51 protein-coding genes and 1 pseudogene (2 of these 52 cut by a window edge) are annotated in these 55,311 nt (G+C 68.9%); 20 read left to right on the top strand and 32 right to left on the bottom strand.

Features of this window, described 5'->3' with window-relative positions; all coding sequences use genetic code 11:
* Together ACOYR3_RS09355 and ACOYR3_RS09350 are read left to right on the top strand one after the other, a co-directional pair.
* On the top strand, positions 1 to 938 hold the 3' portion of the coding sequence (locus tag ACOYR3_RS09355) for a sensor histidine kinase (protein ID WP_422846170.1). 451 nt of this gene lie to the left of the window's left edge; 938 of the gene's 1,389 nt are visible here — the last part of the coding sequence; its start codon lies beyond the left edge, outside the window; the stop codon is at positions 936 to 938.
* 41 nt (positions 939 to 979) lie between these two features.
* Positions 980 to 2,011 carry a tripartite tricarboxylate transporter substrate-binding protein gene (locus tag ACOYR3_RS09350; RefSeq protein WP_422846169.1) on the top strand — a complete coding sequence of 344 codons (1,032 nt, stop codon included), beginning with the start codon at positions 980 to 982 and terminating at the stop codon, positions 2,009 to 2,011.
* Positions 2,012 to 2,035: 24 nt separating this feature from the next.
* Here ACOYR3_RS09350 and ACOYR3_RS09345 read toward each other — a convergent pair whose 3' ends face one another.
* The 3 genes from ACOYR3_RS09345 to ACOYR3_RS09335 form a co-directional block, all read right to left on the bottom strand.
* A complete protein-coding gene (locus tag ACOYR3_RS09345) occupies positions 2,036 to 2,248 on the bottom strand; it encodes a DUF2788 domain-containing protein (protein WP_291484919.1) in 213 nt (70 codons plus the stop codon).
* Positions 2,245 to 3,105, bottom strand: coding sequence for a DUF2189 domain-containing protein (locus ACOYR3_RS09340; protein ID WP_422846168.1), 861 nt, complete (start codon positions 3,103 to 3,105; stop codon positions 2,245 to 2,247). The genes ACOYR3_RS09345 and ACOYR3_RS09340 overlap by 4 nt, the downstream gene beginning before the upstream one ends.
* Positions 3,106 to 3,503: 398 nt before the next feature.
* Entirely contained in the window at positions 3,504 to 4,265 is a 762-nt protein-coding gene (locus ACOYR3_RS09335) for an HAD-IA family hydrolase (protein WP_422846167.1), read from the bottom strand.
* A gap of 141 nt (positions 4,266 to 4,406) precedes the next feature.
* Here ACOYR3_RS09335 and ACOYR3_RS09330 point away from each other — a divergent pair, with 141 nt between their 5' ends.
* The 6 genes from ACOYR3_RS09330 (at position 4,407) to ACOYR3_RS09305 (ending at position 12,827) form a co-directional block, all read left to right on the top strand.
* A complete protein-coding gene (locus ACOYR3_RS09330) occupies positions 4,407 to 4,808 on the top strand; it encodes a DUF2946 family protein (protein WP_422846166.1) in 402 nt (133 codons plus the stop codon).
* 102 nt (positions 4,809 to 4,910) lie between these two features.
* Positions 4,911 to 7,175: a TonB-dependent receptor gene (locus ACOYR3_RS09325; protein ID WP_422846165.1), complete on the top strand. Its 2,265-nt coding sequence runs from the start codon at positions 4,911 to 4,913 to the stop codon at positions 7,173 to 7,175.
* Positions 7,176 to 7,357: 182 nt separating this feature from the next.
* Positions 7,358 to 8,467 (top strand): ferrochelatase, encoded by a 1,110-nt coding sequence (hemH, locus tag ACOYR3_RS09320; protein ID WP_422846164.1) that lies wholly within the window; start codon positions 7,358 to 7,360, stop codon positions 8,465 to 8,467.
* Positions 8,468 to 8,821: 354 nt separating this feature from the next.
* Positions 8,822 to 11,308, top strand: coding sequence for a Lon protease family protein (locus ACOYR3_RS09315; protein WP_422846163.1), 2,487 nt, complete (start codon positions 8,822 to 8,824; stop codon positions 11,306 to 11,308).
* 82 nt (positions 11,309 to 11,390) lie between these two features.
* A complete protein-coding gene (locus ACOYR3_RS09310) occupies positions 11,391 to 12,002 on the top strand; it encodes a LysE family translocator (RefSeq protein ID WP_422846162.1) in 612 nt (203 codons plus the stop codon).
* Positions 12,003 to 12,011: 9 nt separating this feature from the next.
* Positions 12,012 to 12,827: a helix-turn-helix domain-containing protein gene (locus ACOYR3_RS09305; RefSeq protein WP_422846161.1), complete on the top strand. Its 816-nt coding sequence runs from the start codon at positions 12,012 to 12,014 to the stop codon at positions 12,825 to 12,827.
* A 46-nt stretch (positions 12,828 to 12,873) separates the two neighbouring features.
* Here the strand turns inward: ACOYR3_RS09305 and ACOYR3_RS09300 are convergent, their stop codons facing one another.
* The 4 genes from ACOYR3_RS09300 to ACOYR3_RS09285 all read right to left on the bottom strand — a co-directional run bounded on the left by ACOYR3_RS09300 (position 12,874) and on the right by ACOYR3_RS09285 (position 15,627).
* Positions 12,874 to 13,698: an alpha/beta fold hydrolase gene (locus tag ACOYR3_RS09300; RefSeq protein ID WP_422846160.1), complete on the bottom strand. Its 825-nt coding sequence runs from the start codon at positions 13,696 to 13,698 to the stop codon at positions 12,874 to 12,876.
* Positions 13,699 to 13,724: 26 nt separating this feature from the next.
* Complete coding sequence (locus ACOYR3_RS09295; RefSeq protein ID WP_422846159.1) at positions 13,725 to 14,156, bottom strand: hypothetical protein; 432 nt, start codon at positions 14,154 to 14,156, stop codon at positions 13,725 to 13,727.
* Between the two features lie 32 nt (positions 14,157 to 14,188).
* Entirely contained in the window at positions 14,189 to 14,599 is a 411-nt protein-coding gene (locus ACOYR3_RS09290; RefSeq protein WP_422846158.1) for a hypothetical protein, read from the bottom strand.
* A gap of 329 nt (positions 14,600 to 14,928) precedes the next feature.
* Positions 14,929 to 15,627 carry a class I SAM-dependent DNA methyltransferase gene (locus ACOYR3_RS09285; RefSeq protein WP_422846157.1) on the bottom strand — a complete coding sequence of 233 codons (699 nt, stop codon included), beginning with the start codon at positions 15,625 to 15,627 and terminating at the stop codon, positions 14,929 to 14,931.
* A 124-nt stretch (positions 15,628 to 15,751) separates the two neighbouring features.
* Here ACOYR3_RS09285 and ACOYR3_RS09280 point away from each other — a divergent pair, with 124 nt between their 5' ends.
* Positions 15,752 to 16,627, top strand: a complete 876-nt coding sequence (locus tag ACOYR3_RS09280) for a LysR family transcriptional regulator (protein WP_422846156.1) — start codon at positions 15,752 to 15,754, stop codon at positions 16,625 to 16,627.
* 211 nt (positions 16,628 to 16,838) lie between these two features.
* On the opposite strand, the gene ACOYR3_RS09275 is transcribed toward ACOYR3_RS09280, so the two are convergent.
* Entirely contained in the window at positions 16,839 to 18,641 is a 1,803-nt protein-coding gene (locus tag ACOYR3_RS09275) for a GmrSD restriction endonuclease domain-containing protein (protein WP_422846155.1), read from the bottom strand.
* A 293-nt stretch (positions 18,642 to 18,934) separates the two neighbouring features.
* The gene (locus ACOYR3_RS09270) at positions 18,935 to 19,858 is read right to left on the bottom strand and encodes a lysophospholipase (RefSeq protein WP_422846154.1); all 924 of its coding nucleotides are present in this window, start codon (positions 19,856 to 19,858) and stop codon (positions 18,935 to 18,937) included.
* 222 nt (positions 19,859 to 20,080) lie between these two features.
* Here ACOYR3_RS09270 and ACOYR3_RS09265 point away from each other — a divergent pair, with 222 nt between their 5' ends.
* The gene (locus ACOYR3_RS09265) at positions 20,081 to 20,503 is read left to right on the top strand and encodes a DUF1810 domain-containing protein (protein WP_422846153.1); all 423 of its coding nucleotides are present in this window, start codon (positions 20,081 to 20,083) and stop codon (positions 20,501 to 20,503) included.
* Between the two features lie 32 nt (positions 20,504 to 20,535).
* On the opposite strand, the gene ACOYR3_RS09260 is transcribed toward ACOYR3_RS09265, so the two are convergent.
* Both ACOYR3_RS09260 and ACOYR3_RS09255 read right to left on the bottom strand, forming a co-directional pair.
* Positions 20,536 to 21,303, bottom strand: a complete 768-nt coding sequence (locus ACOYR3_RS09260; RefSeq protein WP_422846152.1) for a coniferyl-alcohol dehydrogenase — start codon at positions 21,301 to 21,303, stop codon at positions 20,536 to 20,538.
* A gap of 328 nt (positions 21,304 to 21,631) precedes the next feature.
* Positions 21,632 to 23,107: a benzaldehyde dehydrogenase gene (locus ACOYR3_RS09255; protein ID WP_422846151.1), complete on the bottom strand. Its 1,476-nt coding sequence runs from the start codon at positions 23,105 to 23,107 to the stop codon at positions 21,632 to 21,634.
* A 253-nt stretch (positions 23,108 to 23,360) separates the two neighbouring features.
* Here ACOYR3_RS09255 and ACOYR3_RS09250 point away from each other — a divergent pair, with 253 nt between their 5' ends.
* The 6 genes and pseudogenes from ACOYR3_RS09250 (at position 23,361) to map (ending at position 27,686) form a co-directional block, all read left to right on the top strand.
* Positions 23,361 to 25,274, top strand: coding sequence for a sigma 54-interacting transcriptional regulator (locus ACOYR3_RS09250; RefSeq protein WP_422846150.1), 1,914 nt, complete (start codon positions 23,361 to 23,363; stop codon positions 25,272 to 25,274).
* Between the two features lie 5 nt (positions 25,275 to 25,279).
* Positions 25,280 to 25,663 (top strand): annotated as a pseudogene (locus ACOYR3_RS09245) (EamA/RhaT family transporter); the annotation flags it as partial.
* Between the two features lie 222 nt (positions 25,664 to 25,885).
* Positions 25,886 to 26,053 carry a hypothetical protein gene (locus ACOYR3_RS09240; RefSeq protein WP_291484859.1) on the top strand — a complete coding sequence of 56 codons (168 nt, stop codon included), beginning with the start codon at positions 25,886 to 25,888 and terminating at the stop codon, positions 26,051 to 26,053.
* Between the two features lie 70 nt (positions 26,054 to 26,123).
* Positions 26,124 to 26,456, top strand: a complete 333-nt coding sequence (locus ACOYR3_RS09235; protein WP_422846149.1) for a BON domain-containing protein — start codon at positions 26,124 to 26,126, stop codon at positions 26,454 to 26,456.
* 154 nt (positions 26,457 to 26,610) lie between these two features.
* Positions 26,611 to 26,886: a ParD-like family protein gene (locus ACOYR3_RS09230; RefSeq protein ID WP_422846148.1), complete on the top strand. Its 276-nt coding sequence runs from the start codon at positions 26,611 to 26,613 to the stop codon at positions 26,884 to 26,886.
* On the top strand, positions 26,886 to 27,686 hold the full coding sequence (gene map / locus ACOYR3_RS09225) for a type I methionyl aminopeptidase (protein ID WP_422846147.1): 801 nt from the start codon (positions 26,886 to 26,888) through the stop codon (positions 27,684 to 27,686). Before ACOYR3_RS09230 ends, map begins: the two co-directional genes overlap by 1 nt.
* A 121-nt stretch (positions 27,687 to 27,807) precedes the next feature.
* Here map and ACOYR3_RS09220 read toward each other — a convergent pair whose 3' ends face one another.
* Positions 27,808 to 28,599, bottom strand: coding sequence for an SDR family NAD(P)-dependent oxidoreductase (locus tag ACOYR3_RS09220; protein ID WP_422846146.1), 792 nt, complete (start codon positions 28,597 to 28,599; stop codon positions 27,808 to 27,810).
* 210 nt (positions 28,600 to 28,809) lie between these two features.
* Between ACOYR3_RS09220 and ACOYR3_RS09215 the strand changes: the two genes are divergently transcribed.
* On the top strand, positions 28,810 to 29,709 hold the full coding sequence (locus ACOYR3_RS09215) for a CPBP family intramembrane glutamic endopeptidase (RefSeq protein ID WP_422846145.1): 900 nt from the start codon (positions 28,810 to 28,812) through the stop codon (positions 29,707 to 29,709).
* A 63-nt stretch (positions 29,710 to 29,772) separates the two neighbouring features.
* Here the strand turns inward: ACOYR3_RS09215 and ACOYR3_RS09210 are convergent, their stop codons facing one another.
* The 14 genes from ACOYR3_RS09210 to ACOYR3_RS09145 form a co-directional block, all read right to left on the bottom strand.
* Positions 29,773 to 30,663, bottom strand: coding sequence for an alpha/beta fold hydrolase (locus ACOYR3_RS09210; protein WP_422846144.1), 891 nt, complete (start codon positions 30,661 to 30,663; stop codon positions 29,773 to 29,775).
* 55 nt (positions 30,664 to 30,718) lie between these two features.
* Positions 30,719 to 31,867, bottom strand: coding sequence for an ABC transporter substrate-binding protein (locus tag ACOYR3_RS09205; RefSeq protein WP_422846143.1), 1,149 nt, complete (start codon positions 31,865 to 31,867; stop codon positions 30,719 to 30,721).
* A gap of 122 nt (positions 31,868 to 31,989) precedes the next feature.
* A complete protein-coding gene (locus tag ACOYR3_RS09200) occupies positions 31,990 to 34,131 on the bottom strand; it encodes a D-(-)-3-hydroxybutyrate oligomer hydrolase (RefSeq protein ID WP_422846557.1) in 2,142 nt (713 codons plus the stop codon).
* 130 nt (positions 34,132 to 34,261) lie between these two features.
* Positions 34,262 to 35,335: a branched-chain amino acid ABC transporter permease gene (locus ACOYR3_RS09195; RefSeq protein WP_422846142.1), complete on the bottom strand. Its 1,074-nt coding sequence runs from the start codon at positions 35,333 to 35,335 to the stop codon at positions 34,262 to 34,264.
* Positions 35,336 to 35,351: 16 nt separating this feature from the next.
* Positions 35,352 to 36,338, bottom strand: a complete 987-nt coding sequence (locus tag ACOYR3_RS09190) for a branched-chain amino acid ABC transporter permease (RefSeq protein ID WP_422846141.1) — start codon at positions 36,336 to 36,338, stop codon at positions 35,352 to 35,354.
* A gap of 115 nt (positions 36,339 to 36,453) precedes the next feature.
* Entirely contained in the window at positions 36,454 to 37,188 is a 735-nt protein-coding gene (locus ACOYR3_RS09185; RefSeq protein ID WP_422846140.1) for an ABC transporter ATP-binding protein, read from the bottom strand.
* Positions 37,185 to 37,958 carry an ABC transporter ATP-binding protein gene (locus ACOYR3_RS09180; RefSeq protein WP_422846139.1) on the bottom strand — a complete coding sequence of 258 codons (774 nt, stop codon included), beginning with the start codon at positions 37,956 to 37,958 and terminating at the stop codon, positions 37,185 to 37,187. Before ACOYR3_RS09180 ends, ACOYR3_RS09185 begins: the two co-directional genes overlap by 4 nt.
* A 183-nt stretch (positions 37,959 to 38,141) precedes the next feature.
* Positions 38,142 to 39,620: a fibronectin type III domain-containing protein gene (locus ACOYR3_RS09175; protein WP_422846138.1), complete on the bottom strand. Its 1,479-nt coding sequence runs from the start codon at positions 39,618 to 39,620 to the stop codon at positions 38,142 to 38,144.
* A 174-nt stretch (positions 39,621 to 39,794) separates the two neighbouring features.
* The gene (locus ACOYR3_RS09170; protein ID WP_422846137.1) at positions 39,795 to 40,991 is read right to left on the bottom strand and encodes a substrate-binding domain-containing protein; all 1,197 of its coding nucleotides are present in this window, start codon (positions 40,989 to 40,991) and stop codon (positions 39,795 to 39,797) included.
* 151 nt (positions 40,992 to 41,142) lie between these two features.
* Positions 41,143 to 42,654 carry a sigma-54 interaction domain-containing protein gene (locus ACOYR3_RS09165; protein WP_422846136.1) on the bottom strand — a complete coding sequence of 504 codons (1,512 nt, stop codon included), beginning with the start codon at positions 42,652 to 42,654 and terminating at the stop codon, positions 41,143 to 41,145.
* Between the two features lie 85 nt (positions 42,655 to 42,739).
* Positions 42,740 to 43,408: a DUF2325 domain-containing protein gene (locus tag ACOYR3_RS09160; protein WP_422846135.1), complete on the bottom strand. Its 669-nt coding sequence runs from the start codon at positions 43,406 to 43,408 to the stop codon at positions 42,740 to 42,742.
* Between the two features lie 158 nt (positions 43,409 to 43,566).
* Positions 43,567 to 45,072, bottom strand: coding sequence for a tripartite tricarboxylate transporter permease (locus ACOYR3_RS09155; RefSeq protein WP_422846134.1), 1,506 nt, complete (start codon positions 45,070 to 45,072; stop codon positions 43,567 to 43,569).
* Between the two features lie 2 nt (positions 45,073 to 45,074).
* Positions 45,075 to 45,599: a tripartite tricarboxylate transporter TctB family protein gene (locus tag ACOYR3_RS09150; protein WP_422846133.1), complete on the bottom strand. Its 525-nt coding sequence runs from the start codon at positions 45,597 to 45,599 to the stop codon at positions 45,075 to 45,077.
* 82 nt (positions 45,600 to 45,681) lie between these two features.
* On the bottom strand, positions 45,682 to 46,641 hold the full coding sequence (locus ACOYR3_RS09145) for a Bug family tripartite tricarboxylate transporter substrate binding protein (protein ID WP_422846132.1): 960 nt from the start codon (positions 46,639 to 46,641) through the stop codon (positions 45,682 to 45,684).
* A gap of 84 nt (positions 46,642 to 46,725) precedes the next feature.
* Here ACOYR3_RS09145 and ACOYR3_RS09140 point away from each other — a divergent pair, with 84 nt between their 5' ends.
* From ACOYR3_RS09140 to ACOYR3_RS09130, 3 genes are read left to right on the top strand one after another with little or no spacing between them, the layout of a single operon-like run.
* Positions 46,726 to 47,451, top strand: coding sequence for a response regulator (locus ACOYR3_RS09140; RefSeq protein WP_422846131.1), 726 nt, complete (start codon positions 46,726 to 46,728; stop codon positions 47,449 to 47,451).
* Complete coding sequence (locus tag ACOYR3_RS09135; RefSeq protein WP_422846130.1) at positions 47,448 to 48,914, top strand: sensor histidine kinase; 1,467 nt, start codon at positions 47,448 to 47,450, stop codon at positions 48,912 to 48,914. Before ACOYR3_RS09140 ends, ACOYR3_RS09135 begins: the two co-directional genes overlap by 4 nt.
* On the top strand, positions 48,911 to 49,360 hold the full coding sequence (locus ACOYR3_RS09130; RefSeq protein ID WP_422846129.1) for an RNA-binding S4 domain-containing protein: 450 nt from the start codon (positions 48,911 to 48,913) through the stop codon (positions 49,358 to 49,360). The genes ACOYR3_RS09135 and ACOYR3_RS09130 overlap by 4 nt, the downstream gene beginning before the upstream one ends.
* A gap of 33 nt (positions 49,361 to 49,393) precedes the next feature.
* On the opposite strand, the gene ACOYR3_RS09125 is transcribed toward ACOYR3_RS09130, so the two are convergent.
* The 6 genes from ACOYR3_RS09125 to ACOYR3_RS09100 form a co-directional block, all read right to left on the bottom strand.
* Positions 49,394 to 50,074 carry a hypothetical protein gene (locus tag ACOYR3_RS09125; protein WP_422846128.1) on the bottom strand — a complete coding sequence of 227 codons (681 nt, stop codon included), beginning with the start codon at positions 50,072 to 50,074 and terminating at the stop codon, positions 49,394 to 49,396.
* A gap of 296 nt (positions 50,075 to 50,370) precedes the next feature.
* Positions 50,371 to 50,460, bottom strand: coding sequence for an IPTL-CTERM sorting domain-containing protein (locus ACOYR3_RS09120; protein ID WP_422846556.1), 90 nt, complete (start codon positions 50,458 to 50,460; stop codon positions 50,371 to 50,373).
* Between the two features lie 196 nt (positions 50,461 to 50,656).
* Positions 50,657 to 51,631 carry a helix-turn-helix domain-containing protein gene (locus ACOYR3_RS09115; RefSeq protein ID WP_422846127.1) on the bottom strand — a complete coding sequence of 325 codons (975 nt, stop codon included), beginning with the start codon at positions 51,629 to 51,631 and terminating at the stop codon, positions 50,657 to 50,659.
* Positions 51,632 to 51,755: 124 nt separating this feature from the next.
* Positions 51,756 to 52,724, bottom strand: a complete 969-nt coding sequence (locus ACOYR3_RS09110) for an FAD:protein FMN transferase (protein WP_422846126.1) — start codon at positions 52,722 to 52,724, stop codon at positions 51,756 to 51,758.
* Complete coding sequence (locus ACOYR3_RS09105) at positions 52,705 to 54,891, bottom strand: PepSY domain-containing protein (protein WP_422846125.1); 2,187 nt, start codon at positions 54,889 to 54,891, stop codon at positions 52,705 to 52,707. The genes ACOYR3_RS09110 and ACOYR3_RS09105 overlap by 20 nt, the downstream gene beginning before the upstream one ends.
* Positions 54,892 to 54,900: 9 nt before the next feature.
* On the bottom strand, positions 54,901 to 55,311 hold the 3' portion of the coding sequence (locus ACOYR3_RS09100) for a DUF2271 domain-containing protein (protein ID WP_422846124.1). Its footprint extends 72 nt past the window's final position; only the last 411 of its 483 coding nucleotides appear in the window; its start codon lies off the right edge, out of view; the stop codon is at positions 54,901 to 54,903.

The raw sequence follows: 55,311 nt of genomic DNA, 5'->3' as shown, positions 1-55,311 counted from the left end.
TGCAAGTGGCCGAAAGCACCCGTTCGCGGCAGGAGTTCATCCACCGTTTCGTGCGCCGGGCCGCACAGCGCGACGGGCTGGTCCTGGCCCTGATGGTGCTGGGCGCGGCCGCCGTGCTGGCCGTGGCGCTCCGCCCGCTGGCGCGCCTGGCCCAGGAGGTGCAGGCCCGCCGCCCCGAGGACATGACCCCGCTGGCCGACAGCGAGCTGCCCGCCGACATCCGCGCCCTGGTGGGGGCGGTGAACCAGCAGATGGCGCGCACCCAGGACCTGGTGGCCCAGCAGCGGCAGTTTCTGGATGACGCGTCGCACCAGCTGCGCACCCACCTCACCACGCTGCAGATGCAGATCGACTACGCCCGCCGCGAACCCGATGCCGCGCAGGTCCAGGCCACGCTCGCCGCCCTCGGCGGCGAGATCGCACGCGCCACGCGCAGCACCCAGCAGCTGCTGGCATTGGGCCGCAGCGACACGGCGGCCGTGGATTGCGCCCCTTTCGACCTGGCCGAACTGCTGCGCAGCGTGGCGCTGGAACTGCTGCCCCGCGCCCGCGCGCGGCAGATCGACTTTGGCATCCAGGTGCCCGAGGCAGCGCTGCAAGCCGTGGGCGACAGCGGCCTGCTGCGCGAGGCGCTGACGAACCTGGCCGCCAACGCGATTGCCTACACGCCGCCCCAGGGCACCGTCACCGTGTCGGCCGCCGGCGACAGCCTGGGCTGGAACCTTGCCGTGGAGGACAATGGCCCCGGCCTGCCCGCCAGCGAACGCGACGCCCTGGGGCAGCGCTACCGGCGCGGCTCGCAGGCCGCCACCGGCGGGTCGGGGCTGGGCCTGGCGATTGCCCGGTCCATCGCCGAGCGCCACCGGGGCAGCTTGCGGCTGCAGGCCCGGGCCGAAGGGCCGGGCCTGCAGGCCATCCTGTGGTGGCCCCGGCCTTGAAGGCGCCGCAGAACGCCGTTGTCCCCCACCTGAAGTGCACGATGTCCACGCTGCCAGACGTTCCACCGCTCCACCGCCGCCAGGCGCTGACCGCTCTGGCGGCGTTCTGCGCCGCCGCGCCCTGGCAGACGGCCGGGGCCGAAGCCGCGGACGCGTCGTCAGCACCGGCGGAGTGCGTGGCGCCCTCGCGGCCCGGCGGCGGGTTCGACCTGACCTGCGGGCTGGCGGCGCAGGCCCTGCAGGCGGTGCGCCCGGGCCGCGCCGCGCTGCGCACGCGCTACCTGCCGGGCGGCATCGGGGCCGTGGCATTCGACCAGGTGGCCACCGGGCGGCTGGGCGGGCCCGGCACGCTGGTCGCGTTCTCCAGCGGCTCCCTGCTCAACATCGCCCAGGGCCGGTTCGGCCCGCACCCCGTCAGCGCCGTGCGCTGGATCGCCACCTTGGGAACCGACTACGGCGTGGTGGCCGTGCCCCGCAGCGCGCCCCACCAGCGCCTGGCCGACGTGGTGGCCGCCCTGCGCACCGACCCGGCCCGCGTGGTGTTCGGTGCCGGCGGCACCTTGGGCAGCCAGGACTGGATGAAGGCAGCGCTGCTCACGCGCGCCGCGGGGCAGGACCCCAAGCGCATGCGGTTCGTGGCCTTCGAGGGCGGCGGCGAGGCGCTGAAGGCGCTGGCGGGGGGGCACATCGGTGTCTTCACCGGCGACGCAGCCGAGGCCCTCCAAGCCCAGGAGCGCGGCGTGCCGCTGCGCATCCTCGCCGTGCTGGCCCCCGCCCGCCTGCCCGGCGCGCGCGCCGGCCTGCCGACGGCCCGGGAGCAAGGCGTTGCGCTGGAGTGGCCCACGGTGCGCGGGCTCTACATGGCGGCCACGGCCCCCGAGTCAGCGGCCCGCGCCTGGGTGGCCGCCTTCAGCGAAGCGCTGGCGGCGCCCGGCTATGCCGCGCTGTGCAGCCAGTACGGCCTCTACCCCTTTGCCCGCACGGGCGCCGCGCTGGAAGCGTTTGTGCAGCACAGCCTGGCCGGCTACCGCCAGCTTGCCCAGGAGCTGGGCTTGCGCACCTGGGCGCGGTAGCCCCGCGAGATCGTCAACAGCTTCTTAGCGCTCCAGCCACCACTGGATGACCACCTTGGCCAGAAAGCCGAGGAAGCCCACGCCCAGCCCCAGGAAGAGCACAAAGGTACCGAACCTCCCGGCCTTGGACTCCCAGGCCAGCTGTCCGATGATGAACAGCATGTACAGGATGAAGGCCCCGACGCCGTAGGTGAGAAAGAAGCCCGCGATCTCGGACTCGCTGAAACCAAAGATCACCGTGCTACCCCGTTGTTCTGCAAGGCCGTGGCGGCCCCGTTCGGTATTTCGCGCTCGGGCAGGCTGGAGGCATCGACCAGGTCGCGGTAGGCGTGCCAGCTGGCGTGGCCCAGCATGGGCAGCACGGCCACCAGGCCCAGCAGCAGCGAACCCAGCCCCAGCAGCGTGAAGCCCAGGATCAGCGCTGCCCAGAAAGCCATGGGCAGCGGGTTCGCCACCACGGCCTGCCAGCTGGTGAGCACCGCCTGCAGCAGCGTGGCGCGCCGGTCCAGCAGCAGCGGCATGGCCACCACGCTGGACGCAAAGATCGGCGCAGCCATGAGGCTGCCCAGGCCCAGCCAGAGTTCAAACAGCCAGCCTTCGCGGGCCATGACCACATGGCGCAGGAAGTCGACCGGTGTTTCGATCGGCACCGGCGCCAGCAGCGTGATGAGCGCCGCCGACGTCAAGACCCAGCCCGTGCCGGCCAGGGCGAGCAAGAGCCCGAACCGCACCATGCACCAGGCGTCGCCGCCCCCGTTGTTGCCGCGGCTGGTCTGCCACTGGGACCAGGTCCTGAGCACCACGCCCAAGTTGGCCGGCTCGCCGCGCTCCAGGGCGCGGCTGAGCGCATACAGCCCCGTGGCCAGCACCGGCGCCACCACCAGAAAGCCTGACAGCGCCCCAGCGAGTAGCCAGAAGCGGTGGTGCGCCACGCTCAGCATGGCGCCGCCCGCCAGAGTGACCGCCAGCCCATGGGCAAAACTGATCCAGCCCGCGCGGGCCATGTCGCGCCACGCCAGGATCAGCCAGATCATGGGCTGCACCATGCGGATGGTGCGGACGGTGGGCAGGGGTGGGGGCGGTTTACGTGGCATGGCGGGGGCCGCGCGAGCGACGGGGGAGTGTGGCGTCAACAATTGACGGGATCAAGCGCCAAGGCGCCTGCACGAAACCAAATCTTGACCTGGAACAAGCAATGCCGCAATGCACCGGTGGCAGGCGCCTAAGAACCTCTTCAAGATCTTTTCGGGGTCGCACAAGCACCTTGCCGGGATGGGATGCAAGGCGCGGTGCGCCGTGGATAGCTTGGGCTTGCACAAGCGCCGCAATGCAGCAGACCGCCCGGCAAGGCGCTTGCCCGAAGGGTTGGAGTGAAATCGGGCGCCTGGACGCCCCGGCTGCTTGCATGGGCATGAGCCCATGCGGCGCATCCGGAGCATCCACCCATCCCGATTGCACTCCAATGCGATCCCGAAAAGATCTTGAACAGGTTCTAAGACAACAACTGGCGCAGCGCCGTGAGGCTGCCCACCGTGGCATGCGGTGGCGCCTCGTAGGGCCAGGCGTGCTCTGCGGGGTTGATCCACACGGCCTGCAGCCCGGCCTCCATGGCACCGCGCGCGTCCAGCGTGGCGTCGTCGCCCACGTGCAGTATTTCGTGCGGCTGCACCTGCAGCGCCTGGGCGGCTGCGTGGAAGATGCGCGCATCCGGCTTGGCCACGCCCAGCACGGCGGCGCTGAGGCTGTGCCGGAAATAGTGGCCAATGCCCACCACGTGGACGTCCGCATTGCCGTTGGACACCGCGGCCACGGGGTAGCGCGACGCCAGGAAGGCCAGCGTGTCATGCGCGTCATCGAACAGCTGCACCCGCTGGCGCTCGGCAAAGAACCGGTCGAACGCCGGTTCCGCCAGCGCCGGGTCGTCGCCGGCCTGGGTCAGCGCCGTGCGGATGGACTCGCGCCGCAGCGCGCTCAGATCGTGCTGCAGGTCGGGCCGCAGGCCGACCATCTGGTCCCGGATGGCGCGCAGCGCCGCCGTATCGCCAAACAGCGCTGCGGTGGCCGGTGCATGCTGCTGCAGCCACTGCAGCAGCACCTTCTCGGCCCGCGCAATGGTCGGCCAGATGGGCCACAGCGTGTCGTCCAGGTCCAGGGTGATGGCGCGGATGCGGGAGACGTCCAGTTGCGGGACGGGTAGCGCGGCAGGCGGCGTGGACGTGGCAGAGGGCGGCAAGTCGGTGCGGGGGAGGGACATGGTGGATGAGAATACCCCACGCTCCCGGCGCAGGCTCTTGTGGGGGCTTCGGGTTCCCGCGGTCCCGGAGGCGCGCCTGACCGCCGGCACTCTTGATGCAGCTCAAGGACCACGGTCGCCGTTGTATTGACAATGTGCAACGTGACCTCCTGCCCCCTTCGCTCCCGCACCGGCAAGCGCCTGCCCGCCGTGGCGTTGGTGCTGCTGGCGCTGTTTGCCCAGCTCTGGCTGGCGCAGGTGAGCACGGCGCATCTGGGGCAGATGCTGCAGCAGCAGGCCCTGTGGCGTGACGTCTGCACCACGCAGGCCACGCCGGCATCCCAAGAACAGCCCGATGCCCCGCCAGCCCATGCGATGGGCGGCATGCACTGCCCCGTTTGCAGTGCGGTGGCGGTCAGCTTTACGCCCACCCGCATGCCAGCGGCCGTGGCGCCGCCGGCCGCGGACGCGTTCTACCGCGTGCGGGTCGCTTCGGCAGATCTGCCGGAGCCGCGGCACACCAACCTGCGCCCACCGCCGCAGGCGCCTCCGGCCACGGCCTGAGCCGCACCTCTCCGTTCCCCCCCTTTTTTTTCCGGCAGCCACCGCCGCCTTCGGCCGCGCCTGCCGGATGGGCCTGCGCCCATCCATTCTTTGTGGACCGCCATGATCACGCATCCCCGTTTGCGCGCCGGACACGGCCGCGCCTTTCCTGCGACCCTGCGCCCCCTGTGCGCACTGCTCGCCGCCCTGCCCCTTGCGGGCTTTGCCCAACAGGAATCCTCCCTCCAGGCCATCACCGTCACGGGCTCGAAAGCCGCCGTGGAACCCACGGGCTCCAGCCAGGTCGACGGCAGCGCCATCGAGTCCGGCCGCACGGCCAGCAGCGACACCGCCGCGCTGCTGCGCGCCGTGCCGGGCGTCAGCCTCATGGGCGCGGGCGGCGTCTCCAGCCTGCCCAGCGTGCACGGCCTGGCCGACGACCGGCTGCGCATCCAGGTGGACGGCATGGACCTCATCTCCGCCTGCGGCAACCACATGAACCCGCCGCTGTCGTACATCGACCCCACGCGCGTGGGCAGCGTGCGCGTGTTCGCCGGCATCACCCCCGTCAGCGTGGGCGGCGACAGCATTGGCGCCACCATCCAGGTCGACTCGCCCGCGCCCGAGTTCGCTGCCCCCGGCCAGGGCCGGCTCCTCCAGGGCCAGGCGGGCACCTTCTACCGGAGCAACGGCCACGGCACCGGGGCGAACCTCTCTGCCTCGTATGCCACCGAGCAGATGAACCTGCGCTACGACGGCTCCACGGCCCAGTCGGACAACTACCACGCGGCGCGCGCCTTCAAGCCCGCCGGCAGCGCGGCCAGCGACAAGCCCGACCAGTGGCTGGGCGGCGACGAGGTGGGCTCGTCCAGCTACCAGACCCGCAACCATGCGCTCGGGCTGGCCCTGCGCGGCGACGCCCATCTGGTGGAACTGAAGCTCGGCCTGCAGGACATTCCCTACCAGAACTACCCGAACCAGCGCATGGACATGACGCGCAACGGCAGCCACCAGTTCAACCTGCGCTACCAGGGCCGGTACGGCTGGGGCCAGCTGCACGCGCGCGCCTACCACGAGAAAACCCGGCACAGCATGAATTTCGGCCAGGACAAGCAGTACTGGTATGGCGCTGCCAGCAACGTGCCCGGCATGCCCATGGACACCGAGGGCAAGACCACCGGCGCGCAGGTCAAGGGCGACATCGCCCTGAGCGCGCGCGACACCCTGCGCGTGGGCGCCGAGGCGCAGCGCTACGGCCTGGATGACTGGTGGGCGCCGTCGGGCGGCGGCATGGGGCCCGACACGTTCTGGAACATCCGCGACGGCCAGCGCAACCGCCTGGACGCCTGGGGCGAGTGGGAAGCGCGCTGGAACCCGCAGTGGCTCTCGCAGGTCGGCCTGCGCAGCAGCCGGGTGCACAGCAACAGCGGCGCCGTGCAGGGCTACAACAGCAGCTACGCGGCCGAGGCCAACGCCTTCAACCAGCGCGACCGCGAGCGCAACGACCACAACATCGACTTCACCGCACTGGCGCGCTACACCCCGGGCGCCAACGCCAGCTACGAGTTCGGCTTTGCGCACAAGACCCGTTCGCCCAACCTGTACGAGCGCTACACCTGGTCCACGGGCGGCATGGCCATGCGCATGATCAACCTGGCGGGCGACGGCAATGGCTATGTGGGCAACCCCGACCTGAAGCCCGAAGTGGCCAACACCCTGAGCGCCACCGCCGACTGGCACGACGCCACCGGCGAGCGCTGGGGCGTCAAGTTCACCCCCTACTTGAGCTACGTGAACGACTACATCGACGCCAAGCGCTGCAGCGGCGGCAGCGGTGCCATGTCCGCCTGCAACGCTGCCAACCTCACCGCCACGCAGGGCTTCGTGTACCTGCAGTTTGCCAACCAGGACGCGCGCCTGCACGGCTTCGACCTTTCGGGGTTTGCCGACCTGGGCACTACCGCGAACTGGGGGCAGTTCACCCTCAGCGGCATGCTGAGTTCCGTGCAGGGCACCAACCGCACCACGGGCGAGCCCCTGTACAACACCATGCCGCTGCATGCGCGCCTGGCCCTCACGCAGCGCCTGGGCGGCTGGACGGGCACCGCCGAGCTGCTGATGGTGAGCGCCAAGACCCGCGTTTCGGCCGTGCGCAACGAACTGCCCACCACCGGCTACGGCCTCATGAACCTGCGCGCCAGCTATGAATGGAAGCAGGTGCGGCTGGACGTGGGGTTGGACAACCTGTTCGACCGCTTCTACCGCCACCCGCTGGGCGGCGCCTACGTAGGCCAGGGGCGCACGATGGCGGGCACCGCCGTGCCCTGGGGCGTGGGCGTGCCGGGCATGGGCCGCTCGCTCAGCGCGGGGCTGACCGTGAAGTTCTGATCCTTTCCCGGGCTGGGCGGCGGTGCCCGTGATCTACCGCCGCGTGATTCCATCGTTTACAGCCTCCAGCACTCCGCAAAGGGTGCCGGAGGCTCTTTTTTTGCCCTGCCGCCTGCCCCCACGTCCCCAGGCCTTGCAGCCCCGCGCGTGCGCACGGGCCTTGCCTTGCGTGAGAATGCGGTATGCCGTTTCAAACCGAACCGCCCTATACCCACGGACAGGCCGACCGCACCGCCGTGCTGCTGTGCAACCTGGGCACGCCCGACGAGCCCACGGCCCCCGCCGTGCGCCGCTACCTGGCGCAGTTTCTGGGCGACCCGCGCGTGGTCGAGATCCCCAAGCTGCTGTGGTGGCCCATCCTGCACGGCATCATCCTGCGCACGCGCCCGGCCAAGTCGGCCGCCAAGTACGCCAGCATCTGGACCCCCGAGGGCTCGCCGCTGGCCCACTGGTCGGCCCGGCAGGCCACGCTGCTGCGCGGCTGGCTGGGCGAGGCCGGCCACAACGTGCTGGTGCGGCACGCCATGCGCTATGGCAACCCGTCCATCGCCAGCCAGCTCGATGCGCTGAAGGCCGAGGGCGCCACGCGCATCCTGATCCTGCCGCTGTATCCGCAGTATTCCGGCACCACCACCGCCAGCGTGTTCGACGCGGTGTACGCCTGGGCTGCGCGCACACGCCACGTGCCCGAGCTGCGCTTCGTCAACCGCTACCACGACGCGCCCGGCTACATCGACGCCCTGGCCCGCACCATCGAAGCCCACTGGAAAACCCACGGCCAGCCCGACCAGCTGGTGATGAGCTTTCATGGCGTCCCCGAGCGCACCCTGCACCTGGGTGACCCCTACCACTGCGAGGCCCGCAAGACCGGCCGCCTGCTGGCCGAGCGCCTGGGCCTGCGCGAGGAGCGCTTTCGCATCACCTTCCAGTCGCGCTTTGGCAAGGCCAAGTGGCTGGAGCCCTACACCCAGCCCACCATCGAGGCGCTGGGCCAGGCCGGCACGCGGCGCGTGGATGTGGTGTGCCCCGGCTTCACCAGCGACTGCCTGGAGACCCTGGAGGAAATCAACATGGAAGTGCGCGAGGCCTTCCTGCACGCGGGCGGGCAGGAGTTTCACTACATTCCGTGCCTGAACGACAACGCCCACTGGATCACCGCGCTCAGCCGCATTGCGCAGCAGCACCTGGCAGGCTGGCCCACCGAGGCGCCCACCGCCGCCGCGCTGGCCGATGCGCGCAGCCATGCCCTAGCGGGCGGCGCTCCACAAGGCGCCTGCCCCGTGGCCCATTGACAATGGGTTGAATACTATACTTTTGATAGCTTCTCGCGCTTTATCCATAAGCGCTAGCGGCCATTTCTATCTAAAAATTGTCCCTCTCAAACCAGGAACCAATCCGCCCACCCACAGCGGCCTTCCGGGCTTGCCCCCTCTCCCCTCGCGGGAGAGGGTTGGGGAGAGGGGGCTGCACCCGCACCGCGCCCCTGCCATCCCGTGCCGCCCCCTCTCCCCGGCCCTCTCCCACAAGGGGAGAGGGAGTGAAAGCCCGCAGCGACAGCGGCCCAGCCTGGCGTTATTCATTCATGTTTTGTTTTGAGCTGGCAGCAGCAAGCTGAAGACCTGCTCCTCTCCACAGCCCACCCACCCATGCCTGCCCACGCCCTTGCCCCCCACCAGCTGCGCCTGACCATCGACCCCGCCACCCTGGGCTTTGCCACCACCGCCGAGCTGGCGGGCGAACCCCTGCCCTGGATCGGCCAGGAACGCGCCCAGGCCGCCGCACAGTTTGGGCTCAGCCTGCCGCAGCCCGACTACCACCTCTTCGTGCTGGGCGAGGTGGGCAGCGGCCGCGCGTCGCTGATGCGCCAGGCCATGCACGAAGCCGCGGCCCGCCGCCCCGTGCCGCCCGACCTGTGCTACCTGCACAACTTTGACCACCCCGAGCGCCCGCGCGCCCTGCGCCTGCCGGCAGGCCAGGGCCGCCTGCTGCGCCAGGGCATGGCCGACGTGGCGCGCACCCTGCAGGCCGACATCCCCAAGCGCCTGGCCAGCCCCGACTTCAAGGCCGAGGCCGGGCGCATCCAGCAGCAGTGGCAGACGCAGGAGTCGGCCGGCTTTGCGCAGCTCGACCAGTTCGCGCAGGCGCGGCAGTTCCGCCTCTCGCGCGAGGGCGGGCAGATGGTCTTCACCCTCAACGGCCCGCGCGGCCAGCCGCTGACCGAAGCCGAGGCCCGGGCCCTGCCGCCCGAGCGCCGCGCCGAGATCGACCTGGCCGAGCAGGCCCTGCGTGACGAGATCGGCCGCTTCCTGGACACCATGCGCCCGCTGGAACGCGCCCGGGACGAGGCCCTGGCCGCGCTGCGCCGACGCACCGTCAAGCCCCTGGTGGAACAAGGCCTGCAGGACATTCGCCAAGACCTGCGCAAGCAGATCAAGGACGGCGCCAAGCTCTCGCAATGGCTGGACCGCGTAGAGCGCGCGCTGCTGGAGCACATCGACCTGTTCGAACCCCTGCACGACGAGCCCGACAGCGACGCCGAGGCCGACCGCAAGGACGCGCTGGACGACCTGATCGCCCGCTGCCAGGTGAACCTGGTGGTGGACAACGACGGCCGCACCGCCGCCCCCGTGGTGGTGGAAGACCACCCCACCGTGCGCACCCTGTTCGGCAGCATCGAACACGGCCTGGACGCCGACACCGTGCAGGCCGACCACACCAGCATCCTGGCCGGCAGCCTGCTCAAGGCGCACGGCGGCTTCATCCTGCTGCACCTGCAGGACCTGGCCGCCGAAGAGGGCCTGTGGCCGCGCCTGCGCCGCTTCCTGCGCTGCGGCCGCCTGCAGATCGAGGAAGGCGGCGGTGGGCCCTCCGCAGGGCACGCCCCCGGCGCACCGGCCGCGCTGCTGCCCGAGCCGGTGGACGTGGATGTGAAGATCGTGCTGATCGGATCGGTCGAGGAGTACTACGCCCTGCAAGAGGCCGACCCCGACGCCGCCCGGCGCTTTCGCGCCAAGGTGGATTTCGTGGAGCGCTTTGCCGCCACCCCCGGCACCCGCCAGGCCACGGCCATCTTTGTGGCCCAGACCAGCCACAAGCGCGGCCTGCCCCACTTCAGCCCCGCCGCCGTGGCGCTGCTGCTGGAGCAATCCCACCGCGAGGCCGACGACCAGGGCCGCCAAAGCGCCCTCTTCGCCCACACCGAGGCGCTGGTCATCGAAAGCGCCGCGCTGTGCCAGCAGCGCGCGGGCACGCTGGTGGAGGCCAGCGACGTGCACGCCGCCCTGCACGCGCGCCGCCTGCGCCACAACTACCCCGAAGAGCAGCTGCACGAATCCATCACCGAAGGCGAGCGCCTGATCACCCTGAGCGGCAGCGTGGCCGGCCAGATCAACGCCATGACGCAGATCGACCTGGGCGACTACCGCTTCGGCTTCCCCGTGCGCATCACCGCGCGCACCTTTGCCGGGCAGGAGGGGCTGCTCAACATCGAGCGCGAGGTGGACATGTCCGGCCCCATCCACGACAAGGGCGTGCTCATCCTGCACAGCTACCTCACGGCCCTGTTCAGCCATGTGGCGCCGCTGGCGCTGAATGCCTCCATCGTGTTCGAGCAGGAATACAGCGGGGTGGAAGGCGACTCGGCCTCGTGCGCCGAGCTGTACGCGCTGCTGTCCAGCCTGTCGGGCCTGCCCCTGCGCCAGGGCATTGCCGTGACCGGCGCGCTCAACCAGCACGGCGAGGTGCTGCCCGTGGGCGGCATCAACGAAAAGATCGAAGGCTGGTTCCAGGCCTGCCAGACCGCCGGGCTGGACGGCACCCAGGGCGTGCTGATCCCTGCGCGCAACCAGCGCCACCTGATGCTGGACCCGAGCGTGCAGGACGCGGTGGCGCGCGGCCTGTTCCATGTCTACACCATGGGGCACGTGAGCGAGGGGATTGCGCTGCTGACGGGCGAAGCCTCGGGCATGAGCCCCGCGGAGCTGCAGCAGGCGCAGGCCGACGAGCTGGCCCACCGGGCGGCCGTGGCGGAAGACACCGTGTTGCAGCGCGCCGAGCAAACCCTGCGTGCCTACCGCCGGGCCTGCCAGAGCGCGGGGCACACGCGCAGGAGCCGGGGCCTCCGCGGGCGCTAGCCCCGCCGCGCAATTCTGTTCAATACATCCGCCGGCCGGCTGCCCATACTGAACCCGTTTCGCAACGGTGTTTCAGGAAGGTATGTCCGTGACGGCTCTTGTTTTTGGAATGGGCGTTTTCGCCTTGGTCGGCTCCATCACGCCGGGGCCCGTCAACATCCTCGCCGTCCGCCACGGCGCGCAGGGCCGGCCCGGCGTGGCCATGGCCTACGTGCTGGGCGCCAGCCTGAGCTATGCCCTGGTCGTGTGGCTCATGGGCAAGGGGGGCGAACAGTTGCTGGGCAGCCAGCCGCTCATGCTGGCGATGAAATGGGCCGGCGCCGGCTACCTGATGTACCTGGCCTGGCGCATCGCCACCGCGCCCCCGGCCCCACTGAAGGCGGCAGCTGCGCCGGCGGGGGACACCGCCGCCAGGGCCTTTGTCGACGGCGGCATGACGCAGTCGCTCAACCCGAAAGCCTGGATGGTCGCCTTGTCCGGCGTGGGGCTGTTCGTCCTGCCCCAGACCGATGTGCCAGCTGCGCTGGCGCTGTTTTGCGGTGTGTCGCTGCTGGCCTGCAGCTTCGGCGTGGGCTGCTGGGCGGTCGCCGGCCGGATCCTGACGCGCTGGCTGGCGGTGCCGGCACGGCAGAAGCGCTTTAACCAGGCCATGGGCCTGCTCCTCGCGTACAGCGTCGTCCATATGGTGCAATGATCTGCCACCATGCCATCCGACCGCCAGCACCGCATCCACCGCCACCCGGCAGCACCCTGGGCAGAGCTGCGCGTCAGCGTCAACACCCGGGACTGCTACCGCGCCCACGCGCACGCGGAATTTTCCGTGGGCATCGTCGACGCCGGCTGCGCCACCTTCCACCATCCCGGCGGACCTCAGCAGGTCAGGGCAGGCTCGGTGGTCCTCATCGAGCCCGGCGTGGTCCACTCCTGCAACCCCCTGCCCGGAAACATCTGGTCCTACCGGATGCTGTTCATCGAATCCGAATGGCTGCGCAATGCGGTTGCACGGGCCTGGGGGCTGGCGGCGCCGCCGGACGGGCTGGAATGGATCTCTCGCAGCATCGAGGACTCCGCCATCGCGCACTGGGTGGACCTGTGGTGCCGCCCCGTGACCTCGCAAGCCGCCGCCCAGGCGCTCGCCACGGACCTGCCCCGCTGGGTTGCCGGCCAAACCCGCGCCGGCCAGCCCTGGGACTGGGCCCATGTGCCCGCCGAACTGATCCCCGCCCTGACCGCGATGCAATCGGGCCATGAAATGCGCCTTACCGTGCAGACACTCGCCGAAGCCTGCGGCATGAGCAGCTCCCGGTTCATCCGGCGCTTCCAGGCCGCGTGCGGCATGACGCCCGGCAGCTACCTGCAAAACCTGCGCGTCAACGGGGCACGCCGGCTGCTGTCCCAAGGCATCCCCCTGGCCGACGCGGCCCACGCCATGGGCTTTGCCGACCAGGCACACCTGCAGCGCGCGTTCAAGGCCCACCACGCCATGACGCCTGGCAACTACCGAAGCGTGCCTTCCTGACGGGCGGGTGAGTCGCGCATCGCGAGCCGCCCGATCGGGTACTCAGTTAGTGCGGCTTTGGCAGATGATTGCGGGCAGTGCGCGCAGCCTGCACCGCCTCCCGGATGGCAAGGACCACCGCCTCCGGCTTTTCCAGCGGAATGCCGTGCCCGCTGTCCACCCACACCTGGGCGGAGCCTGGGTAGAGGTGCGCCAGGTCGGCCCGCTTGCGCTGGGCATCGTCGGCCAATGCCGACGGAGCCCCTGCGGCGCGCTGCGCACTCAGCACCCACACGGGCACCGCGGGGTTCACCGGCAGCCGGGACACCTCGTCGCCCGTGGCATCCAGGGCGGCCAGTTCCTGCTTGGCCGTTCCGGAAGTCGTGGCATTGAAGACCACCTTCAGCCACACCGGCCACTGCGCGGGGTCGCCTGCCCCCTTGACCTGGTCGGGGTGGGTGGAATCGACCAGCACCAGCGCCGCCACCTCGCCAGGGTACTGGCGCGCGAACAGCTGCATGTAGAGCCCGCCCAGGGAATGCCCCACCAGCACATAGGGCGGCGGCAGGTGGCGGGCCCGCAGCAGGGCTCTGAGCTCTTCCACCACGCGCGCACCGTCGCGCGGCTGCGAGGCCGCATCGCTGCGGCCGTAGCCCGCGCGGTGGTACGCCACTGCACGGGTTTGCGCCACGGCATCGGGCCAGACCTTGGCCCACCAGTCCAGCGTGGCGCCCAGTCCGTTCTCGAACACCACCACCGGGCCGCCCTGCCCCGCCTGCACGTATTCGACCTGGCGTCCGTCCACCGTGGCGGTGGTTGCGCCGGGCACCGTAGCGCAGCCGCTCAGTACCCACGCCAGCAGCAGGCCGGCCCAGTGCCATCGTTTCATCATGCTAGGTGTCCGCAAAGTTCCGCGTTTCAGCAACGCCCTGCCGCGCGCAGCAACGCATTGCATTCCTTGGCGGGGGCGCGGCCCGGCGGCTGGGGGCTGGAGGCCGCTGCCGGCGCTGCACCACTGCGCTGGCGCTGGCCACCCGCCATGGCGGTGCAGATCGCATCGGAATGGGGCGTCTGCCCAAACGTCATGGCTTTCTGAAAGCCGGTGACGCCGTACACGTAGCAACGGTAGGTCACACCATCGAGCGTGTTGACGGTGTAGTTCACGCGGCCACCGGTTTCCTCCTGCCGGTCGGTGATGGTGAACTGGCCCGCAATCCGCCCGATCGCCTGGGCCGTGCGTTGCTCCAGGCCCGAATCGTCGAGGGTGGAGGCACAGCCGGCGAGCAGCGCCAGCGCAGCGGCAAGGCACGCCCTGGGGGCGAAGGCCAGAAGAGGGACGGGTCGTTTCATGGAAGAAAGGGATGTCATGGTGCGCATGGGAATCAGCGGGTAAAGCAGTTGTCTGCGGGAATGGTTGCCACGCTGGAGGCCACGGCCCCCAGCGTGGGTTGAATGGAGGGAATCTCGTCGCCCAGCAGGCACAGCAGGTGGTTGGGCTGCAGCGTCCAGATGGCGCCCGCGCGCGTGCCGATGACGGTGCGCAGCTCACCCCAATGGGCCGCCAGCGCCGGGTTGGCTTCGGATCGGGCAAAGGTCACCGTGCCCGTTTTGGTGGGCCCAACCGCTTGGTAGGCGCCAGCGCAGTCGTTGCCCTGGAAGGTCAGCACGCCTTCAAAGTAGTCGATGGTGGTCTGCCCCGTGATGCGTGCGCGCACGGTCCGCTTGAACGACTGCGCACCCGCCTTGGCGCACCCTTTTTGCACCCAGTCGCCTTCCAGCGCGCTGATGGACACCGACGGGCCCGTACCACCGGAGCCCCCCGATCCACCCGATCCCCCGTTGGGTGGCTCGCTATCGTCGCCCCCGCCACCGCAGGCACCCAGGGCCAGTGCGGCCAAGACGGCCAGCGCCGCAACAGCCCCGCGAGTACAACGTGGGCGCTGCGATGAGAGGGAAAAATCGTGCATAAGAGGCTCCTTGGGCTCAACGGAAAAGAACAAACAAAAAGATCAAACGAGCTTGCAAAAAGAGAGGTACGCAACGGTGCTGAGAAAACAGCAGGCAAAACGAATCCCCGCGGCCCTGCCAAGGGCCGCCGCCTGCGGAGGGGGGATGGAGAGAATCAGCCCGGTTTGCGGGCGATGACGAAGGCGCGGGGGTCCTTGCCCCGCGTGCCATGCCGTTCGACGCAAACGATCTGCAGGCCTTGCCGCACCATGGCCGAGCGCAGCTGGTGCTCGTCAAAACACAACACGGGCGGAACCCTGCCCAGCGCACGCATCAACGGCACGGCCAGGTAAGGAATCAGCGGGTTCATCTCGGCAATACAGACGGTCTTGGAGATCAGCCGCCCGCCCGGGCGCAACGCCTGCACCACCCGCTTGAGCGTGTCGTCCAGGGCACTTGTCAGGTGCAACACGTTGAAGGCCAGCACCGCATCGAACGCCTCGGCACCGAAGGCCGCCGCCTCTGCATCCGCCACGGCAAAACGCAACTGCGGGGTGGGCTGTGCGGCCAGCCGCTGGTGGGCAATGGCGATCATCTTAGGCGACACATCGGTGGCCAGCAGGCTCCGGGCAAAGGGCGCCAGGCGCAACGCCGTGCTGCCGGTGCCACAGCCAATCTCCAGCACATCGTGCTGCGGCAAAAGCAGGCCCTGCACGCGCCACAGCGTGGCCTCGTACCCTGCCAGGTCGGCAATCGAGTCGGCGGCGTACTTGGGCGCAATGCGGTCCCAGAACCGTGCCTTGGACGCCGTAGCCGAAGGGGCGGCAGCAGAAGGCAATGCGTCAGCAACAGGAACGGTGGCAGAAGAGGTCATGGGGCAGGGACCGGGCGGTACAAAGGCAGTCAACGCGCAGCAGCGATAGGCAACACCCGGATGCTATCCATGCATTGCGGCGCAGGAAACTGCGGTAAATTGCAGTGAACATATACGTTTACGCATGGATCAACTCGACTGGAACCAGCTAAAAGCCTTTCTGCAAACGGCAGAAACCGGCTCGCTCTCAGCCGCCGCCCGCAAGCTGGGCCTGACCCAGCCCACCCTGAGCCGGCAGGTGGCCGCCATCGAACGGGACATGGGCGTGACCCTGTTCGAGCGCGTGGGCAAGGCCATGGTGCTCACCCCCACCGGGCTCGACCTGCTGGAGCACGCCCGCGCCATGGGCACCGCCGCCGAAGCCCTGGGCCTGGCCGCCAGCGGCCGCTCGCAGGCCGTGGGCGGCGTGGTGACGGTGTCTGCTACCGACGCCATCGCCGCCTACCTGCTGCCGCCCATCCTGCAACGGCTGCGCGCCCAGGAGCCCAGCATCGCGGTGGAGGTGATCGCGTCCAATGCGCTGAGCGACCTGCTGCGCCGCGAAGCCGACATCGCCATCCGCCATGTGCAGCCCGAGCAACCCGACCTGATCGCCCGCCTGGTGCGCCAGGCACAGGCCAGCTTCTATGCCTCCGAGGCGTGGGTCCGCGCCCACGGCCACCCCCGCACCGCGGAGGACGCCACGCGCGCCGTCTTTGTCGGCTCCGACCGCAACGGCCAGTACCTCGCCTACCTGCGCCACCACGGGCTGCAGCTGGGCGAACACCAGTTCAGCTGCTACGCCGACCAGACCGCCCTGTACTGGGAGCTGGTGCGCCAGGGCCTGGGCATCGGCGCCACGATGGACGAGATCGCCCGCCAGACCCCCGGTGTGGTCCGCGTGCTGGACGATGTGCCGCCGTTGCAGTTTCCCATCTGGCTGGTGTCGCACCGCGAACTGCGCACGGCACGGCGGATTCGGGTGGTGTTTGAGGCGTTGGCGGAGGGGTTGGCGGGCTGAGCGCGGAGCCTCTACCACACTGCTATCGCATGGGCTTCGGTTTCTTCTCGCTCACCCCAAGCACTATCGCCGCGCCTCCCGGAGAAAAAATCCGAGACGCTACGCGCTGGTATTGGCATGGCGGTCCTTCCGAACCTAGTTCACCGAAGGTTTCGCCGGGGACTGCCGGGGCTTGAATGGAAGAGCGATCGAACTAAGTCAGTCAAACTGCCTACATACCCGCGAGGAACCTCTTGAACAACTCGCCGTACTGGGCCGTTGCCACCTCGGCCAACTTGTTGCCGTGCCGGACGAAGAACACGCCGTTGAAGTTCGATGGCTCCTCCTGCGCTTGAGCCTCAAACACGAAGACGGTTTTGTCGTAGTAGCGAACCGACTTGACGTTTCGTGCCACGTAGTCTTTCAGCGGCTCGGATAGCGCAGAGTTCTTGATTCGAGTGGTTAGCTCCATGAAGAGAGCGTCTAGCGATCGACCCAGCGCCTTGGCTTCGTGTTCCACACCCGTGATAAAGAAACGTTCGAATGGCTTGGCGTCGACCCCGTAAAGCTGCGTCACGCGCATTGCGTCAGCTTCAGCATCCGCTACGCCTACTAGGACATAGCCGCGCACACCCTTGCGGATATTGGCAATGCCAGCCAACGTCTTCAAGATCTTGTCGAAGCTGTCCTCGTCGAAGCCATGCTTGCCATCAAGACGAAGGAACCCCTGCTTGAAGTCGTACGCTGCCTGCTCGGTGTACGACTGCGTCAGGATGTTCTCCATCTGCGTGATCCACCGAACCTGTGCCGGGTCATAGGCCTTCGACGGACCAAAAGCTGCGCCGTACATGCCAGCCGCACCGTTCACTAGATTAGTTCGGTCTTCAGAACCCCAACGGCCACCCTCGGGCACCTGGATTTTGGCTCCGCTACCGTCGAGCAGCTTAATGAGCTGGTCTTGATCAACAACTTCCTGGTTTCCCACCACCATTAGCTTGTGCAACGCCAGGAAAACGACCTGAAAATACCGCGGCGCCCTTGGTGGTTGCTCGCCAAGAAGCAGTTGTCCGAGGGTGCGTTCGGCCCGATTCAACGTGACTTTCAGTTGATCCAGCACACGTTGGAAGTCGGCCGTAGCTACCTCGGTTGTGACCTTCTGCGTGGCCAGTTCAATCTGCTCATGCCGTTGCTGTGGGCCTTCGCCCTCGCCATAGCCGAAGAAGTCGTCCAGCACCTCGCTGCGTGATGGCGGCTTGGGCTCCAGTAGCATGAAAGCGAGGATGTCGGCGATGATTTCCTCATCGCGAGACTCCCGGACCTGCTCCTTAGTGAGTACACCCTGCTTAATCCAGAACACCTCATCAACGTTGATGCCGTAGGGCAGTTCGCGGTTCGTAATCGAGATTTTCTTCATCTCATTGAGGGGAAGCTCGTCGGACGCTGAAACGTCGCCACGAACCTTAGCGGCAATGAATCGAACAGCTTGGGCAAAGTGGCCGGTTGAACCGGCGATCCGCAGTTCTTGCCGAGACAGCTTCCGGCCACCCGAGTTAATTCGGCGAAACACCTCATCCACTTCCCCATCGCCGGCGAACTCGTAGATCGACAGTGGAACTGTGTACGCAGCAACCCGCACACAGGCATCGCGCGCAAGCACCGGCTCGCGCTGCTGAAGCTTGCCCGCGTCGAGCAGTGCCTTCGTTTCCGCCATAGTATTCAGATCGAAAAAACAGCCGTTGACAGCGTATTCGTTCTCGATGAACCCAAATACGGCGTTGAGGCGCTGCATGCCATCGATGATCTCAAACTGGCTTGGGCCGGCTACCATTTTTCGCTCTGCCAGCAGTACGATCGGCACAGGATACCCACTGATGATCGAATCGATGAAGCGTCTCTTTTCGTCAAGCGTCCAGACTAGCTTGCGTTGGTAGCGGCGGTTGACGATGTACCGCCAAGCTTGGTAGTTGCCAAAGATTCGCTCGACCGATTCGCCCTTGACCGTCAGATCCTGCCGGGCCTTCTGCGCTTCAACCATTGGGTGATTCCTCCATGAACCGCATAGGGTAGTTGATTAGGAGCTTCTTTTGTGCTCGGCCGAGTGCAGTGAATTGCATGGCCGCACGTCAGAACAAGCGCGGATCCGCCCAGTCGTCTCATGTCGGACCGGCCACTCAAAATTGGATCGTGCGCGCCATCTGTCAAGAGGCAAATTTCGGAGGTGGTTCGGCCATACGCGCCGCTGCCCCTCGATGGGCCGGTGCTGATCGTCGCAGCCGCCCCAGCCTGCTCGCGGCGAATGACTCAGATCAGCCCATAACAGGCAGTCGATTAGATCGCCACGCCCGCATCGAGAGGCGACCAAGCCACGGCCACATACCTCCGCAGCCACGCCACAACATCCCCCGTCACTTCCTCCCGATTCGTCTCATTCAAGATTTCATGCCGCGCCCCCGGGTACAGCTTGACCGTCACATCGGCCACACCCGCATCCCGATACCGCTGCCCCAGTTGCTCAATCAAAGCCCCGCCAGCGGCCAGCGGATCTGCGTCGCCGGACGCGATCAGGATGGGCAGGTCGCTGCGGATGCGCGCGAGTTGCGCGGGGTCTGCCAGCTTCGGTGCAGGCGCGAAGAGCGCGGGGATCACGTCCTCCGGCACGTCCCAGCCGCACCACGGGTCGGCCACGTAGGCATCTACCTCTGCCGCATCGCGCGACAGCCATTCGTAGCCGGTGCGGTGTTCAAACCCCGCGTTGAACGCCGCAAGCCCGGCGGGCGCGTCGGCCGGGGCGTTGGCCATGCCGGCGGCGAACAGGTCGAGGGCGGTGGAGCCTGACAGGATGACGCCGGACCAGCTGGACGAGTGGTCCAGGATGGCCGCCTGCGCGGCGAACGAGCCCATGGAGTGGCCGAAGAGGAAGAGCGGCAGGTTGTTGTTATTGCTGCCGTGCTGCGCGCGTAGCAGTGCGCCGAACTGGGCTACGTCGGCAATGAGGCCGTCGAACCCTGCGGCGCCAAAGTCGCCCAGCTTGCCGCCAGCGGTGCGGCCGTGGCCGCGGTGGTCCACGGCGTGGACGATGAAGCCGGCGGCGTTCAGGGCCCGCGCAAAGCGGTCGTAGCGCTCGCCGTGCTCGGCCAGGCCGTGGGAGATTTGCACGGCGCCCACGGGTTGGCCGGGAGTTTGGGCCCAGGTGTAGGTGGTCACCCGCGTGCCGTCTGCGTTGGACTGGAAGGAGGAGGTGGAGGTGCTCATCGGTTCATTCTGGCACGGGGTGTGGGGTTTGCGCATCACCGTTTTGTCGCGTTCAGCACGGTGCCCTCGCCGCTCCTCATTCAGTGCTTGCCGCGCCTGGGTTTCGCAGTCACCATGTTCTCAGCCCGCTCGTCACCTGATGTCGAAACGCCGCGCGAGGCTTCGACAAGCTCAGCCCGAACGGTGTTTGAAATTCGCAGGCACCAAACCCAGTAATCCAGCATGCCCCTGCCTCCTGTCCTCGACCGTTTTCTGCAAGCCCAGGAGCCCGTCTGGCCCCGCGTGGTGGCCGAGCTGCGGGCGGGCCGCAAGCGCACGCACTGGATGTGGTTTGTGTTCCCGCAGATCAAGGGGCTGGGGCACAGCGACATGGCGCAGCGCTACGCCATCCAGTCGCGGGCCGAGGCGCAGGCGTACCTGGCGCACCCGGTGCTGGCCGGGCGCCTGCGCGAGTGCTGCCAGGTCCTGCTGGGCCTGGAGACGTCTTCTGCGTTGGAGGTGTTCGGCACGCCAGACGACCTCAAGCTGCGCTCTTGCATGACGCTGTTTGGCGAGGCGGCGGGGCCGGGCAGCGTGTTTGAAGCGGTGCTGCAAAAGTACTTTGGCGGGCAGAAAGACCCGCGCACCATGGAGCAGCTGGGATAGGCCGCTTCCAACAGGCTGGCGCGTCGGCCCTGCTACAGATAGGTAGACGCCAGCCCGCCGTCCACTGGCAGGTTGATGCCGCTGACCCACCGCGCGGCATCGCTGCACAGGAAGGCAATCACCGGCGCCACCTCGTCGCTGAAAGCGGGGCGCTTCATGCGGTGGGCGTCTTTCTCCACCCGCTCCTGGCCCAGCATCTGCACAAAGTCGCCCAGGATGGGCGTGAACACCGGGCCGGGGGCCACGCAGTTCATGCGCACGCCGCGCTCCATGAAGATCTTTTGCGACTGGGTGAGCGTCCACACGATCAGCGCTTCTTTGAAGTACTGGTAGCAGGTCTCCTGCGGCACAGGGTTCCTGGCCAGCCACTGCGCGCCTTCTTCAAAGCTGGTGGTGGCGCCCAGGGCGCGGTGCTGTTCCAGGCGCTGCGGCCATTCGGCGCCCAGGATGGACGCAATGTTGACGATGGCGCCGCCCTCGCCCATGCGATCCAGCACGCGGTGCGTGAAGTGGCGCAGGCCCAGGTAGTTGACGCGGCCCACCAGGTCGGCGGGCGCCGTGCCCGGCACGCCGGCAATGTTGGCCAGCGCGTCCACCTGCGCGGGCAGTTGCGCCACAGCGGCATCGATGGCGGCTGGGTCGCCCAGGTCCACCTGCACAAAGCCGTCGAGCGTGAGCGTAGGGGCATTGCGGTCCACGCCGATCACGCGGGCGCCTTGCAGGCGGGCGAGCTTGGCGAAGTCTGCGCCGATGCCGGAGCAGCAGCCGGTGACGATGATGGTTTTGTTGTGAAGGGTCATGGGGGTTGTCTCCAGAAAATGTTGTGTGGTCTTAGGGTGGTGGGCGGCGCTTCGACAAGCTCAGCGTGAACGAATGGGGGGCGCTCCGGGACGAGCAGGCCGGAACGCCTGCGCCGCCTCCCGCAACCCCCAACCGTTCGGGCTGAGCCTGTCGAAGCCGGGGCATGACGCCGGTGCGGCGCTTCGACAAGCTCAGCGTGAGCGGGCGGGGGCATGCGCTGGTTTCTCTCACCACTCGAAATCCGTTCGTGCTCAGCCTGTCGAAGCCGAGGCAACACACCCGCCCTGCCTTCGACAAGCTCAGGCCGAACGGGAGGTTGTTGCTCTGTCAAAAAGGAAACGCGGGCACGGTGTCTTTGACGGTGATCCACTGCCACTGCGTGTATTCGTCAATGTCCGCAGGCCCGCCCACGCTGCTGCCGTTGCCGCCCAGGCCCGGCCCGCCAAAGGGGTTAGTGCATTCGTCGTTCACCGTCTGGTCGTTGATGTGCACCATGCCGGCACGCAGGCGCTGGCCCAGGGCGAGGGCGCGGCCCACGTTGGGGCTGATGACGGCGGCGGCCAGGCCGCCCTGGCTGGTGTTGGCCAACTGCACGGCCTCGTCGTCGGTGCGGAAGGTGACGAGGTTGGCCACGGGGCCGAAGGGCTCTTCGTCAAACGAACGCACGCCGGGCTTGACGCCGGAGAGCACGGTGGGCTTGTAGCGAAGGCCCTCGTGCGTGCCGCCCGCCTCCAGCGTGGCGCCCTGGGCCACGCTGTCCTTGATGACGCTGTCAAAGCGCTGCAGCTGCTTGGCGTCGATCATCGGCCCCAGGGCCACCTGGCCGCTGGCGCCGTCGCCCACGGGCAGGTGCGCGGCCTTGCCCACCAGGCGCTGCAGGATGGCCTCGGCAATCGATTCGTGCACCAGGATGCGGTTGGACGCCATGCAGATCTGCCCCTGGTGGAACCACGCTCCAAACGCGGCGGCGCTGGCGGCGGCGTCCAGGTCGGCGTCTTCCAGGATGATGAGGTTGTTGGCCCCGCCCAGCTCCAACGACACCTTCTTGAGGTGCTGGCCCGCCAGCGCGCCAATGCGGCGGCCCACTGTGGGCGAGCCGGTGAAGGCGATCATGGGCACGCGCGCGTCCACCACCAGGGCCTCGCCCGCCTCGGCGTCGCCCGGCACCACCTGCAGCAAGCCCTTGGGCAGGCCGGCCTCTTCAAACACCCGGGCCATCATGAAGCCGCCACTGACCGGCGTGCGCGTGTCGGGCTTGAGCACCACGGCATTGCCCAGCGCCAGCGCGGGCGCCACCGAGCGCAGGCCCAGGATGAGCGGAAAGTTGAACGGCGAGATCACGCCCACCACCCCGTGCGGCACGCGCCGCGCAATCGACAGGCGCCCGGGTGTGCTGGGCAGCACCTGGCCCTGGGCCTGCAGGGGCAGGCCGGCCGCCAGGTGGCACAGCGTGATGGCCTCGCGCACCTCGTGCTGGCCTTTGGGCAGGATGCCGCCGGTCTCGCGGGCAATGTGCAGGGCCAGCTCATCAAAGTGCTGCTCAAACATGCTGGCGGCGCGGTGGAACACGGCGGCGCGCTCGCGCGGCCCCGTGGCTGCCCACGCAGCCTGCGCCTGGGCCGCACGGCCGATGGCGGCCTGCATGTCGGCCGCGCTGGCAATGCCCACGGTGCCCAGCACCTGGCCGGTGGCGGGCTCGGTGACGTTGCGCTCGCCGCTCAGCGTGGTTTGCCACGCGCCATCAAAGGCCTTGCCCGCCCACAGGCGGTGGTCCAGCAGGCCCGGTTTTTCTGACATTCCCATTTGCGTTGCTCCTTGGTTGGTCTTGAGTGACCTCCTTTTTTGCAACGCGCGTACCAGCCGGGCTGGCCGAAGCCCGCCCAAGCGGGCAAACGCAGGTGGTTTTCAGAGGAGGCGCTACGGACTTTCCCTAGTCACTCCCCCCGCTGGCCTGGGCGACTTTTGGCGGCCGAATAGTTACTATCCATCATCAAATGCACATGCAGCAATTGATCAAATGATCACTTTTTGCTGAATTTCTGGTGAACGACCACCCATGCCCAAACGCCGCATCTCCCTGGCCGACCTGAACCGCACGGCCATTGGCCTGGGCCAGACCCTGCTGGGCACCACACCTGCCCCTCCGCCCCACGCCTTGGGCGGGTTTGACACGCAGGGCATCAGCCAGCACGCCCACCCCACCGTGGCGGACATCAGCGAATGCCTGTTCTTCTCGCCCGGCGACGGCCGCATCTGGCTGCAAGACCAGCGCATGGTGCTGCTGCACGCCGAAGCCCTGGGCGCGTTGCGGCGCGAGCTGATCGACAGCATCGGCCTGGACAAGGCGCGCGGCCTGCTCACCCGCGCCGGCTACGTGAGCGGTGCGCGCGACGCCCGCCTGGTGCGCCAGCAGTGGCCCGGCGCCGAGCCCCAGGCCGCCGCCATCGCCGGCACCCGCCTGCATGCGCTGGAGGGCGTGGTACAGGTGGAGGTGGTACATGTCCGCTACGACGCCGAGCGGGGCGACTACGACGGCGAGTTCATCTGGCACAACTCCAGCGAAGACGACGAGCACATCGCCGCCTACGGTGTGGGCGGCTCGCCCGCGTGCTGGATGCAGGTGGGCTACGCCACCGGCTACGTGAGTACCTTGTTCGGCCGCATGGTGGTGTTCCGCGAGGTGGAGTGCCGGTCGTCCGGCGCGGCGCACTGCCGCGTGGTGGGCAAATCGGCCGAGCGCTGGGACGACCCCGCGCAAGACCTGTTCTACCTGAACGCGCAGGACTTCGTGGGCACCCCGCCCGCGGAGCTGGCCAACATGCCCGGCGGCAAGGCGCGCCGCACCACCTACCTGGGCATGCCGCCGGGCAAGACGCCGACCACGGCCCGCGCCGCCGATCACCCTGCCGAAGCCGCAACCCATTCCACCATGGTGGGCGCCTCATCCGCCTTCAACGCTGCCTGCCACATGCTGCAGCGCGTGGCCCCCACCAATGCCACCGTGCTGTTCACCGGCGAATCGGGCGTGGGCAAGGAGATGTTCGCCAGCATGCTCCACCGCATCAGCCCGCGCAGCAGCCAGCCCTTCGTGGCCGTCAACTGCGCGGCCATCCCCGAGACGCTGGTGGAGAGCGAACTCTTCGGCGTGGAGCGCGGTGCCTACACCGGCGCAGGTAACTCCCGCCCCGGCCGGTTCGAGCGCGCCCACGGCGGCACCCTCTTCCTCGATGAGATCGGCACCCTCAGCCTGGTGGCCCAGGGCAAGCTGCTGCGCGCACTGCAAGAAGGCGAGGTGGAGCGCGTGGGCGGCACCCGCACCGTGCGCGTGGACGTGCGCCTGGTGGCCGCCACCAACGTGGACCTGCGCCAGGCCGTGCGCGAGGGCACTTTCCGCGAAGACTTGTTCTACCGCCTCAACGTCTTCCCCATCCACTTGCCGCCGCTGCGCGAGCGGCGCGACGACATTCCGCTGCTGATGAGCCACTTCCTGGCTCACTACCAGCGCAAGCACCAGCGGCAGGTGCCCGGCTTCAGCCAGGCGGCGGTGAAAGCGATGTTTCACTACACCTTCCCGGGCAATATCCGCGAGCTGCAGAACCTGATCGAGCGGGCGGTGATTCTGGCGACGGATGGCGAGCCCCTGGAGCCCCACCATCTGTTTGCGGGCGGTGAGCAAAGCGGCGGCGGGTTGATGTCGCTGAACCTGCAGGGCAACGGCAGGGGCACGCTGCACGCGCAAGCGTCAACGGGTGCGGGAATGCGCGCATCGCGAACGCCCGCCGCAGCCAAGGCCGGTGCGGCGCCCTCGCCAGCCGCTGCACCGGTGGTGGTGCCGCTGCACCAGGCGGAAGCGCAGATGCTGCGTCAGGCGCTGCAGAGCGCGGGCGGCAATGTGGCGCTGGCGGCGCGGCTGCTGGGGATCAGCCGGGCTACGATGGCTTACCGGATCAGGAAGTTCGGGATTGGCTGATGACGGGCTACGGCATCAGCCTCGTCCTCTTTGTGCTGGCCCTGCGGGGACTGGGCGCCGCGCGGACCGGGGCCTACTTCTCGACGGCACCGTTCATTGGAGCAGCCGTGTCGCTGCTGCTGCTCGGAGAAGCCGCCAGTCCGGCATTCTGGATGTCCTGCGCGCTCATGGGGTGGGGCGTGTGGCTGCACCTGACCGAGGACCACGCGCACGAGCACACCCATGAGCCGCTGGAGCACGCACATGCCCACGCGCATGACGAGCACCACCAGCACGCGCACGACCCCGGGGTGGACACCACGGCACCCCACGTGCACTGGCACCGGCACACGGCCCTGCGCCACAGGCACCCCCACTACCCCGACATACACCACCAGCACTCGCATTGAGTGCCCCGCGTCCTCAGCCCCAGCGGCGCACCCGGCTGCGGGCGCAGTTCCCGGCACCGCGCTGCGCCGAAGCGCGTGCGAGCACCTTGCACAACGGCGCTCATCCACCGCGGCAACGGCTGTTCAGCCTGTGTTCAGCCTCACCCCGGCAACATGGCATCCCAAGGCAGGAAACGGCTGGCCGGCCTTGCCCTTCAACCCTCAGCCGTTACAGGAGCCATCATGAATTCCGACCTCAAGAGCTTTCTCGTACCGATTGCACGGACCGTTGCTGCCACCCTGTTTGTCGTCTTCACCGTGGCCTTTCTGACCGTGCCCTACGCACTGGAACAACACCCAGGCGATCCGCAGCTGTCAGCAGCCCAGACAGTGCCGCGCCACATGACCTGACCGCCCCTCCCTCCAGAAGACCACAGCCCGGCGGCGTCGCAGCCCTTCGCCCCCCCCTCGAAAGCACTCCATGAAAAACCTCTACTCCATCCTCCTGTGGTCCACCTCCTGTGCTGCTGCGCTGACCGCCTGCAGCCCACCCGAGCCTTCGGCAACCGCGCTCGCACAGGCGTCCGACACCACCGCCCATGTTTCGGACGCCGACACCACCACCCATGTCAAAACGGCACTGGGCAAGGTCCCCGACCTGGGGGATGGCGACATCACAGTCGTCACCACCAAGGGAGACGTTCGGCTTGCGGGCACCGTGGCAAGTCGCGCACAAATGGAAGCCGTCATCACTGCGGCGCGAGCCGCGCAAGGTGCTCACTCCATCCACGATGAATTGACCGTCCGGCCTTGAGCGCAGGGGCATTGCGCCCCAGCACTCGACAGTTCCGGACAGCGGCCGCGCTCGGACGAACGGGCCGGGCGGCCAGGCCGCAGCGGCAGACAATGCCACCCCCTGCGCAATGAAACGCATACAATACATATACGTTTCATATAAATTGAGAGCCATGGGCATTGTCAAGATTTCCGACCAGATGCACGAAAACCTGCGTCTTGCCAGCACGGCATTGAGCCGTTCCATCAACGCCCAGGCCGAGCACTGGATGCGTGTCGGCATGCTGGCCGAGCTGTACCCCGACCTGGACCACCGCGAGATTTGCCAGATGCTGGTGCGGGCCGAGCTGGCGGGTGGGCTGGATGTGGCGCTGGCGACGCAGGGCGGGCTCGGCAGCAAGGCTGCAGCCGTCGCCCCCACCGCACGCGCCAGAAAGCAGCCGCACTGATGGCGCGCGCTGACCGTGGCGTGCCGATCCGCTCGGCCGAAGAACTGGTGATGGCGCGGCGGGCAGCGCAACTGGCCGCCGAGGTGCTGGCCATGATCGAGCCGCATGTGGTGCCGGGCGTGACCACCGAGGCACTGGACGATCTCTGCCGCGACCACATAGTGAACGTGCAGGGCGCGCGGCCCGCCAACGTGGGCTACCTGGGCTACCCCAAGACGGTGCTGACCTCGGTGAACCATGTGGTGTGCCATGGCATTCCCTCGCCCCAGCAAACGCTGAAGAAGGGCGACATCGTGAACATCGACGTGGCCGTGGAAAAAGACGGCTGGTATGGCGACACCAGCCGCATGTTCTGCGTGGGCGCGCCCAGCGTGCTGGCCCAGCGGCTGGTGCGCACCACGTACGAGGCGCTGTGCGCGGGCATCCGCGCCGTGAGGCCCGGCGCCACGCTGGGCGATGTGGGCCACGCGATTGCCACGGTGGCGCAGCGCGAGAACTTCAGCGTGGTGCGCGAATACTGCGGCCACGGAATCGGCACCGTGTACCACGACGCGCCGCAGGTGCTGCACTACGGCCGGCGCGGCCAGGGGCTGCGGCTGGAGCCGGGCATGGTCTTCACCATCGAGCCCATGCTGAACGCCGGCCAGCGCGAGACCAAGGAGCTGGCCGATGGCTGGACGGTGGTGACCAAGGACCGCTCCCTCTCCGCCCAGTGGGAGCACATGGTGGCGGTGACCCCTGATGGCTTCGAGGTGCTGACGGCATGGCCCGGGGGCACCGGCGCCTACCCTGCGATTTGACGGGGCCCACTGCTCTTCCATGCAAAATCGGCCGCTAGCGCCTGCTGGGCAAGCGCAGGCAGTATCAAAACCATAGCATCTGTGCGGTGAGCCGGCGGGCCGCACCGGTGTGCCGCCTGCATCAATCGTTGGCCGACCCGGGTTCCGCCATCTTGCGGTGCTGCTCGGCCAGCACCTGCGACGGAGTAACCTTGGCCAGGGCCACCTGCAGCTTGTTCTTCAGGCCGGCCACCACGTCGGCCTCGCTGTCCATCATGGCGTCGAACCCGGCCTGGGCCACCTGGGCCGGGTCGGCCTTGTGGTCGTCCGCGCCGACCTGGGTGTCGAGCATCTGGGCGCGGGCAAAGAATTCGGTATCCGTGGGGCCGGGCATGAGGCAGGTGACGGTGACGCCGGTGTCCTTGAGTTCGTTGCGCAGCGCCGCGGCAAACGAGTCGATGAAAGCCTTGGTGCCGTTGTACACGGCCTGGAAGCTGCCAGGCATGAAGCCGGCGATGGAGCCGGTGATGAGCACACGCCCCGCGCCGCGGCTGCGCATGCCGGGCACCACGCGGTGCAGCAGGTACAAGGTGCCGGTGACATGGGTGTCGATGACGTGGCGCACGTCGTTGAAGTCCTGCTCCAGAAAGCCCTTGCCCAGGCCGTGCCCGGCATTGGCCAGCAGCGCGTCCACCGGGCGGTTGCCGATGGCCTGGCACAGGTCGTTCACGCCCGAGGGGCTGGCCAGGTCCGCAGGGACGGCCGTGACCTGCGCCCCCTGGATGCGAAAGTCCTCGGCCACGTCGTCCAGCGGGCGGTCTGCAGCCACCACCAGGTCAAAGCCCTGCGCGGCGCAGCGCAGGGCGAGGTAATAGCCGATGCCCGAAGAGGCACCGGTGACCACTGCAAGGGGTCGGCGAGAGGTCGGTTGCATGGCAAGGCTCCTTGCAAAATGCGCATGCTCCGTCGCAGAAAGACGCCCGCAGGTGGGCCTGCGCCGCGTGCCTGTGCCGAGCCAGTCCTACATCGGCCCCCAACCACGCACGGCAGGGCGCCCGAGGCACTGCGCCGGCGCTGCCACCCGGCCGTCGCGCGCCGCTGGCATGATCTTCCGTCCGGCCCCGCCGCCCCAACCTGCCCTGCCATGCGCCCTTCCACTGCCAACCCTGCAGCCCCGCGCCCCCTGGCGCGGTTTGCCCAGCGGCATGCGCTGCTGCTCTACTGTGTGCTCGCCTTTGCGTTCTCGTGGGGGTATTGGCTGGCCTTGCTGGCGCGCGGCGAGCGGGTGGGCCCCGGCTCCAGCGCCACGCACCTGCCGGGCCTGTGCGGGCCGTTTCTGGCTGCGCTGGTGGTCACGGCACTGGCGGAGGGCATGCCCGGACTCGTGCGCCTGCTGCGCAGCTGCGTCCGCCTGCCGGTGCCGCGTTGGCGCTCGGCCCTGCTAGCGCTCTCGCCGCTGCTGCTGGGGGCGCTGATCTTCGCGGCACTGGCAGCCTTCGGCCACCCCCTGCCATCGCTGCGGGACTTCAACACCTATCCGGGCATTCCCCAAGCCCCTTCGCTGGGCGTGGCCGCCGTGGTGGCGCTGCTGCTCAACGGCCTGGGGGAGGAAGGCGGGTGGCGCGGCTTTGCGCTGCCGCGCCTGGCGCAGGGGCGCTCGCGGCTGCGGGCAGCCCTGGCGGTGGCGGGCATCTGGCTGCTGTGGCATGCGCCGCTGTTCGTGCTGAACACGAGCATGGCGGCCCTGCTGGGCCCGGCCTTGCTGGGGTGGGCGCTGGGGTTGACCGCCGGCTCGCTGGTGCTGGCGTGGCTGTATTTCCAGGGCCGCAGCGTGTTGCTGGTAGCGGTGTGGCACACGGCCTTCAACTTTCTGGTGGCCACGGCGCCGGGCCAAGGGTTGGTGGCGGCGGTGGGCAGCACCGTGGTGATGTTGCTGGCGGTGGCTGTGGCGGCTGCTTGGCGGCGTGCGCCGGCACAGACCGACGACCTGGGTCGGCCGCAGAACAGTTCACCCCCCACAACGCACAAGGCCCGCCGCTCGTGATCACCAAGGCGCCGGTGCGGCTGCAGGAAGCAGTCTGGGATCACAGCGCCCGGCTGCGGCCGTTCAGCCCCCGATTGTGCCGGCCCGCACCTGCGCACCGTGCAATGCGGCATCGATCAACGCGTAGTGCTCGGGCACGTTCAGCGCGGGCGCGTGGCCGCAGCCCGGCACTTCCACCACCCGGGCCAGGCCACGCAGGCCGGGGCCGCGCGTGAGCATCTCGGCGGTCGTTTCGCGCAGCACCAGGTCGGACTGCTCGCCGCGCAGGCACAGCACGGGAATGTCCAGCGCGTCGTAATGGTCCCAGATCAGGTAGTCGTTGGCGTGCATGGTGAATTGCTGCACCATGGCCGGGTCGTAATGGGGCGTCACGCGGCCGTCCGGCAGGCGGCGGGTGGAGGTCTCGGTCAGGCGCCGCCACTGGGCGTCGCTCAGCCACCCGTAGGGCTGGTACACCTGCCGGAAGAAGGCCTCCAGCTCCAGCACGGTGTCGAACGCGGGCGGTGCGCCGGCGTACGAGCGGATGCGCTGCAAGGCCGCCTCGGCCAGGCACGGCGCGTTGTCGTTGAGCACCAGGCTGGTGATGCGCTCCTTGAGCTGCGGCTGGAACAGGCCCGAGGCGCACACGGTACCAATGGCGCCGCCCATGGAGGTGCCCACCCAGTGCGCCCGCTCGATGCCCAGCCGGTCAAACAGCTCTGCGGCGATGCGGGCATAGAACGCCAGCTGGTATTCCGCAGCCGGGTCCCGGGCCCACTGGCTCAGCCCGCGGCCCAGGGTGTCGGGGCAGATCACGCGGTAGCGTGGGGCCAGGTGCGCGGCCAGTTCGTCCATGTCCCGCCCGGTGCGCGCCAGGCCATGCCAGGCAATCACCACCGGAGCATCGGGCGCGCCCCACTCCATGTAGTGGATCTCATAACCGGCGCAAGTGGCGTAGCGCGATGTGGGTACCATGTGAGCAACCTTTTGGGAACAACAACAGACAAGAGAAAACCAAGGGCCGGGGCCGCTACTTCATCAGGCGGCCATTGCTGCCAATGACCGTCACCTCGACAAAGCGCGACCCCACGCGGTGGGTGGGCGAATACCCGAGCGTGATGCCGCCCAGGTCGTAGTTCTGCAAAGACTCCAGCGCCTTGACCACCTTGGCCCGCGACGGCGCCGGGCCGGCGCGGCGCAGCGCTTCCACCAGCACCTTGGCCCCCAGGAACTGCTCGAAGCTGGTGTAGCTGACCTCTGCGCCGGGCGCGTATTTCTTGAGCAGCGCGTGGTACTCGCGCACGGCGGGCAGCTGCGGCCGGTAGGGATAGGGCACCACCTGGCTGATGCCCAGGCCGTGGGCGTTCTTCAGGCCGGCGATCTTCACGATCTCGGCGGGGTCCACCACGGAGATGTTGTAGAGCTGTGCGCCGCCGCCCTGCTCCCGGTAGCGCTGGATGAACGCCGCCGCAGGCTTGTTCACGGCAATCATGATCACTGCCTGCACGTCCGCGCCCTGGATGGCCCTCACCGCCTCGTCCACCTTGTCGGTGTTGCGCTCGTAGCCCGCAGCCGCCACGAGCTTCAGGTTGCGCTTGGCCAGCGCGGCCTCGACCCCGGCCAGGCCCGCCTTGCCAAATCCGTCGTCCTGGTACATCACAGCCACGCGATTCATGCCCAGCGTGGTGAGCTGCTGCACCATGTGCTCGGCCTCGTCGGCGTAGCCCGCACGCACGTGGAAGATCCAGGGGTTGAACGGGCTGCGCAGGGACTCGCCGCCGGTGTAGGGCGCCACCAGTGCGGCGCCGCCCTGCTCCAGCACGCCGTCGGCCAGCAGCTGCGTGATGTTGGCCGTGCCGGCAAAGCCGTAGAGCGCCACCACCTCGGGCCGCGCCAGCAGCTCGCGGGTGCGCTTGACGGTGTCGGCCACCTGGTAAGCGTCGTCCAGCACGTCGAGGCGCAGCGCGGCGCCGTGGATGCCGCCCTGGGCATTGACCCAGTCGAAGTAGATCTTGCCGCCCAGCACCATCTGCGCGCCGGTGCTGGCCAGCACGCCCGACAGCGGCGCCACCTGGCCCACCACGATCTCGGCCGCAGCCAGCGGCAGCGCCAGCGCGGCGGCCCACGCCATCGCCAGTGCCGTCGCCATGCGGCGGCGCCATGCCTTGAATTTGTCCATGCCGTAGGGTCCCTTGTCGTGTGGTCCGCGGCCCCGGGGCGGCACCCGGGCCGGTGGCCCTGGTGCATGCCCGAAGCGATGGAGCGGTGTGGCAATGCGCCGTGTTGCAAAGCTCCCTGCGGTTACTCGGGGATGGCAATGGCCCCGGCCGTGACGGCGATGGCGTTGCCCGGCGCGGGGGTGGCGGCCAGGGGCGGCACGTTGTCCGCCGTGATGGCGGGCGCGCTGCCGGGCGTGCCGCCGCGGGGCACGGTGCGCACCACCTGGCTTGCGGGCAGCGCCTTGCCGTTGGCCAGGTGGTCGTACACGGCGTCGAGCGCGCGGTTCAGGTACACATGCAGCGGCACGTAGCGCGTGTCGTAGCCCGGCAGCACGGTGGGCAGGCCCATGAAGCTGTCGAAGTGCTGGGCATTGGTCACCTCCACGTAGCTGAGCTTGCTGGCAGGCCCTTCCACCTTGCGGTTCAGCGCTGCGTAGGGGCGGGAGGTGTGGCTCACGGGCAGCAGCGCATCGGCCCGGCCATGCACGATCACCGTGGGCTTGCCGCGCAGGTTGCCGGTGCGGCGGGTCTCGTCCACGCCGGCCTGCAGCTGCCGGGCCGCTGTGTCCGTGCCCGCAACCAGGCGGCGCAGGCACAGCGCGCCGGCCGTGTTCCAGTCAGGCAGGCCGGACTCGGACACCGACAGGAAGTCGCGGGCCGGGCCCAGCTTGCCCCGGTTGTTGATGAGCTGCACGCCGCCCGTGGGGGGCACGCCGTTGCCCGTGGCAAACAGGCCCGCCAGCGCCGCGGGGGCCAGCGGCTCCACCGCGCCGTTGGTGGCTGTCGCCGCATAGCTGTAGCCGCACAGGTGGTCCTTGACGCTGCTGCGCGACAGGCTGTTGGCAAAGGTCACGGCCACGGCGGGCGCCACCTCGAAGGCCGCAAGCGATGCATGCAGGTCGTTGGACTCGGGCTCCCAGCCATAGGCCTGCAGCTTCTGCAGCGCCTCCTCCGCCTGCCCGGCCAGCGTGCCTGCGGTCAGCAGGCCGGCCCCCCGCAGCGCCGCGCAGCGGTTGGGGGCGATGGGCAGCGCCGCACTGGCAAAGCCCGTGGCGAAGGCGGCGGCATAGGGGCTGGCGCTCACCGAGGGCGCCAGCGCAGCGCACGCCTGGTACAGGTTGGCGTAGGTGGTGAAGTCCACCAGCGTCTTGCCCACCACCGGCACCTCGGCGGCGCCGCGGCGCACGGTGACGCCCGGATTGGCGGGCAGCTCCAGGGCGGGCTCGGACACCGCCACGCCACTGATGAGCCCGCGCGTGTCCTGCTCGGCCGCCGCGATGGCAGCGCCGCCGCCGTTGGAGATGCTGGACGCAATGACGATGGTGTTGGCCGGCGTGAGCGTCTTCAGGCGCTCGCCCGCGGCGTTGGTGTCGCCATAGCGCTGGTTGAGCACGTAGTAGCCGAACTCCACCGCCTGCAGCGTGGTGGTGCCCCAGTCTTTCTCGGCGTTCTGGCCCGAGTGTGCGTGCTTGAACGCGAAACGGTTCGGCGTGGCCGTGTTGAATGCCGCCAGCTCGGCCGGCGTGAGGCCGGCGTTGAAGGCGGCGCGCCGGCCCGCGGCCGCCGCGGTGGTGCGCGTGCCGTCCATCAGCGGCACGGTGTCGTTTTGCAGGTCGTGCGGCGCGCCGCCCGTGCCCTTGTCGGAATAGGCCACGGCACAGCCGCGCTTGAGGCCCCATTCGCCTGTGGAGATGCCGCCGTACACGCCGCGCGAGCCTGAAGCCGTGGCGGTGATCATGCACGGCTTCTGCGGGTTGAAGCTGGCAGGCACCTGCACCATGAGCGTCACGTTCTTGCGGCCCGAGCCATCGTCCGCAAAGGCGAGGTATTCGGTGCCCGCCACCTTGCCCTCCCCGGCCACCGGCTTGCCCTGGGCGTCCACGTTGGGACCATAGAGCAGGCCGTAGCCGCCGGCCGCCGTCATGTCGAGCATGGCGCGGTAGTTGGCATGGATGGCCGCGCGGCGCAGTTCCGCGGCCGTGGGCTTGAGGGGGTCGGCATACGGCGGCGGCACGGCGGCCGCCAGGCCGGAGGCGCCCAGGCCCGCGGTGAGCAGGTCGTCGGTGGCGCCGTCGTAGGTCGTCTCGGTGATGGCCCCCAGGAAGGCGGGCTTGGCGTTGAGGGCGGGGCCCTCGCTGCCGCTGCCTCCGCAGGCCGCCAGCGCAGCGGCCGCCAGGGCGGCGGGAAGGAGCGGGCGCAGGCCCGCGGGGGTGCTCATTGGCATCATGTGCTTGTCTCCTGTTGTCGTTTGACGTGTGTATGCACAGCGACTACGGCGGCCCGTTCCTCTGGCGTGAACGGTGCGCGCCTGCTCCCTCTTCCTTCCTTTTTGTCCTGCCGGTCCCCGCGCCCCCTCAGGCCGCCCTGCGCGCCGCTGCCGCGCGCAGGCGCCCCACCACACCGGTGGGGAAGTAATAGACCGACAGAACAAACAGCACGCCCAGCCACAGCAGCCAGCGGTCGGGCGACAGCACGGCGGACAGCCAGGGCAGCCCGGCCGTGGCCTCGTGCCCCAGCCGCAGCAGGTCTTGCAGGTAGCTTTGCGCCACCAGGAACAGCACGGCGCCGATGGCCGAGCCGTAGATCGTGCCCATGCCGCCGATCACCACGATGAGCAGGCAGTCCATCATGATTTCGAAGCTGAGCGAGGTGTCCGGCCCGTTGTAGCGCAGCCAGAGCGCCAGCATGGCGCCCGCCAGGGTGGCGAACAGGGCCGACAGCACGCTGGACGTGGTGCGGTACACCACCACGCGGTAGCCGATGGCCTCGGCGCGGAACTCGTTCTCGCGGATGGCCTGCAGCACGCGGCCGAAGGGCGAGTTCACGATGCGCAGCAGCGCCAGCACCAGCGCCACGGCGGCGACGAACAGCAGGTAGTAGCAGATCAGGCGCCCGTCGATGGTGACGCCCAGGAACGGGTCGTCAAACGGCTCGAAGCTGGGCGAGAGGATCTCGGGCACCTTGAAGGTCAGGCCGTCCTCGCCGCCCGTGATGTCCGACAGCTGCGAGGCCAGCGTCTGGAACGCGGCGGCCACGGCCAGCGTGATCATGGCGAAGAAGATGGCCCGCACGCGCAGCGAGAACAGCCCCACGGCCAGCGACAGCAGCAGCGACAGCACCAGTGCGCCGCCCAGCCCCACGGCCAGCGCCGACCACGTGGGCCCCATGCGCGTGGTGGCCACTGCGATGCCGTAGGCCCCGATGCCAAAGAACATGGTGTGCGCAAAGCTCACGATGCCGGTGTAACCCAGCAGCAGGTCAAAGCTGGCCACCAGCACCACGAAGATCAGCACCTTGGCGGCCACGGACAACGCCTTGACGCCCGGAAACACGAACGGCGCAAAGGCCAGGCCCAGCAGGATGGCCACCAGGATCACCGCCAGCACCTTGCTGCGCGGGTAGTCGCCGGAGAGAAGTCGGTTCAGCATGTTGTGGTGCTCCTCTTCAACGGTTCGCGACTGGATAGACGCCCTGGGGACGCCACAGCAGGATCGCCACCATCAGCGCGATGTTGGAGAACAGCGCCACCTTGGGCGCCAGGAAGCCGGTGTAGTTGGCCATCAGCCCCACCAGCAGCGCGCCGATGAGCGCGCCGCCCGTGCTGCCCAGGCCGCCGATGATGATGACAATGAAGATCAGCACGTTGACCTGCGCGCCCATCTGCGGCACCACGTTCTGCTGGTACAGCCCCCACATCACGCCGCCCAGCCCCGCCAGGGCCGAGCCCACCACGAACACGCCCACGAACAGGCGGCGGATGCGGTAGCCCAGGCTCTCGACCATCTCGCGGTCCTGCACGCCGGCGCGGATCAGCAGGCCGACCTTGGTGCGCGACAGCGTCCAGGCCAGCACGCCGAACACCACCAGGCCCACCACCACGGCGATGAGGCGGTACTTCTCGATGGCGGCGTCGCCCACCAGCAGCGAGCCGCGCATGCCCTCGGGCAGCGGCAGCGGGATCTGGGCCGGGCCCCAGATGACCTTGATGAACTCCTCGCCAATGATCATGCCGCCCATGGTGATGAGGATCTGCTTCAGGTGCTGGCCGTACACCGGCCGCACGATGAAGCGCTCGAACGCCAGGCCCACGGCGCCCGCCACGGCCATGGCCACCACCATGGCGGGCAGCACGGCAAGCAGGTTGCGCCACAGCTCGGCGCTTTGCGTGTAGTCGCCCATGGCACCCAGCACGCTGGTGGCCACGAAGGCACCGAGCGCGATGAACACGCCGTGGCCGAAGTTCAGCACGTCCATCAGCCCGAAGACGAGCGTGAGGCCCGAGGCGATGATGAACACGATCATGCCCATGGCAAGCCCCGCCACCGTGAGCGTGAGCCAGGTGCTGGGCGAGCCGATGAAGGGCAGCACCAGCAGCGCCAGCGCGGGCACCAGCGCCAGGGGCTTCCAGTCGAAGTCGCGCGCCATGCTCATGCCAGGCCTCCCTTGCAGGCCTTGCCTGCGGCACAGAATGCTATCCTTTTAATAGCTGCTCGCGCTTTACCATCAAGCGCTAGAGCACGAAAATGCTTGAAATTCAGAATCGGTGTCATAGTGCCAGCCCCAGCAGCGACCGCTGCAATGCTTCGTCCTCGGCCAGCGCGGCCATGCTGCCCGCATGCACCACCTGGCCGTTGTCCATCACGGCGACGGTGTCGCCCAGGCGCTTGGCGAAGTTGATGTTCTGCTCGACCAGCAGGATGGTCACGCCGCTCTTCTTGAGCTGGTCGAACGCATCGATCATGTTGTTGATGATGGCGGGCGCCAGGCCCTTGCTGGGCTCGTCCACGATGAGCAGGTCGCGCGGCTCCACGATGGCGCGGCTGACGGCCACCATCTGCTTTTGCCCGCCGCTGAGCTTGCCCGCCGGGTGGTTCCAGAACTTCTCCACGGCCGGGAAGAGGCGGAAGATCCACTGCAGCCGCGCCTCGTCCATCTGCGCGGCGTGGCTGGCGCGGCGGGCGGCCAGCAGCATGTTTTCCTTCACCGTGAGGTCGGCAAAGATGCCCATGTTCTCGGGCACGTAGGCGATGTTCAGGCCTGCGATCGCCGGGGTGTTCATCGCGGTGATGTCTTTGCCACCGAAGTGGATGGAGCCCTGCGAGGCATGCCACAGGCCCATGATGGTGCGCAGCGTGGTCGTCTTGCCCGCGCCGTTGCGGCCCAGCAGCATGGTGAGCTGGCCCTTGGGCACCGCGAGGTCCACCCCGTGCAGGATGTGGTACGCGCCGATGTGGGTGTGCACGCCCCGGAGTTCGAGCAGGTTGGTGGTGGTGGTGCTCATGCTGCGGCCTCCTTGCTCACGCCCAGGTAGGCCTCTTGCACCACGGGCGATGCGATCACCTCGGCGGGCACGCCATCGGCCACCAGCGTGCCGTTGGTCAGCACGATGATGCGGTCGGCCAGCTCGCGCACCACGTCCATCTTGTGCTCCACCAGCAGGATGATCTTGGTCTTGTCCTTCTTCAGTTCGCGGATCAGGTTCAGGATCACGGGCGCCTCGTCGTGGCTCATGCCGGCCGTGGGCTCGTCGAACATGTAGACCTGCGGCTCCAGCGCCATGAGCAACGCCACCTCCAGCTTGCGCTGGTCGCCGTGCGGCAGGCTGGCCACGGGCGTGTCGCGCCGCTCGAACATGGCCACGCTGCGCAGGATGGATTCGGCCCGCTCGGTCAGCGCACGGTGGTCGCTCCAGATGCTCCACAGGTTCAGGCCGCGGCGGTGCTTGCCCTCCTGCGTGGCCTGCACGGCCAGGCGCACGTTTTCCAGCACGCTGAGGTTGGGAAAGAGGTTGGTGAGCTGAAACGCCCGGCCCAGGCCCGCGCGCGTGCGGGCCGAGGGCGGCTGCCCCGTGAGGTCCTGCCCGCCCAGCGTGACGCTGCCGCTGGTGGCCTTGAGCTGGCCCGAGATGAGATTGAAATACGTGGTCTTGCCCGCGCCGTTGGGGCCCACGATGGCGGTCAGCGTGCCCGGCTCGAAGGAGCAGGTCACGCCATTGACCGCCACGTGGCCGCCGAAGCGGATGGTCAAGTCCTTGGTGGCCAAGGTGCTCATGGGTGGTGTTTCACTTTCACGGTGGTCATCTTTGGGTTCGAAGCGCTTGCAACTGGCGGGGCCGAGGCCAGCGACCGCCGCGCAAGGGCCGCCCCGCCGCGCTGGCGGTGTCCCCCTTCCCGAATGGCGCAGCCATTCGAGAGAAGGGGGAAGGCGCGCAGCGACTCAGGGGGTTGTACATATTCAACAAGTGCCGACGACGTAGTAGTTGGGTCCGGTCTGCTTGAGCGTGGTGGTGGTGAACACATTCCACCAGCCCATGCCCTCATTGGAACCCAGCGCGTACGCGAAGCCCAGGTATGCATACGCGCGGCCCGCCAGCGTGTGCGCATAGTTGCTGGCGGTGGTGCAGGTGCCCGTGCCGCCGCCCGATGCAGCCAGCGTGGTGCCCGAGGCCGGGGCGGATGCGGCGCCTTCCGCGCCATTGGCATCGGCCGCGCGCACCGTCCAGCTGTAGGTGGTGGAGGCTGCCAGGCCCGTGTCCGTGAAGCTGGTGCCCGTGACCGGCAGCGCGTTGGTCTTGTTGCCGTTGCGGTACACGTTGTAGCTGGCCGCGCCGCTCACGGCGTTCCAGCCGACGGCCATGCTGCTGGCGGTGGCGCCCGAGGTGCTCACGCCGGTGGGCGCGGGCAGCACCGGGTCGGGCGGGTTGGTGGTGCCGCCGCCCGACGAAATCTGGTCCACCATGGCCTTGATGGCGGCCATCTGCGGGCCGGACTTCTTGGCGTAGTTGGCGTTGTCGTAGCCCCACCAGTCAAAGCAGCTGTTGGTGGCCGCCGTGCTGGTCTGGGGGTAGAGCATCACGATGTTGTTGGTCTCGGCCCAGCGGTTGTAGCCGGTGTTGCGCACATACTGCTGCTGCACGTCGCTGATGTTCTGCTTGCAGCCGTGCAGCACCACGTGCAGCTTGCAGGTGGCGCTGCCGCCCGCCTGGCAGGCCTGCGGGATGTAGGCCCAGCCGGTGCTGGCCATGCCGTGGTTGGTGATGAACTGCCCCTGGTTGAACTCGACAAAGTTGCCGGCGGGCAGCGTGGCGCTGCTGCGCGCGTTGAGCGGGCCGTACAGGTGCTGCAGCATGGCGCCCGCCAGGTCGAAGTTGCAGTTGCTGATGTAGGGCGCGCCCTTGGTGGAGCACGCGTTGCCGTAGTCGTCCGTCACCATGGCGTGCTCGGCCGCAATGTCCTTCATGTAGACCACGTTGGCCGCGGGCACGAAGCTGCCGTAGTAGGTGCGCAGCGCGTCCATCACGCCGGTCTTGACCACGCTGTCGAGCGTGCCCGAAAACAGGTAGACCCTGGAGTTCTGCAGGTTGGCTACCGGGTCGATGGCGCCCTGGCTGGCCCAGGTGTTGGTGGTGCTCACCAGCGTGCTGGTGGGGATGCCCGCGGGGCTGGCCATGCAGCGCCCGGTGGCGTTGACGATGGAGCCTTCGGCGCAATAGAACGGCCCGCCCGCCACCACGCCCGCGCCCTTGGCAAAGGTGGCCGAGTACGCCACGTGCAGCTGCACGGCCATGAAACCGCCGGCCGACAGGCCCGACACGGTGGTCTGGGTCTTGTCGATCTTGAGCGCGGGAAGGTTGACGGCGGCGTGGGCCGCCATCGCGGAAACGAGCGCCAGTGCGGCGCTGGCGGTGGCCGCCCGGAGGAATGCAAAAGCCATGGTGTCTGTCTCCTGGTGTTTTTTGAAACGAAACCGACCTGCCCCCGTGTGGTGCCGGGGGTTCATGCTTTGGACTGGCAGAAAAAAGGGGCGGCCGCCCCCGCGAAAGGAACCCAGCGTGGCGGGACGCTTTCGCGCCCCGCCGGCCAGGCCTCGCAAATCAACGCAAGAGGCTTACCGCTTGTTGCGGATAGGCACGTTCATTTCTTCCGGCTTGATCTCGCGCACCAGCTCGGGCACGCCCCAGGCGAAGGCCGGGTCCACCTTGATCTTGAAGTGGTACATGCTCTGCAAGGCTTGGTGGTCTTCCTTGCGGAAGGTCATCTTGCCCTTGGGCGTGTCAAAGCTCATGCCTTCCATGGTCTTGATGAGCTTGTTGGTGTTGGTGTCCCCGTTGGTGGCCTTGAGGGCCGTGACCAGCGCCATGGCCGAGCTGAAGCCGCCGGCGGTGAAGAAGTCCGGCGGTGCCTTGAACTCCTTGTAGTGCGCGGCCACCATGGCTTCGTTCACCGGGTTCTTGGGGATGCCGAAGTAGTAGTAGGTGGCGCCTTCCATGCCGGGGAAGTTCTTGTAAGCCGACATCGCCGGCAGGATGTTGCCGCCAGTGGCGATCTCGATGCCGTAGCGCTTGAGGTCCAGGTCGGCGATCTTGAACGGGTTGCCCGCGCCGGCCCAGATGATGAAGATGATCTTGCGGCCGGGCTGGTCCTTGAGCTTGTCGATCAAGCGCTGGGCACCGGCGGTGAAGTCGGTGGTGGTGGTGGGCAGGTATTCCTCGTGGACAAGCTTGGCGCTCTTGAGCGCGTCCTTGAAGGCTTTCACGCCGTCGCGTCCGAAGGCATAGTCCTGCGCCAGCGTGGCCACCGTGACGCCTGGCTTGTCGATGGCCACGGCATTGGAGATCGCGTCCTGGCTGCTGTTGCGGCCGGTGCGGAAGATGTACTTGTTCCACTTGTCGCCGGTAATGGCGTCGGCCACGGCGGGCTCGACCAGCAGGATCTTCTTGTACTCCTCGGCCACCGGCAGCAGAGCCAGCGCCACGCCGCTGGAGGTGGGGCCCACGGCGATGTCGGCCTTGTCGTCCGAGTAGGCGGAGGCCAGCAGGCTCTTGCCCAGGTCGGGCTTGCCCTGGTCGTCCTTCTCGATCACGACAATCTTCTTGCCGCCCACGGCCATGGTGCCGCCGGTGGCGTAGTTCAGGCCCATCAGCAGGCCCGTCTGCGTCTGCTTGCCGTAGGCCTCCAGCGGACCGGTCTTGCTGTAGATGTGGGCGATGCGGATCTCGCCGGACGCCTGGGCAAACGCGGGAGCGGAAAGCGTGGCGGCGGTAACAGCAGCGGTGGCCAGGGCAACCAGGGTGCGACGGTGCATGCGGAGTCTCCTTGTAGTGATGCCTGGATATCGCACAGTTTGTGCCAACAGGTAAGTGGTTGATTTGATTGGCAGCCGAGTGCCGCCGCCACAATTAGCGTACAAATTTCAGACAAATAAATTGTCCAAGTTTCAGACAAATGTCTGCAATTTACTCAGGGTTTTCCAGACGTCCGTACAGCGTCGCCCGCGAGATGCCCAGCTGCCTGGCCGTGGCCAATTTGTTGCCGCCATGGGCCTTCATGGCCGCTGCGATGGCCTTGCGCTCCAGTTCGGCGACCTGATCGGCCAGAGGGCGCAGGTAGCGGCTTTCGTCCTCGGCCTCGGCGGCGGGGCCGGGGTCTTGCACGGGCGCCGGGGCGGCGGGCTCCACGCCCGCCTCGCGCAGGATGCGTTCGAGCTGCGCCGCGTCGATGGACTGCGAGTCGCTGCGCATCACGGCCTGCTCCAGCACGTTGCGCAGTTCGCGGATGTTGCCGCGCCAGGGCTGGCCGGCCAGCAGGGCCATGGCGTCGGGCAGCAGCTCGGGCGGCGGCGTGCCGTTGCGCAGGGCCAGGTCCTCGCCCAGCGCTTCCACCAGCGCGGGGATGTCGCTGCGGCGCGCCCGCAGCGGCGGCACGCGCACGGGCAGCACGTGCAGGCGGTAGAACAGGTCTTCGCGGAACTTGCCCTCGCGCACCAGAGCGGCCAGGTCGCGCGAGGTGGCGGCCAGGATGCGCACGTTGAAGGGCACGAGCTTGTTGCTGCCCAGCGGCTCGATCTCGCCCTCCTGCAACGCGCGCAGCAGCTTGGCCTGCAGGCTTTGCGGCATGTCGCCGATTTCGTCGAGGAACAGCGTGCCGCCGTCGGCCAGCTTGAACTTGCCGTCGCGGCCCTTGCGGTCGGCGCCGGTGTAGGCGCCCGGGGCCACGCCAAAGAACTCGGCCTCCAGCAGCGTGTCGGGCACGGCGGCAATGTTCACGCTGACGAACGGGCCGCCCGCGCGGCTGGATGCGGCGTGGATGGCGTGGGCCAGCAGCTCCTTGCCGGTGCCGGTTTCGCCCAGCAGCAGCACGGGGCTTTGCGACTGCGCGGCGCGGCGCGCCTGGCGCTTGACCTCGGCGGCGGCCGGGCTGGAGCCGATGAAGCTGGCAAAGGTGTACTTGGCGCGCCGCTCGCCCTCGCCCGCCGCGGCCAGGGTGCGGCTGCGCTGGCGGGCCAGCTCGCGGCGCGCGTCGTCCAGGTCGCGCTGCAGGAGCGCGAACTTGCTGATCAGCGGCTGCAGCGTGGTCTCCGGGTGGTCGAACAGCACGATGCCGATGGCGCCGATCACGCGGTCGGCGTCGTCGCGCAGCGGGATGCGGCTGACCACGAACGTGCCGGCCTTGTTGGTGAGCAGGTCGATCAGCACGGGCTGGCCCGTGTCGAGCACGCGGCGCATCTGGGTGTTGGGAATGACCTCCTCCACCATGCGGCCCACGAACTGGTCCACCGACGAAAAGCCCAGGTCGGGCAGAAAGCGCTGGTACCCCTCGTTCACCCACACGATGCGCCCGCTGCGGTCCACCAGGAACATGCCCTGGCTGACGCTGGAGAACAGCTGGAACATGGAGCGCGCCGCCAGCTCCAGGATGCCCTGGGCATCCAGCGGCAGGGCGGGGGCTTCGTCGGCAATCATGGGCATGGGGCGATGGTAGCGCGGCGCGGGCGGCGGGCGAGGCAGGTCCGCACCCCACGGAAGAAGCTATTATTTTTATAGCTGCTTGCGCTTATCCATCAAGGGCTACGCCCCGTTTTTTCTCAGAATCCTTCCCACCCGCCGCACGGGCAGCCAGCGCGGGCGCCAAGCTGGCCAGCACATCGGCCTGCCGCGCCGCCAGGCTCTGGTCCACCAGCAGACAGGCCTTGCCGGTGCGCCGGCAGTGGTCCTGCACGCGCCAGTAGTCGTCGTGGCTGATGCAGCCGGTCTGGCAGATGACCAGGTCTGCGGCGGCCCAGGTGATGTGGACTGCGGGGCGGCTGTGCGCCAGCGGTGCCTGCGGCGAAAGCAGCGCGGTGCCCTCTTGCGGATCTTGCGGCGCTTGCACCGCAGTCGCGGCGCCCCCGTTGCCGGCCCGGTGGGTGGGCTGCTGCGCGGCCAGCCGCCAGCGCAGGCATTCGCGGGTCAGCACGGCGATGCGGTCTGCCAGCATGCCGATGTGGCGCACCAGCGACTGGCGCCGCACGGCAGACGGCGCCTCGGCGCGCAACCGGGCCAGGGCTTCGTGCGCCATGGCCAGGCGGGTGTCGCGCACCACCACCGCCGCGCGCAGGCGCACCACCTCGGCCTGCAGCCGCTCCATCTGGGCCGCCTGCGCGGCCAGGATGTCGCTGCAGCGCCGCTGCGCCTGGCCCAGCTGGCGGCTGAGCACCACAAATTCCTCGGAAAGGGATGGCATGGCGATCCTTGCAAATACGAACCATTCGCATTCTATGGTACGATGGCCGCCGTGGGTTTGCTGCAAATGCCTGCCTGGTGGGGAGACCTTGCAGCCAGCCCAGCCCCGAAAAGGAAAAAACCGCGCCGGCTGGCGCGGTTTTTTTTGTTGCAGGCCTTTCAAGCCTGCGCCAGCGCGAGCTTTCGTGCCGCCCAGTGGCGCAGCAGGCGCGGCACGACCAGCACCGCCAGGATGATGACGATCAGCGTCACCGAGCCCGGGCGCTGCAGGAAGATGCCCCAGCTGCCCTCGCCGATCGCCACCGCGTTGCGCATCTGCGCCTCGGCCAGGGGCCCCAGGATCATGCCCACCACGACGGGCGCGGACGGGAAGTCAAAGCGCCGCATCACCACGCCCAGCAGGCCGATTCCGTACAGCAGCACCAGGTCGAAGGCGCTCTGGCGCATGCCGTACACGCCGAGCGTGGAGAACACCAGGATGCCGGCGTACAGGTACGACTTGGGAATGTTCAGCAGCTTCACCCACAGGCCCACCAGCGGCAGGTTCAGGATCAGCAGCATCACGTTGCCGATGTACATCGACGCAATGAGCGCCCACACCAGCGCGCCGTTGGTGTCGAACAGCTGCGGGCCGGGCTGGATGCCGTAGTTCTGGAAAGCCCCCAGCAGGATGGCCGTGGTGTTGGACGTGGGGATGCCCAGCGTGAGCAGCGGAATCAGCGTGGCCGTGATGGCCGCGTTGTTGGCGGCCTCGGGGCCGGCCACGCCTTCGATGGCGCCGGTGGTGCCGAACTCTTCCTTGTGCTTGCTGAGCTTCTTCTCGGCAGCATAGCTCAGGAAGGTCGGGATCTCGCTGCCGCCGGCGGGCACGGTGCCGAAGGGGAAGCCGATGGCCGTGGCGCGCAGCCATGCGGGCCAGGAGCGCTTCCACTCCTCCTTGGTCATGTGCGTGCTGGTCAGGCGGTTCTGCGTTTCGTCCACGCGGCCTTCGTACATCACGTTGTACAAGGCCTCGCCCACCGCAAACAGGCCCACGGCGATCAGCACCACCTCGATGCCGTCCATCAGCTCGGGCACGCCGCCGGTGTAGCGGGCCTGTCCGGTGATCTGGTCGATGCCGACCAGGCCCATGGCCAGCCCCACGAACAGCGCCACCATGCCGCGCAGCGTGCTCTTGCCCAGCACCGCGCTCACCGTGGTGAAGGCCAGCACCATCAGCAGGAAATACTCGGGCGGCCCCAGGCGCACGGCGTACTCGGCCACCAGCGGCGCAAAGAAGGTGACGAGCACGGTGGCAATGGTCCCGGCTACGAACGAGCCGATGGCGGCCGTGGCCAGCGCCGCGCCGGCGCGGCCGTTCTTGGCCATCTTGTTGCCCTCCATGGCCGTGACCATGGACCCGGCCTCGCCCGGCGTGTTCAGCAGGATGGAGGTGGTCGAGCCACCGTACATGGCGCCGTAGTAGATGCCGCCGAAGAAGATCATCGACGCGGTGGCTTCCACCTTCACGGTGATGGGCAGCAGCATCGCCACCGCCACGGCGGGGCCGATGCCCGGCAGCACGCCCACGGCGGTGCCGATCATGCAGCCCACAAAGGCCCACAGCAGGTTGATCGGGGTTGCAGCGGTGATGAAACCCTGAATCAGGAGGTTCAATGTTTCCATGGTTACAGCCACCCCGTGTTGGTCAAACCTGGCAGATTGATCGCCAGCAATTGCGTGAACATCCAGTACACCGGCGCGGCCACCGCGATGCCGATGGCAGAGTCCTTGATCCAGGCCTGTAGGCGCAGGTCCAGCTCGCCCTCGGAACTCTTGAAGCCGCGCACCGCCAGCACGAAGCACAGGGCGCAGCTCAGGATGAAGCCGGCGGTGGTGATGAGCAGCGCGTTGAGCAGCAGCCCGGCGGACACCCAGACAAAGCCCTTCCAGTGGGCGCGCGGGTCCCCCGAGCCTTCTTCCAGGTCGCGGAATCCGCCGGTCAGGGCCTGCACCACGCAGAGCACGCCGCACACCAGCACCGCAATGCTGACCACCCACGGCAAGAAGTTGGGGCCCACGCCGCCGTAGCCTGCCTCGGAACTGACCGAGCTGGCGCCCCAGGCCAGCAGCAGCGAAAGCACCACCAGCCCCAGCCCGACCAGCGTCTGCAGCGGCTTGGAGCGTGATGAGTGTTGTAGTTGTTGTGTCATGGTTTTTCCTTCGCACGCACCGGCGCGCGGCAGGCCGCGCCCTTCCGGGGAAGGGCGCAGCGGCTGCCGCTCTACGCGGCGGTCAGATCATTCCGGACTTGGCCATCGTGGCGCGCATGCTGGCGAATTCGGCGTCCACGAAATTGGCAAACTCGTCCCCGGCCATCCAGGCGGGCGTCCAGCCGTTCTTTTCCATGGCGTCCTGCCAGGCCTTGTGCTTGAAGGTCTTGGCCAGCGCGTCGATCAGCGCCTTGCGCTGCTCGCCAGAGATGCCGGGCGCGCCATACACGCCGCGCCAGTTGCCGATTTCCACGTTGATGCCCTGCTCCTTGAGCGTGGGCACGTTGACGCCTTTCAGGCGCGATCCGGAGGTGACGCCCACCGCGCGCATCTTGCCGGCAGCGATGTACTCGGCAAACTCGCTATAGCCGCTGCCGCCCACCGTGACGTTGCCGCCCAGAATGGCCGCGGTGGCCTCGCCGCCCCCACGGAACGCCACGTAGTTGATCTTGGCCGGGTCCACGCCGACTTCACGGGCGATCATCGCGGCCGCGATGTGCTCGGTGGAGCCGCGCGAGCCGCCGCCCCACTTCACGCTGCCGGGGTCCTTCTTGAGCTGGTCGATCACGTCCTTCATGGTCTTGAAGGGCGAATTGGCGGGCAGCACGAACACGTTGTACTCGCTGGTCAGGCGCGCCAGGGGCGTGACCTTGTCCAGGCCCACGGGCGGCTTGCCGGTGATGATGCCGCCCAGCATGACGGCGCCCATCACCATCAGGGCATTGGGATCGCCCTTGCTGGCGTTCACGAACTGGGCCAGCCCGATGGCGCCGGCCGCGCCCCCCTTGTTGTCGTAGGACACCGACGAGGCGACGCCCGCTTCCTGCATGGCCTTGCCCAGCGCGCGGCCCGTGGTGTCCCAGCCGCCGCCCGGGTTGGCGGGAATCATCATCTTCAGAGCGTGGGCCGACTGGGCCGACACCGGCAGCACGCCGGCGGCAGCCATGGCGGCCAGGGATTTCAGAAACATGTCGCGACGCATAGTGTCTCCTTGGGGTTTGCGAACCTGTCGATAATGCGCGCCCTGCCTGTCAATCGGCTGTCCTTGGACTCAGGGAAAACACCCATGCCAGCGGCCCGCCGAGACGGTGCTAAGGTCCCGCGCATGCAATTGCTCCTCGTAGAAGACGACCCCACCATGCAGGCCACGCTGCACCGCGCGCTGTCGCGCCGGGGCATGGACGTGACGGCGGTCGGCGACGGCCGCGTGGCCCTGGCCCAGTGGGCCGACCTGCAGCCGGACGCCGTGGTGCTGGACCTCACCCTGCCCAGCCTGGACGGGCTGCAGGTGCTGCAGCAGGCCCGCACCCGGGGCCTGCGCACGCCCGTGCTGATCCTTACGGCACGGGGCACCGTGGGCGACCGGGTCCTGGGGCTGAACGCGGGCGCGGACGACTACCTGCCCAAGCCGTTCGACCTGGACGAGCTGGAGGCCCGCCTTCGCGCGCTGGTGCGGCGCAGCGCCGACCCGGCCGCGGGCGCGCCCGCGGCGCCCAGCACCGTGCAGATCGGCGCCATCCGCTACGACAAGGACAGCGGCGCGCTCTACCTGCACGGGGAGGTCATGGAACTCACGCCGCGCGAGCTGGCGCTCATGCACGCCCTGCTCGCCCAGCCCGGCCACGCCGTCAGCAAGGAACGGCTGTACGAACTGGTGTTCCCCGGCCAGCTGGATGTGCAGTACGAAGCCATCGAGGTGGTGGTCTACCGCCTGCGCAAGAAGCTGGCCGGCACCGGCCTCACGCTGATGACGCTGCGCGGGCTGGGCTACCTGCTGCGGGCGGACGCATGACCGGCCCAGCGCCCTCCCCGCGCCACCCTTCGCTGCGCCGCCGGCTGCTGCTGGGCATCCTGCTGCCGGTGGCGCTGTTCATCGGGTTCAACACCTTCAGCCTGTACCGGCAGACCCTGGCATCCCTGAACACCGCGTACGACCGCACGCTGCTGGCGTCCGCCAAGAGCATCAGCGAGCAACTGGACGTGCAAGGCTACGACGACGCCGCGCAGCTGCGCGCCACCGTGCCGTACTCCGCCCTGGAGGCCTTCGAGGCGGACAACCAGAGCCAGATGTTCTACCGCGTCTCCAGCCTGCAGGGCGAGCTGGTGTCCGGCTTCGCGGACCTGCCCTTCTGGCACGGGCAGATTCCCATGCGCCCCCCCTACGCGGCGCTGGTGGACTTTTATGACGAGCGCTTTCGCGACCGGGACGTGCGGGTGGCCGTGCTGCTGCAGCCCGTGGCCAGCCCCACGGGGCGGGCGATGGCCGTGATCCAGGTGGCCGAAACGCTGGAGGTGCGCGAGACGCTGGCCCTGCAGATCCTGCGCAACACGCTGCTGCGCCAGGCGGCGCTGATTGCGGTGATTGCGCTCACCGTGGCCGTGGTCGTGCAGCGGGCCATCCACCCCGTGCGGCAGCTGAGCCTGCAACTGCAGGGGCGCAAGGAGGGCGACCTGAGCCCCATCGCCGCGCCGTCCACACCGCGCGAGCTGCAGCCGCTGATCGACGCCACCAACGAAGTCATGCAGCGCCTGCGGCACCTGCTGCGGCACCAGAAGCGGTTCGTGCGCGACGCGTCGCACCAGCTGCGCACCCCGCTGGCCGTGCTCAAGACGCAGGTGCAGTCCGCCCTGCGAGGGGATGTGGAGCCCGCGCAGGCCCTGCACGAGATCAGCGACACGGTGGACCGCGCCACCCAGCTGGCCAACCAGATGCTGGCGCTGGCCAAGGTGGAACAGCTGCGCCAGCAAAGCACCCCGCCGGCGGCCCGGCTCGACGAGATCCTGCGCGCCGTGGCGCTGGAGATTTCGCCCCTGGTCGCGCAGCGCGACCTGGACTTCGGCATCCACACCGAGCCCGCCCAGGTGCGGGCACACGAATGGATGTTGCGGGAACTCAGCCGCAACCTGCTGCACAACGCGGTGCGCCACGCCCCGCAAGGCAGCGAACTCACCGTGGATCTGCGCACCGACACGCACCACCTGGCGCTGACCATCAGCGACCACGGCCCGGGCATCGACGACGAGTTGGCGTCGCGGCTGTTCCAGCCCTTCTCGGCCGGCGACGTGCGCACCGGCAGCGGCCTGGGGCTGGCCATCTGCCACGAGATCGTGCAGGCCCTGGGCGGCACCATTGCCCTGGCCAACCGCACGGCCGGCGGCCGGGTCACGGGGCTGGACGCGGTGGTGCGCCTGCCCCTGGCCGCGCCATCGGCTGACAGCGCCGACGGCGCCCACGCGGCACAATCTGCGGCATGAATCCCAACACGCTGGAGACCATGCGCCTGGACAAATGGCTGTGGTGCGCCCGCTTTTACAAGACACGCAGCCTTGCTGCAGAAGAGATCGCCCGCGGCCGGGTCACCGTCAACGGCCAGCTGGCCAAGCCCGCGCGCGACCTGCGCTGCGGCGACACGGTGGCCCTGCGCCAGGGCACCGTGCCGCGCACGGTGGTGGTCCAGGGGCTGAGCGGCGCGCGCGGCCCCGCCCCCGTCGCCCAGCAGCTGTACGCGGAAACACCCGACAGCATCGCCGCCCGCGAGCAGGCGGCGGAGCAGCGGCGCCTGGCGCCCGAGCCGGCCGCCGCGCTGCACGAAGGCCGCCCCACCAAGCGCGACCGGCGCGCAATCGACAAGGTCAGCAACAAGGGCAGCAATACGGGCGGCCACTGGGGCACGCGCTGGAGCGCCTCCATCGACGAGTGAGCGCACCCGCCCGGCCAGCGGCCGCAGGGCGGTTCACCCCCTGCGCCGCCGCACCGCGCCCAGGCCCGCCAGCACCACCGACAGCAGCGCCGCCGACACGCCGCCCAGCGTGGGCACCGGCGTGGCGCCCGGCGCCAGCACCGCCGCCGTGCAAGGCCCTGCATACGGCTGGGGCGGGCTCCAGCGGGTCAGCTGCAGCATCTGCACCCCGCCCGAGGCATCGTTGACGCTGCGGTTCTGCGATGCATCCGCAAACACGCCGTTGACACTGTTGGCGAACCAGTGGGCCGGCATGGTGTGCGTGACGCCACTGCTGCTGAACGACGCGCCGACCGGGTCGCCCGTGATCTCGGAGTACATGCCCGTCAGCACGCCGGCGCCGTCGGTGGTGGCGCTGCCCGCGACCGCCGAAGCCGGCGAGAGGACCAGGTCCTGCACGAACCCCACATTCCGCGCCTCGTTCATCCGCCAGATGGTGCAGGCCAGGTGCGCGGCGGTCCACACCTGGCCGGCGGCCGAGGTGCCGCCGTTGTCGAACACGAAGGTGACGGTATAGGTCTGGCCGCTGTGGATTTCTGGGAAGTCGGAGGTCGAGATCGTCCCCGTGTACGTGGTGGCGTAGGGCGCGGCGGCGGCCCCGCTCCCAAAGCTGGCGGCGGCACCGGCCAGAAGGACAGCGGCCAAGGCGCCGCAGCGGTTGCGCAGGTGTGGCATGAAGCTTCCCGGGTCAAGCGTGGCGAAAGGAAAAGTGGCGGCGCCGCCCACGGCATAGGCGGCCGCCCTTGGTTCGAAAATGCTATTTAATTGATAGCTGCTTGCGCTTGCTGATAAATCGCTAGAGGCCAATTTAGCGTGATTAGTTACTTGTTTCAGATACCACTCCATCCGTTCGGGCTGAGCCCGTCGAAGCCAGGGCTTGCAGCGCATGTGCAGGGCTTCGACAGGCTCAGCCCGAACGGGTGGGGAAGAGAAAGCGTCTGAGGTAGGTCGCGAATCAGGCAATTTGGTGCTTAAACCACCCTGCGGCGCGCGGAGCGCCACCCGAGCGCGCCTGCCGCCAGGGCCAGCAGCGACTGCGCCCAGGGGCCGAGCGTGGGCACTGGCGTGGCGGGCGCGGGCGGCAGCGCTGGCACGACAAGGCAGGCCCGAAGGCGCTGCCAGAAAGAGAAAGAGGGAGAGGAGGAGGAGTGGGAGGAAATGGCATGGTGCGGCGATTCTTGAAAAACCGCCGCGTCGCGTCATGGCCGCCAGCGACAATCGCTGTGCCGAATGCGACCAGCCCTGCGCCGGCTCCCCCTACCCGGCAGACGCACGCACTTCGCTGGGCGTTCTTCCAAAGCGCCGCCGGAAAGCCCGGCTGAAGGCGGAAAAATCGTCAAACCCGTTCTCGAGCGCGATGGCCAGCACGCGGCGGTGGCGCTGCGCCGGGTCGGCCAGCGCGGTACGGGCGCGCTCCAGCCGCGCGTCCCGCACGTAGTCCGAAAAGCAGCTCCCTTCGCGGGCAAACAGGCGCTGCACCTGGCGCGGCGTGATGTGGTGCGCCCGCGCAATCAAGGCCAGGGTCAGCTCGGGCTGCGTGATGCGGGCGAGGATGTCGCGCTGGATGAGCGCCAGGCGCGGCAGGTCCACGGCGTCGTGCCCAGGGCTGTGCGCCCCCGCCGGCACGGGCCGCAGCAGGCTGGCCACCAGCTCCTGCAGGTGCGAGCGGGCGGCGTCCAGCAGGGGTGCGCCAAGCTGCGGGCCTTCGGCCACCAGCCGGGCGTAGCCCAGCGCCAGCGCGGGCTCGGGCCGGCCCGGGGGCAGCGCCAGCAGGGGCGCCTCCGCCAGCCCGGGCACCCGCTGCGCCAGGGCGCCGCGGGGCAGTTGCAGGCTGGCCGTCCTGCCACCCCAGAGGTGGACGAATTCGTGGGCACGCGCCTTGGAATGCAGAACAAAGCCGCCAGCCGGTATCTCCAGTTCGCCGCGCGGTGTCCGGATGGCGCAGCCGTGCTGGGTGGTGGTGAGCAAGAGGTCGTCCGCACCGTCGCCCGCGCGGGCGGGCTGGTGCGCGAAATGCGCGGGCGTGTGCTCGCTGTGGGCATAGGCGGCGCCGGCGCCCAGCGGTGCCAAGGTCACCGCAAAGTCCAGCGGCACGGCACCGTCGCAGGGCCACAGGTCCACGCGCATCAGCGCACGGCCAAACAGCTCGCGCAGGGCATCGGCCTTGTCGCGCCCCACGTAGTCGCGCGAGGACATCTGAAAGCGCTGGGGCAGGCTGGGCGTTGGCTGCATGGCAGTGGACGGCAGGGATGCGGGGCGGGCCGCCAGTGTAGGGCCGCAGCCGGGCACATGCGCTCCGGCGCGGCGGTATACCCCTGCCACCGGCACGGGCCGCAGCCCTCCCGGCCCTGCCGGGTCAGTGGGCGAAGCGGCCCAGCCCCACCTGCACCAGGCCGTGCGGGCGGCGCACCAGGAACAGCGCGTCCAGCCCCATGCGCTGGGCCATGGCCAGGCCCTCGTCCGCGCCCCCGACCAGCAGCGCCGTCGCCCAGGCGTCCGCAAGCATGCAGGTGGACGCCAGCACGGTCACGGAGGCCACGGCATTGTTCACCGGGGCGCCGCGGCGCACGTCCATGGTGTGGGCGACACGCACACCACCCACGTCCAGGTAGCGGCGGTAGTCGCCCGACGTGGCCACGGCCAGGTCTTCCAGCTCGACCACGCCCTGCACGGCGCGGAGTCCAGTCTCGGGCCGCTCCAGCGCCACCGCCCAAGGCGCACCGCTGGCCTGCCCGCCCACCGCGCGCAACTCGCCGTCCAGCGCGGCCAGCGCGTGCTCCACGCCATGGCGGCGCAGCACCTCGGCCATGCAGTCCACAGCGTAGCCCTTGGCAATGCCGCACAGGTCCACCTGCACAGGCCCCAGCTTGCGCGCCCGGCCGGCGCTTCGCTCCACCTCCAGGCCCGCAGGTGCGCCCGGCACGGCGGCCACCTCGCGTGCCGCGCGGATCGCCTGTGCGTCAGGCGCGTCGCGCTCTGCGCCAAAGCCCCAGGCATTCACCAGGCTCCCGGCACTGGGGTCGAAGGCGCCCCCGCTTTCGCGCTGGACGTTGAGCGCGCAGTCCAGGACCTCCAGCATTTCACCGGGCAGGTCCACCCAGGCCCCCACCGGCGCGCGGTTCAGCCGCACCAGGTCGCTGTCCGGCTTCCAGGGCGACATCTGCGCGTCCACCCGGTCCACTGCCGCGGCAAGCGCCAGGCGCAGGCCGGGCAGGTCTTGCGGGCCCACCCCTTCGAGGGTGGCGGACCAGCGCGTGCCCATGGTCGGCCCGTGCAGGACGGCACGCGGTACGGGCGTGGACGGATCAGAAGATGTCTTCGGCATAGCGTTCTTGCGCCTTGAGTATGGCCACGCTCAGTTGCAGCGGCGCCAGAACGGCGTCCAGCGCCTCGGCCACCCCTTGCGCCATGGCCCGGCTGCCGCACACGCGCACGACGGCGCCTTCTGCCACCAAGCCGCGCACCCGCTCGGCGTCCCGGCGCAGGGCGTCCTGCACATAGCCGCCGCCCTCGGGCACGCGGGAGAAGACGGTCTGCAAGCTGGTCAGGCGGCCTTCGGCCAGCCAGCGCTGGATTTCGGGGCCGAAGTAGAAGTCCCGCGCCGGGTCGCGCCCGCCAAAAAACAGGTGCATGGGCCGCCGGCGCTCGTTGCGGCGGATGAAGCCGGCCAGCGGCGCCACCCCGGTGCCCGCGCCCACCAGCAGCACCGGCCGCCGCGACCGCGGCAATGCAAAGCCCGGGTTGCGCCGCACAAAGGCCGTGATGCTGCCGCCCACCTGCAAGCCCAGCAGGTGGGTGGAACACAGCCCGCCGGGCATCTGGCGCACGCAGATTTCCAGAAACCCATCTTCCGCCCCCGAAGCCAGCGAGTAGTAGCGCGGCACGGCCGAGCCCGGCGGCACGATGCCCACCAGATCGCCGGCCGCGAACCGGCCCAGGCCGCCCCCGGCCGGCACTGCAAAGCGCAGGATGGCCGTGCCCTTGTCCGGGGCCGCCCCGGCATAGTCCTGCCGCGCCACCAGCGCCAGCGCTACCGTGGGCGGCAGGCGCGGCACATGCTCCAGCACCAGCGGCTCGCCCAGCGCCTGCCCCAGGGCCGCGCCCCAGCGGGCAAACTGCTGGCCCGACTGCTGGTGGATGCACTCCAGCGGCAGCAGCGACGGCCAGCCGCGTGCGCGCAACGCCTGGTCCAGCGCCTGGGCGAAGGCGCAAAACGCCGGGAACTGCCGGTCGCCAAAGCCCAGCACAGTTACCGGCACGCCAGCGGGCGGGAGCGCGGCAATGCGGTCCAGCGCATGGCTGGCGTGCGCAGGCGCCTGGCCTTCGCCATAGGTTGCGGCCAGCACAAACACCTGCCGCGTGGCGGCGGTGGTGCAGAAGTTCTCCAGCCCGCTGGCATGCACGCGGTGGCCGCGCTGGCGCAGCGCATCCAGCAAGGTCTGGGCGAAACCCCAGGTGCTGCCGCCTTCGCTCGCAACGAAAAGCAGCACATCGGCCTGCGCCAGCGGCGTGTTGCCCGTGATGCGCGGCGCCTGCTGGCGCGCCTGCCACCAGATGACCACGCCCGACAGCCAGAACACCAGCACGCAGGCGCCGGCCAGCCCGAGCACCACCGCCCAGGGCCAGGTGGCTTCGCCCGTGTGCAGCACCCGGGCCAGGTGGTCCACGCGCTGCGCAAAGGTGGCGTCCTGCCAGGCCAGCATCTGGCCGGAGTAGCGGTCCACCCACCCCCGGCCCTGGGCCATGGTCACTTTCCAGGTGTCTTCCGGATCAGCGCTGGCGGGAAAACCCAGCGTGCGCAAGTCCTGCACCGCCAGGCCTTCCAGCGCGGCCAGGCCGTTGGCGGGCGTGCCCGTGCCGCCAGGGATCTGGGAAACCACCTCGGGCTCGGCCCTGCTGTCCAGCGTCACCCCGCCCAGGGTGGAGGCGCTCATGGTCAGCGCCGTGAGCGAAGTCAGGAACAGCACCGCGACCACCACGCGGCCGGCCACCACGTGGATGCGCTGGGCCAGCGTGCCGCGGACGCGGGCGGCCAGCCGCTTCCAGCCGCCCATGCGCCGCACCAGCAGCACCAGGGCGGACGCGCACAGCAAGGCCATGGCGGCGGCAGTGCCCGCCGCGCCCCAGCGCCCGGCATCCCCCAGCAGCAGCGACCGGTGCAGCACCTTCACCCAGCGCGGCAGCACGGACGGCTGCCAGGCCCCCAGCACCCGGCCGTCCGCAGGGTCCACGGTGGACGCCTGCGGCTGGTCGCCGGCAAAGCCGAACACGACGATGGCCCCCGAAGGCAGCCGGCGAATTTCCTCCGCGCCCGGCACGGTGCGCGTGACGCGCTCGACCAGCGCAGCCACGGACAGGTCCGCCGCCGCAGGCGCTGCGGACCACGCCTGGGACACCGGGTCCATCGCCAGCAGCGCGCCGGTGATGCCCAGCAGCACCGCCACGGCACCGACCGTGAGCCCCAGCCAGCGGTGGATTGCTTTCCAGACCATGGGTGCCCGTTACTGCAGTTGCACCGTGGCCGACTGGATGTACTGCTTGCCCGCGTACGGCTTGCCCGCGCTGGCCTTGGACAAGGGGATGCGAACTTCGGCCGGGCTGTCCCGCATGTCTTCCACCGCAGCATCCAGGCGGATCTCGTAGCCAGCGTCCAGCAGTGCATCCGCCAGCTCGGCCGTGACCTTGAGGGTGCGCCCCTCCCCCACGCTGGCACCGGTGACGCCGCTCAGGCGCTTGGCGTCGCCCGCCGAGAGGCGGTTCCAGTCCGACAGATGCTTGTAGTACTTGGCCTTGCCACCAGCCACCCACAGCGTGCGCACATAGGTGCCCTTGGCGTCGGTGATGTAGGCCGCGAGGTAGGCGCCGTCGCCGCCGTAGTTCTTGAGCTGCGCTGTCAGCGTCACGGTGCGGCT

Origin of the sequence: Acidovorax sp. M2(2025) (assembly GCF_049330835.1) — a bacterium.
In the GTDB taxonomy this organism is placed as follows: domain Bacteria; phylum Pseudomonadota; class Gammaproteobacteria; order Burkholderiales; family Burkholderiaceae_C; genus Acidovorax.
The sequence above is the reverse complement of the archived record's forward strand: the minus strand, read 5'-3'. Positions and strand labels throughout refer to the sequence as shown.

Coding starts and splice junctions, on each gene's coding strand:
- ACOYR3_RS09350 (WP_422846169.1), top strand. CDS start 980: ATGTCCACGCTGCCAGACGTTCCACCGCTCCACCGCCGCCAGGCGCTG.
- ACOYR3_RS09340 (WP_422846168.1), bottom strand. CDS start 3,105: ATGCCACGTAAACCGCCCCCACCCCTGCCCACCGTCCGCACCATCCGC.
- ACOYR3_RS09335 (WP_422846167.1), bottom strand. CDS start 4,265: ATGTCCCTCCCCCGCACCGACTTGCCGCCCTCTGCCACGTCCACGCCG.
- ACOYR3_RS09325 (WP_422846165.1), top strand. CDS start 4,911: ATGATCACGCATCCCCGTTTGCGCGCCGGACACGGCCGCGCCTTTCCT.
- hemH (WP_422846164.1), top strand. CDS start 7,358: ATGCCGTTTCAAACCGAACCGCCCTATACCCACGGACAGGCCGACCGC.
- ACOYR3_RS09315 (WP_422846163.1), top strand. CDS start 8,822: ATGCCTGCCCACGCCCTTGCCCCCCACCAGCTGCGCCTGACCATCGAC.
- ACOYR3_RS09310 (WP_422846162.1), top strand. CDS start 11,391: ATGTCCGTGACGGCTCTTGTTTTTGGAATGGGCGTTTTCGCCTTGGTC.
- ACOYR3_RS09305 (WP_422846161.1), top strand. CDS start 12,012: ATGCCATCCGACCGCCAGCACCGCATCCACCGCCACCCGGCAGCACCC.
- ACOYR3_RS09300 (WP_422846160.1), bottom strand. CDS start 13,698: ATGATGAAACGATGGCACTGGGCCGGCCTGCTGCTGGCGTGGGTACTG.
- ACOYR3_RS09295 (WP_422846159.1), bottom strand. CDS start 14,156: ATGAAACGACCCGTCCCTCTTCTGGCCTTCGCCCCCAGGGCGTGCCTT.
- ACOYR3_RS09285 (WP_422846157.1), bottom strand. CDS start 15,627: ATGACCTCTTCTGCCACCGTTCCTGTTGCTGACGCATTGCCTTCTGCT.
- ACOYR3_RS09280 (WP_422846156.1), top strand. CDS start 15,752: ATGGATCAACTCGACTGGAACCAGCTAAAAGCCTTTCTGCAAACGGCA.
- ACOYR3_RS09275 (WP_422846155.1), bottom strand. CDS start 18,641: ATGGTTGAAGCGCAGAAGGCCCGGCAGGATCTGACGGTCAAGGGCGAA.
- ACOYR3_RS09270 (WP_422846154.1), bottom strand. CDS start 19,858: ATGAGCACCTCCACCTCCTCCTTCCAGTCCAACGCAGACGGCACGCGG.
- ACOYR3_RS09265 (WP_422846153.1), top strand. CDS start 20,081: ATGCCCCTGCCTCCTGTCCTCGACCGTTTTCTGCAAGCCCAGGAGCCC.
- ACOYR3_RS09260 (WP_422846152.1), bottom strand. CDS start 21,303: ATGACCCTTCACAACAAAACCATCATCGTCACCGGCTGCTGCTCCGGC.
- ACOYR3_RS09255 (WP_422846151.1), bottom strand. CDS start 23,107: ATGGGAATGTCAGAAAAACCGGGCCTGCTGGACCACCGCCTGTGGGCG.
- ACOYR3_RS09250 (WP_422846150.1), top strand. CDS start 23,361: ATGCCCAAACGCCGCATCTCCCTGGCCGACCTGAACCGCACGGCCATT.
- ACOYR3_RS09240 (WP_291484859.1), top strand. CDS start 25,886: ATGAATTCCGACCTCAAGAGCTTTCTCGTACCGATTGCACGGACCGTT.
- ACOYR3_RS09235 (WP_422846149.1), top strand. CDS start 26,124: ATGAAAAACCTCTACTCCATCCTCCTGTGGTCCACCTCCTGTGCTGCT.
- ACOYR3_RS09230 (WP_422846148.1), top strand. CDS start 26,611: ATGGGCATTGTCAAGATTTCCGACCAGATGCACGAAAACCTGCGTCTT.
- map (WP_422846147.1), top strand. CDS start 26,886: ATGGCGCGCGCTGACCGTGGCGTGCCGATCCGCTCGGCCGAAGAACTG.
- ACOYR3_RS09220 (WP_422846146.1), bottom strand. CDS start 28,599: ATGCAACCGACCTCTCGCCGACCCCTTGCAGTGGTCACCGGTGCCTCT.
- ACOYR3_RS09215 (WP_422846145.1), top strand. CDS start 28,810: ATGCGCCCTTCCACTGCCAACCCTGCAGCCCCGCGCCCCCTGGCGCGG.
- ACOYR3_RS09210 (WP_422846144.1), bottom strand. CDS start 30,663: ATGGTACCCACATCGCGCTACGCCACTTGCGCCGGTTATGAGATCCAC.
- ACOYR3_RS09205 (WP_422846143.1), bottom strand. CDS start 31,867: ATGGACAAATTCAAGGCATGGCGCCGCCGCATGGCGACGGCACTGGCG.
- ACOYR3_RS09200 (WP_422846557.1), bottom strand. CDS start 34,131: ATGCCAATGAGCACCCCCGCGGGCCTGCGCCCGCTCCTTCCCGCCGCC.
- ACOYR3_RS09195 (WP_422846142.1), bottom strand. CDS start 35,335: ATGCTGAACCGACTTCTCTCCGGCGACTACCCGCGCAGCAAGGTGCTG.
- ACOYR3_RS09190 (WP_422846141.1), bottom strand. CDS start 36,338: ATGAGCATGGCGCGCGACTTCGACTGGAAGCCCCTGGCGCTGGTGCCC.
- ACOYR3_RS09185 (WP_422846140.1), bottom strand. CDS start 37,188: ATGAGCACCACCACCACCAACCTGCTCGAACTCCGGGGCGTGCACACC.
- ACOYR3_RS09180 (WP_422846139.1), bottom strand. CDS start 37,958: ATGAGCACCTTGGCCACCAAGGACTTGACCATCCGCTTCGGCGGCCAC.
- ACOYR3_RS09175 (WP_422846138.1), bottom strand. CDS start 39,620: ATGGCTTTTGCATTCCTCCGGGCGGCCACCGCCAGCGCCGCACTGGCG.
- ACOYR3_RS09170 (WP_422846137.1), bottom strand. CDS start 40,991: ATGCACCGTCGCACCCTGGTTGCCCTGGCCACCGCTGCTGTTACCGCC.
- ACOYR3_RS09165 (WP_422846136.1), bottom strand. CDS start 42,654: ATGCCCATGATTGCCGACGAAGCCCCCGCCCTGCCGCTGGATGCCCAG.
- ACOYR3_RS09160 (WP_422846135.1), bottom strand. CDS start 43,408: ATGCCATCCCTTTCCGAGGAATTTGTGGTGCTCAGCCGCCAGCTGGGC.
- ACOYR3_RS09155 (WP_422846134.1), bottom strand. CDS start 45,072: ATGGAAACATTGAACCTCCTGATTCAGGGTTTCATCACCGCTGCAACC.
- ACOYR3_RS09150 (WP_422846133.1), bottom strand. CDS start 45,599: ATGACACAACAACTACAACACTCATCACGCTCCAAGCCGCTGCAGACG.
- ACOYR3_RS09145 (WP_422846132.1), bottom strand. CDS start 46,641: ATGCGTCGCGACATGTTTCTGAAATCCCTGGCCGCCATGGCTGCCGCC.
- ACOYR3_RS09140 (WP_422846131.1), top strand. CDS start 46,726: ATGCCAGCGGCCCGCCGAGACGGTGCTAAGGTCCCGCGCATGCAATTG.
- ACOYR3_RS09135 (WP_422846130.1), top strand. CDS start 47,448: ATGACCGGCCCAGCGCCCTCCCCGCGCCACCCTTCGCTGCGCCGCCGG.
- ACOYR3_RS09130 (WP_422846129.1), top strand. CDS start 48,911: ATGAATCCCAACACGCTGGAGACCATGCGCCTGGACAAATGGCTGTGG.
- ACOYR3_RS09125 (WP_422846128.1), bottom strand. CDS start 50,074: ATGCCACACCTGCGCAACCGCTGCGGCGCCTTGGCCGCTGTCCTTCTG.
- ACOYR3_RS09115 (WP_422846127.1), bottom strand. CDS start 51,631: ATGCAGCCAACGCCCAGCCTGCCCCAGCGCTTTCAGATGTCCTCGCGC.
- ACOYR3_RS09110 (WP_422846126.1), bottom strand. CDS start 52,724: ATGCCGAAGACATCTTCTGATCCGTCCACGCCCGTACCGCGTGCCGTC.
- ACOYR3_RS09105 (WP_422846125.1), bottom strand. CDS start 54,891: ATGGTCTGGAAAGCAATCCACCGCTGGCTGGGGCTCACGGTCGGTGCC.